Source organism: Allobosea lupini (assembly GCF_900109525.1).
In the GTDB taxonomy this organism is placed as follows: Bacteria; Pseudomonadota; Alphaproteobacteria; order Rhizobiales; family Beijerinckiaceae; genus Allobosea; species Allobosea lupini.
In genome coordinates, this window is record NZ_FOAN01000005.1 from 449,466 (window position 1) to 505,880 (window position 56,415).

Genomic DNA, 56,415 nt, shown 5'->3' on the forward strand with positions numbered 1-56,415 from the left:
TGAACGCCTGCGTTGAGCATGGCGGCGATAGCCTCGGCCAAATCGGGCGAAATCCCTGAGGTGCCATGGCAGATCGCGGCGAGTCTCGCCGCCAGCATTGCCCGAACCTCCTCCGTCGTCATGATATCGCCGACGCCGACCGCCCGCGCCTGAATCGCGCGCGCCTGGAAGGCCAGGATCGCCTCGTCGGCAAGTCGGGTGTCGACGGCCGCGCCGAGCCCGGTGGTCAGGCCATAGACGGTGTCGCCGCGTGCGAGAGCGCGCATGACCACCGCCCGCGCCGCTTCCAGTCGCGGGCGGACCGACCCGTGCAGCCGAGCCGGCGTCATGTCCCGTGCAATGGCGACAATCGCCTCGATCCCGACTGCGCCTTGGCCCAGGACGACGTTTCCGTCGGGTATCTTCGCTGCCCGCACCGGCGCGGTCGCGACGTTCAGCTCAGAGACCCTTCGCCTTAAGGAAGTTCACCGCGACGGTACGCGGCTCCTTCTTGTCGACCTCGACCTGACGGTTGAGCTCCTGCATGGTCGGATTGTCGAGCGCAGCGCCAACCTTCTCCAGGATCGCGACGATCTTGGCGTCGTTGGCTATTTCGGGACGCACGACCGGGCACAGGTAATAGGGCGGGAACAACGATTTATCGTCGTCGAGCGCGACGAACTTCTCGGCCGCGATCTGCCAGTCGGTCGAGAAGCCGTTGGCGACCTCGATCTGCTTCTGGTTCAGGGCTTCGTAACGCAGTCTCAAGGCTGCAAACTGCTTGAACTCGGCGAATTGCGCGCCGTAGACCTCTTTCAAGCCGGCGATGCCGTCGCGGCGATCGACGAACTCGGTGCCGGCGCCGAGCCGGAGCTTGGACGAGGCCTTGCCGAGATCGCTCAGGGTCTTGAGGTTGAATTCTTTGGCGGTCTCCGGCCTGACCACGATCGCATAGCCGTTATTGATGTTGGATGCCTTCAGCCAAGTCAGGTTGAACTCCTTCTCATAGAAGGCCTTGACCATGCCGCGGACCTTTTCGGGATCGGTCTCGGTGACACCTTGCGCCTTCATGACTGCGTTGAGGCCGGTGCCGGTGTATTCCGGATAGAGATCGATCGCGCCGCTCTTCAGCGCCTCATGCGCAACGAGGGTACCGCCGAGATTGATTTTGCGCTCAACCTTGAAGCCGGCCTGTTCCAGCGCGGCGGCATAGAGTTCCGCCACCACGAACTGCTCGGTGAAGTTCTTGGAGCCGATCTTGATGGTCTGGGCCGAGGCGGAGGAAAGACTGACCGCCAACATCGCGGCAGCTGCGAAGACCGTTCTGATAAGGTGCATGGATGGGGCTCCTCGAGGTCCGATGAGAAAGGCTAGCAAGTAGGGGCGCCGATGCAAGGAGCCGACCACACAAAGATCAGTGAAGCGCCATAGCCCGCGCGTTCTGCTGAGATGGAATGCAGTGCTTTTAGGGTATGGCGTTGCGCTCACCGCCCCGGATCGGCACCGGCAGCCTGTTTTCCGTCGGTGCAAGCGGACAGACCCATGCTTCTGAGTAGGCGCAGGAGGGATAATAGGCGAAGTTGAAATCGAGGATCAGCTCGCCGTCGTCACTGCTGCCGAGATCCGCGCTCTTGATCGTGTCGAGCAGATAGCGCCCGCCAGCAAAACTCTCCTGACCATTCGTCAGGTCGCCAAAGGGCAGGAAGACGCCGCCGCCATAGCCTTCGATCCAGTAGAGCGTCAGTTCCTTGCCCAGCGGGGAATCGAGCCCCTGGGTGATCGCAAAGGGGACAAGTGTCATCAGACCATCTTTACCCGCTTCGAGCCTGATGATCTCCCGATCGATGGCGGCGCCCAAGCCAACCTTGAATCGCATGGCTGGATCGTAGGGAAAATAATCAATCCCGCGAAATTGCGCGCGGCGCGCGGAGGCAAGCGGAGATTGCAGATGTTCCCGGAAGAGCCTGTCGCGAGCGCTTCGCCAGTACATCCAGCCGTCGCGACCGGGCATGGCCCGCACAGCGGCATAGAGATCGGCGACCTGGCAGCGCCAATTATGCAAGCTCGAATATTTCTCTAACGCCGTGCTCTGGGCGAGCGTCGCCTCGTCACGCTTCAAGATCTGATCAGCCATGGTATTTCGCCCGAGCGATCTCGTGAGGAGGGACATGGTCGAGTGCGTCAACGCACCAACCCTCTCCGGGTTGCAACGGTGAGTGATCGTCACCTTTCGGGCAGTCAGTCGATGTCAGCAGCGACCGAGCTCCCAGCAACCACCGACCAGTTCGGCTTCAGATCGGGCGTTGCTCGATCGCATCGACACGATCCGGATAGAAGGCGACGTAGGCTTTTATCGCGTCCACGGCATCGTAAGGCGTCTCGTACGTCCAAACCGCGTCAACCGCGCGTCCTCCCCCATTCGGGATGCTGAAATACGACGCCTCACCCTTATAGGGGCAGTACGAATGGGTTTCCGATCGGGTGAGCGCTGTCATGTCGACATCGGCGCGTGGAATATAGTGGACTGCCGGATATGCAGCCTCTTGAAGTATCAGGGCGTTGACGCTGTCGGCGACAACCCGTCCGCCAACGCTCACGACGATGCGGCTGTGGCTGGGCGAGATCGTGATCGGATGGTGGGGGCCGGGAATTTTTACGATCCTCGGATCCATTTCCGTTTCCTTCATCCCAGTCTTGGGGGGGCAGCGATTGTCGAACACGGGCACTCCGCTGACCGAATTGGCTATGGCCGCCTAGTCCTGCAAGACGTGCCAATGCTCAGCCAATCGGGCGGCCCCATTTCGCAGGATATCGACGGCGATCGATCGAGACGGCCGGGCTTGGATCGAACAAGCCGTCTTGACCCAGCGGATTTGAGCGCTGTTCTGGATGTCCTCATCGGCCGGAGAGCCGACGGCGGGCAAGCGCCTGCATGTGAGCCTTGAAACGTTCGCGATAGCTCAGGGCGGCTTGCAGCGCCATCGCTGTTCCCCGCGCGCGGGCCTCGCACACGGCACGCCCGAAATGCGACCCGTCAGCCGACTAAGGGACAGGCTTCAAGTCTCCTGGAACGGTCGGGATCAGTTCCGAGACGGTCGGGTGGATCGGAACCGCCCCTTGCAGCATGGGATAGGATGCTCCGGCATGCATCATGTCCAGGATGATCACGATGTTGTCGAAGAACTGTGTCATGGCAAAGGGCTCCGCGATGAGCGCAACACCGGGCAACTGCATCGACCGCCAGACTGGATTTCGTCATGCTTCCGAGCGACCGCGGAGCGCCGCCAGCGGGCTGGCGAAATGCTCGGCTGGCTGCTGCTTTCGGGCTTCGCAGCGCCGCCGGCCGCGTTCGCGACTTCTGGCTCCGGCCACGTCTGTCCAGTCGGTATGGGCTTCGCTCATGCGGGAACCTAAGGAGGCCGCCGCCGTTTGAGGCCGAGTGAACCAGAGAGGCGACGACATGATCAGGCTTATTCTTGCGGGTGCAGCAGGCTACATGTTGTGGCGCAGGCCGGAGTTGCGAGAACGCGTTTTCGGATTGACGCGAGATGTTCTCGACCGTCTTACGGCGTCACCCCCGCGCAGGTGACACAGGGAAGATGCGCTCACGGCGCGCGCTGAGAACCTGATTTCGTCCGTGCGCGACGATGGAAGCGAAATTGCGAATGCCGAAGATGCGACGGAAGGCCGATCTGCCGACGAAGATCTGCGTGTCCTGTGGCCGGCCGTTCGCATGGCGCAAGAAATGGGAGCGTGTTTGGGAGACGATCGCGACATGCTCGGACCGCTGCCGCGAAGCGGCACGGCGGGACCGTCGACGCGCGGATTGACCCTCGTTTTCGTCCTGGGCGATCAGCTCACCCGCGATTTGTCCGCGCTGGATGGCCTGGCGCCTGGCGACATCGTTCTGATAGTCGAGGTCGCCGACGAAACGACCTATGTCCGTCACCAAAAGCAGAAGATCGCGCTCGTCCTGTCAGCCATGCGGCATTTCGCGGCGGAACTGCGAGCCGAGGGGATCACCGTCGACTATGTCGAGCTCGACGCGACAGGGAATACGGGTGCGTTTGGCACCGAACTCGTCCGAGCCGTAGCGAGGCATCGGCCCGACAGGATCGTCGTCACCGAGCCGGGCGAATGGCGCGTGCGCCGCATGATGGACGATTGGCCGGCGCTGACCGGTGTCCCCGTCGAGATCCGCGACGATGACCGCTTCCTCTGTTCTCGCGCCGAATTTCGGCACTGGGCTGGCGATCGGCGCAGCTATCGGATGGAGTTCTTCTATCGCGAGATGCGCCGCCGGACCGGCATTCTGATGGATGGAGAAGAGCCCGCTGGAGGACGCTGGAATTTTGATGCCGAGAACCGGAAGCGGTTGCCGAAGGGGATGCGCTCGCCGCCACGGCCGGTGTTCGAGCGTGACGCGATCACGAGCCGCGTGCTTGACCTGGTAGCGTCGCGTTTCGCGGATCATTTCGGCGATCTGGACGCATTCGACTGGCCTGTCACGCGCAGGGAAGCTCTGAGCGCGCTCGACTGGTTCATTGCGCAGGCGCTGCCGCGCTTCGGCGACTATCAGGACGCCATGGCAGAAGACGATCCACGTCTTTTCCACGCGCTTCTCTCGCCTTCTCTCAATCTCGGCCTGCTGACGGCGCGAGAGGTCTGCGTCGCGGCCGAGCAGGCCTATCGGAGAGGCGATGCTCCACTGAATGCTGCTGAGGGCTTCATCCGGCAGATCCTCGGCTGGCGCGAATATGTGCGCGGCGTCTATTGGCTGGAGATGCCGGCCTATGCCCAGACCAACGCGCTTGAGGCGGAGCGGCCTTTGCCATGGTTCTACTGGTCTGGCGACACCGAGATGAACTGCCTGGCCCGCGCGATCATGGACACGCGGCGCCACGCCTATGCCCATCATATCCAGCGGCTGATGGTGACGGGCAATTTCGCGCTGCTCGCCGGCATCAGACCAGCCGAGATCGAGGAATGGTATCTGATCGTCTATGCCGATGCCTATGACTGGGTCGAGCTGCCGAACGTTCACGGCATGGTCGCCTTCGCGGATGGCGGCATGCTGGCCTCCAAGCCCTACGCCGCCTCTGGCGCCTATATCGATCGGATGTCCGATTACTGCAGCCGCTGCGTCTACAGCCCGCAGATCAAGACCGGCAAGGGCGCCTGCCCGTTCAACCTGCTGTACTGGGATTTCCTGATGAGGAACCGCCGAAAGCTGGAACAGCTGCCCAGAATGGCGATGCCCTACCGCACCCTCGATCGCATGGACTCGTCCCGCCGCGAGACGATTCGCAGCGAGGCGCGTGCTTTCCTCGAAGGCTTGGCAGAGCCTGGCACGAAGATGCATGTCGCGACACAGGGTGACCTGTTCGGCTGAAGGCTGCATCCCCGCACCCAGGCATCAATATGGAATTCGCGCGCCATCCCAGGCCAGCAATGCGCCGGATTGCTCGCTGGTCGCGTTCTCCAGCACATTGAGCAGGTTCGCCGCGGCATCCTCGGGCGCGAACAACCCGGCATGGGCCTCATTGCTCCGGAAGGGCTTCGACAGGCGCGTCGTGACCGTGCCGGGGTGCAGCGACAGCGCTATGGCCTCGGGGCGCGTCCGCTTCAGCTCGATCGCGAGCGTCCGGATCACCTGATTGAGCGCTGCCTTTGAGGCGCGATAGGCGTACCAGCCGCCCAGCCGGTTGTCCTCGATCGATCCCACGCGCGCCGACAATACGGCGAAGATCGATCGGCCCTGTCGCGGCAGCAGCGGAATGAAATGCTTGGCGATGACGGCAGGTCCGATGGCGTTGACCGCAAAGAGTCGCGCCATCGCGGCCGGATCGATCATCTTCAGCGCCTTCTCGGGATGGATGTCGGTGTCGTGGAGAAGGCCGCTCGCAACGACGACCAGGCTGACCGGTCCTGCCGACCCGATCGATCCCGCGATCCGTTCGATGCTGGCCTCGTCGGTGATGTCCGCGGTGTGAAAACGGATGACCTCGTGAGGCGCGCAGGACGTCCGCGAAATCCCGTGGACCATCGAATACCGGCCCGACGCGGCGATAGCCTCGGCGAGCGCGCCGCCGATCCCGCCAGAGGCACCGATGATCACCGCTGCATCTGGCACGGGCGGATGCCTCCCACACGATCTGTCACGACGGCGTCATCCCTCGAACCCGAATTCACCGGCTGCTTCCCACGGACCTCCACGATAGCGCCAGAGTTGCAGGGCTGTCCCAGTCACGTCGAATGGTTTGAACGCCTCCGACAACCGTCGGTAAAGCGCTTTGGCGGCATCGGCGGGCACCTTGTTCTGGATCGTCACATGCGGGCGGAAGGCCTGCGCATCTTGTGGTGTCAGATGAGCAGACCAGCGTCGCGCGATCATCTCCCTAACGTCGATCAGCTCGCTGCCGCTGACATTGTAGGCCACGCCGTTGCCCAGGAACCGAAGTGAAGGAATCGATAGCTTCAGCGGGCCGGTTCGGCCTGCCACCGATGCCAATTGCCCAGCGATTTCACTGCAGTGATCGCCCGGCAGATGATGGAACATCGTCAAATGTGCCGGAACGAGATTGCGGCTCGGCGGAAAGTGACGTTCACGCTCGGAATTGAATCGCACAAAGCTCTGCTGATCCAGACGCAACGTCACGATAAGTGGCGAATCGTCCCTGACCATCCAGGTCTCCCCTACGCCAAGCGCCATCGGTTTTTTTGGAGGCTGAGGGTCCGGCAGCATCAGATGCAATGGCCTCGATTCCGAGGACAGGCAACCCTCTCCTGTTGGCGCCTTGCGGTGCTGGTCCGGCTCACCATTCGGCAAAGAGCTCCGTGAGCACTGCGAAGGCCAGCTTTCGGGTCGTCTTGTCCTCGGCGATCAGGCCTTTCCGGTTGAAGCCCTTCTGAAAGCTGGTCTGGCGGCGCTCGGTCCGGAAATCGTAGAGCAGCCAGGCGGCGATCCCGGCGACGTAAGGTGTCGCTGCCAGCCTTCTCACCTGCTGACGATAGAACTCGGCCTGCCAGTCCTCCGTGAACAGGACACGGCCAGCCCCCCGGTGGCCGGGCAACGCATCGGCGCCGGTTTCCGAGACGATCACCGGCTTGCCGGGGGCCGAATTGGCGAGCAGGCGGTCGAGCCCGGAGAAATCCGGTTCGTACCACCCGAAATACTCGTTGAGGCCGATGACATCGAGATGCTCGGCAAGCCGATCCTCGATGGCGAAAGTCTCGCGGTTGATCAGGCAGGCGGCGCCGATCAGCCGGGTCGGGTCCGCCTTCCTGGCAACCTGCGCGAGCCGCGCCATGAAGGACAGGCGCGCATCGGTGTCGGCATTCTCGTTGCCGACCCCCCAGAGGATGACGCTGGCCCGGTTGATGTCGCGGGCGATCAGCTCGCGCAACTGGTTCTCGGCATCGGCATAGGTATCGGGGTTGTCGAAGGCGATCGCCCAGTAGACCGGGATCTCGGCCCAGAGCAGCAGGCCCATCTCGTCGGCGATCCGCGCGACGTGCGCATGGTGTGGATAGTGAGACAGGCGCAGGAAGTTGCCGCCGAGTTCCTTGACGTGGCGGAGGCGGCGGCGGACATCGTCTTCCGTCGAGACCTTGCCGAGCACCAGATCGTCCTCATGGACGCAGACGCCCTTGAGCCAGATCTTCTCGCCATTGAGCAGGATGTCGGTGCCACGGGCCTCGATCGTGCGAAAGCCGAGGCGCTCGGTGATGCGATCCTCGCCGCAGGAAAACACGGCATCGTAGAGCCGGGGCGCTTCTGGAGACCATGCTTGTCCCGTGAATGGCGTCGTCACCTCGCCTTCGCCATCCCTGACGGCAATGGAGAGCGACAGGCCGAGCTCGGGGATGTCGACCCTGGCGGTCGCGTCGACCGTCTCGGATAGTGCGATCGAGAACCGAATCTGTCGCCCACCGGGCAGCAACGCGGCGCGTGCCTCGCGGATGAACACCGCCGGCAGGCGCATCAGCGAGATCTCGCGGTAAAGCCCGCCATAGTTGAACCAGTCGATATGCTGCATCGGCACGCGGACTGGGGAGCGCCGGTTCTCGACCATGACCTGCAGGCGATTGCGGCCATTCCGCAAGGCATCGGTCACATCGAGGCTGAACGGCGTCGAGCCGCCGCGATGGCCGCCGACATGGATGCCGTTGACGAACACGAGCGCCGCATAATTCGCCGCTCCGATATTGAGGATCGCCCTTTCGCCGGCGTGGCCGCTTTGCCAGTCGAGATGGCGCGTGTACCAGGCGGCGCCCTCGAAATAGGTCCATTCCGGCTTCAGCAGGTTCCAGCACGACGGAACGGGCACAAGCTCCCCCGCCTCGATCTCGTAATCGCGCGGCTGCGACCATTGCGACGGCGGCGTCTCGTCGAGCGCAAACCATTTTTGCCGCAGGCCCTCGTCGAAGAGGTCGAGCGTCAATCGCCAGTCGCCGGCCAGCGACAGCACCGGCCGGCCGTTGACCGGCACATAGGTCGCGGCGCCGGCGAGCCCGGCAAGATAGGGCCGGGCGTAGTCCTCGTCATGGAGATGATGGAAAGGATCGTCGGCCGCCATCATCGCGCTCCGAGCCGGTAGCCGATGCCGATCGTCCGGCGGAAGCGCCAGTTCCAGCGGCCGGGGAACAGCATATCGGCGATCATCGCGATCGCGATCCAGCGGAACCAGGTCGCGAAGCCGTTGGAAATCCCTTGCGGCTCCTCATAGCCCTTGACCCAGCCATCCTGCCGGCGGACGCCGGTGCGGACATCGCAGAAGCCGCCATCGGCGTTCTGGTCGGCAAGCAGCGCGTCGAGCAGGGTGGAGAGCCATTGGCGGCTCTCGTCACGGCGATGGTCGAGCAAGGCGAGGCCGTGGACGAGGACATCGACCGCGTCCACGTCGATGCAGGCGGAATCGACGCGCGGCGGCAGCGAGAGCACGTAGTCCACCGAGCGGTCGAAGGCGGCAGGGATGCGGCCTTCGTGATACCAGATATGGAAATTGTGCATCGAGCCGGCGAAGGCGTGCAGCAGGCGCGTCGGGTCGGAGAGCTGGCCGACGCCCCAGAAGCCGGTGCTGGGCTCGCGGTTGCGGTCGTGCCAGCCATAGAGAATCTCGAGCGCGGCATCGACGCGTGCCCGCATCGCGGCATCCCCGTCCCGCCGCAGGAGCAGGAAGAAGCCCGCCAGGTTGACGATGTTGTTGCCCTCCTGCCAGGGGTCGTTGAGGTCGCGATCGGCCAGCCAGGCCTTGAGTTTCAGCGGATCGAGGAAGGGCTTGGCGAAAGCCAGGTTCGGCCGCCGGCCCGGTTTCAGGGCATCGATGGCGCCGAGCGTGTAATTGGTGACGTGGAAGTCGATATAGCGCCAGGTCTCGTCCCGATCGGGCTTCTTGAACACGGCTTCGCCGGTCATGCCGGGCACGCGGACGATGCCGTCGAGGCGGCGGTGCCCTTCAAGCCAGGTGACGAGCGCGGCCCTCTCGCCCTCGGAATAGCCGCCGAGCCCGCCGATCAGGTCGAGGCACATGATGCCGTTATAGGTGCCGTAGAGGTTGACGCCCGGCCAGTCCGCGGGATCCTGCGCGGCCGAAATGCGCATGACGCCGCGCGGCGCACCCGGCACCTGCATCGTGGCGAACCAGTCGAGCGAGCGCCGCCTCGCGGCCTCGATCGCGGCCGTGCGGCTGGTCTGCGATATCGCATCGTACATCAGGCTCATCCCTTGACTGCCCCGCTCGCCATGCCCGCCATCACCCGTTTCTGGGCGAGCAGGAACAGCCCGGCCACCGGCAGCGTGGTGATCACGGCGAGCGCCATGATTCCCTGGAAATTGGCCCCCAACTCGGTGTTCATCGACAGGAGCGCCACCGGGAGCGTGTAGGTGTCGGGCGTCTTCGAGATCACCAGCACCGGGAACCACTGGGCCCAGTTGAGCAGGAAGGTGATCAGCGCGACCGTCGCCGTGATCGAGGACGCCATCGGCAGGACGATGCGGAACAGGATCTGCGTCTCGTTGGCGCCGTCGATGATCGCGGCCTCGATGACCTCGCCCGGAATCTTCCGGAAGAACTGCTCGAACAGGAAGAACTGGATCGGGCCGAGCGCCAGGAAGAGCACGATGCCGGCATAGGAGCCGAGCAGGCCGAGCTTGAACATCACCAGATAGACCGGGATCACCAGCAGCATGTAGGGGTACATGATCGTGACGAGGAAGCCGTAGCGCAGCGCGGTGAACCCGGGCAGCTGCGGCTTGCGCGTCAGCGCATACGCGCCGAGCGCGGTGACGACGACGCTCAGCACCGTCGAGGCCGTGGTGATCGCCAGCGAATTGGCGATGTAGCGCACCAGCGAGACGCCGCCGAGGCTGGCGATCTCCGTGAAGATCGAGAAGTCCAGCGTCTCGGGCAACAGCCGCAGCGGATCGTCCATGATCGCCCGCGTCGAGCGGAAGGCGCTGACCAGCATCCACCAGTAGGGGTAGAGGAAAGCCAGGCCGACCAGTCCGGCGAAGACGTAGGCGACGATCTGGAGCGGCCGGCTGACCCGCGTCATCTGCACAGCGGCACTCATCGCGCGGCCTCCCTGTCACCCAGGCGATAGATCGTCAGCGAGATACCGATCACGATCAGGAAGAGGACGCTCGCCATCGCCGTCGCCTCGCCATAGCGGCCCTGATCGAAGAGCTGATAGGCGTAGTAGGAGACGAAGTTGGTCGCCTCGTTCGGCCCGCCCTTGGTCATCACCACGACGACGGTGAAGGTCTTCAGGAACTGGATCAGCGCATAGACGGTGTTGATGATGAAGGCGGGCTTGAGCTGCGGCAGGATCACATAGCGCCAGCGCTGCCAGGCCGTGGCGCCGTCGACATGCGCGGCCTCCTCGAGCGCCCGGTCGCGGATGGCGAGGTTGGCGTGGAAGATCAGCATGTAGAAGCCGGCATGGTGCCAGAGCTCGGCGATCAGGAGGGAGATCATCGCCGTCGGGCCGGTGGTCAGCCCGGCGAAGGCCGGCAGGCCGATGGTGTCGAGCAGCGCGTTGATCGCGCCGAACGAGCGATCGTAGAGCCAGCGCCAGACGACGTAGCCGGCGACGTCCGGCGTCACCACCGGCAGGAACAGCGCCAGGCGCAGGAGCAGGCCGCCGCGCTTCAGGAGCGGTGAATCGATCAGCACCGCCATGCCGAAGGCGAAGCCGACATTCGCGGCGACCGCCACCGCCGTATAGAGGAAGGTGCGCAGCAGCGAGGCCAAGAAGGCCGGATCGGCGAAGATCGCGGCGTAATTGGCGAAGCCGACATAGGTCGGGTTCGGCCGCAGCGCCGTCGCCGATGCGGTGAACGACACCATGATCGACAGCACGATCGGCCAGACGCCGAACAGGATCGTGAGCACCGCAAAGGGCAGGACGAAGAGATAGAAGATCCGGTTATGCCAGACCGTTTCAAGGGTCGTGGTCATGCTTGTCTGCCCTTCGGAAGGAGGTTCGGCCGCGGGCCGCGCGAAGCGGCCCGCAATCGCGAGGTCGGCTAAGGCTATTTGGCCTTCAGCTTCGCCGCGAGCTCTCGCATTTCCTTGGCCGTCTCGGCGATGAACGGCTTCCAGTCCGCCGGCGGCTTGGCGATGCCGGAAAGCAGCTTCTTGTGGAAGGCCGCCTCCAGCTCCGGATAGAAGGAATGCACCGCCTCGGGGAAATCATAGGCGATGAGCGGCGCCTCGGCCTTGGCGAAGTATTGCGAGCGAGGCGACAGTGCGGCGACGTCGAGATCGGCACGCACGGCGGCGCCGACATTGTCGAGCGAGGCCTGCTGGGCCGCCTTGGTCAGCATGAACTGCGCGAACTCCTGCGCCAGCGCCTTGTTGGGCGCGTTCTCGGGGATGGCGATGCCGCGCATGCCGCCGATGACGACGTAGTTGGTCTCGCCGGCTGCGAATTTCGGCCATTTGCCGACGATGAAGTCGCCGTTGAGGACCTTCTCCCCGTCCCATTTCTTCACATTCCAGTCGCCCACGCGGAACATGCCGCCGCGGCCGCCCTCGATCACCTGGTACATCTCGGTGAAGGAGTGGTTGATCGTGTCCGGCGCGACGAACTTGTAGCTCGTATAGGTCTTGAGGAACTCCTCGAGCACCGCCGCATGGCGCGGCTCGTCGATGGTGATGTTGCCTGCGGGGTCGATCAGCGTGTGGCGCAGGCCGGTGCCGAAGCTGAAGAGATCGAGGATGTGGATGAGGTCGCGCGGCTTGGCCGCCTCGAGCGCGAAGCCGAAGGTGTCGGCCTTGCCGTTACCGTCGGGGTCGTTGTCGCGGAACTTGGCCGCGACGCGCTTGGCATCCTCCCAGGTCTCGGGGAAGGTCTCGCCGAGCTTGTCGAGCCAGCTCTTGCGCACGCCGAAGCCCATCTGCACACGCTGGATCGGGATGATGATCTGCCGGTCCTTGTAGGTCGCGACCTTGAGATCGTCCTCGGTGAGGAAGGCCTTGTCGGTGATCTTGCCAAGCACCGGCTTGAGGTCCGAGACCTTGCCGGTCTGATCCTGGATGCGAATGACGCGCTCGTAATTGTTGTAGATCAGGTCCGGCGCCGAATCGGTGTTCAGCGCGCTGATGACGCGGCCGAACCACTGGTCGGTCGGGTAGCTGAGCGACTTCACCGTCACGCCCGGCCGCTGCTTGGCGAATTCGGCGGACATCGCCTCGAACCATTTCAGGCCGTTGTCGCCGAGATCGTGCCAGACGGTCAGCGTCTGCGCGGCCGAGGGCAGCGCACCCGCCATCACGATACCCGCGGCGGCGGCAATCCGTTTCAAGAACCTCATCGCTTCCTCCCGTGAACGCTATTTGGCTGCGCTCTTCTGCAGTGCTGTCTTGTTGAGGGTAAACGTTTACCCTTGCCGTACCCTATGACCTCTCGCTATAAAAGCGCAAGTGTTTTTGTGGCCCTGGACCGAATGACGGCGATGACGATGCGGCGCACGGCGCTCAAGCCGGCCGATGCCCAGCAGGCATCGATCGCCAATGTGGCCGAGCGGGCCGGTGTCTCGATCGCGACCGTCTCCCGGGTCCTGAACGGCATCGCGAACAAGGCCTCTGCCGAGACGGTCGCCAGGGTCAGGCAGGCGGTGGCCGAGCTCGACTATCGCCCTTCGAGTGCCGGCAAATCACTGCGGCAGAGGCAAAGCCGGCTGGTTGCCGTGCTGGCGGCCAACCTCGCCAACCCGACCATGGCGGCGATCGCCGCCTCGACCGAAGTGGCGCTGCGCGAGCAGGGGCTGGTCATGGTTCTCTGCGACACGCATGACGATCCCATGCTCCAGGACGAATACCTGCGCGAGATGCGGGCGCAGCAGGCTCGCGCCATCGTTTTCCTAGGAGCAGTTGCGAGTCCGATGCTTGACCTGGTGCGAGGTGGCCCAACGCCCCTCATCTTCGTCAATCGCCGTGACCCCGGCGAGCCAAATTGCGACTTCGTCGGCATCGACAATGCGCAGGCGGGTCGTGACGTCGCCGCGCATGCGTTGGCGCAGGGTATCAGACGACCGGCACTGATCCACGCACCGCTTGCCTCATCGGCGACGCGGGCGCGGGTGGAAGCCGTTATCGGGAGTTTCGCCGCGGCAGGCTTTCCGATTCCGCCCTCGCTGGTTCTCGGACCGGCGGAGAAGGAGCATCTGGCGCTTGGTTATGCTGCTGCCAACCTGTTGGAGCGCGGTGGCGCCGAGCACGACGCGCTGATCTGCACCGGCGACCTGATCGCCTTTGGCGCGCACCGCTTCATCGAGGAGAGCCCCCATTCGGCTTCCCTGCCCATCTACGGTTTCGACGACAATCCGCTCAACGACTGGGTCGCTCCCTGGTTGTCCTCAGTTCTCATCCCCTATGGCACCTTCGGCCGGGCGGTAGCCGAACTCATTACGGACGATCGAGAGGGGGCCGACCGCCAGCGCGTGCTGCCACACCGACTGATCGAGCGAAGGCGGTCATAGGTAACGCTTCGCCTTTGTGAATGCAGCCGCGCATTTCACGCCGACATCGCGCCTCATGAAGATGGAAGGGGATTATCGTGATTGCCGGCGGCGGATGAATTTTCCGAGCGCCTGCCGATTTGATCTTGCACGGCGGTCTCCGCGCAGCTAACTGCGTAACACTATAACGTTTCATGTAGCGGAGTTGTGCCGGTGAAGCTGGTTTCGATCGCCGTCGCGGTGCTAGCCATGACGGGCGTCGCTACGGCGAAGCCACTGAAGGTCGTGGGCCCCTGGGAGATCGCCGGCATAGACCCGGCGCAGTCCGGCTTTGTTTTCAGTCGCATGCAGGTGGCAGAAACGCTCGTCTCGGTCGATTCCGCTGGCAACCTGATCGCCGGCCTCGCGGCCTTCTGGTCAACGAGCGAGGATGGATTGACCTGGCGTTTCCGGCTGCGCGACGGCGCCCGCTTCCATGACGGAAGCGCGGTGACTGCCGCAATCGCAGCCGAGACCTTGCGCAAGGTTCATGGCGGCGCCGGCGTGTTCAGCCAGGTTCCGGTTGCAGGCGTCGAGGCCGACGGCCAGGACGTGGTCCTCCGCCTCTCGAAACCTTTCGCTGCGCTGCCGGCCTATCTCGTCAACTTCACCACCATCATCCTCGCGCCGTCCTCCGTGGGGGCGTCGGGCAAGGTCGAGCGCATCGTCGGCTCGGGTCCGTATCGCGTGAAGAGCCTGACGCCGCCGCTCAACATGCAGCTGGAAGCGGCTGCGGAATGGACTGGCATGAAGCCGGGCATCGCCGAGATCGACTATCAGGCGGTCGGCCAGGGCGAGATCCGCGCCCTGATGGCAGAAAGCGGCGAGGCCGACCTCGTCTTCTCGATGCTGCCGGTTTCGGTCGAGCGCCTCAAGCGCAACCAGAATCTTGATGTCCGCATCGCCACGATCCCGCGCACGCGCTCGCTCAAGGTCAACGCCGCCTCGCCGCTTTTCAGCGATGTCAGGGTCAGGCGTGCGATCAGCGCCGCACTCGACCGCGAGGGCACGACGCGCGTCATCCTGCGCAACGCCGATCTCGCGGCGACCCAGCTCTTCCCCAAGGCGTTGGCCGGTTGGAACGACCCGGAGCTTCCTCCGCTGAAGCGCGATCTGGCCGCCGCCAAGGCGCTCCTCGCCGAAGCCGGATGGACGCCCGGCGCCGACGGCATCCTGCAGAAGGACGGCAGGCCGTTCTCCTTCACGCTGCTGACCTATGCCAGCTGGCCCGAGCTTCCGCCCATCGCCACCGCGATCCAGGCGCAGCTCAAGCAAGTCGGCATTGACGCCAAGGTCTCGGTCGGCAACAGCTCCGAGATCCCGGCGCGCCATAAGGATGGCACGCTGGAAATGGGGCTCGTCTCGCGCCTGTATTCGATCGTTCCCGACGCCATTGGCACGCTCCGAGACGACTACAAGTCCGGGGGCAGCGACTGGGGTGCGACCGGCTGGTCCAATGACGAACTCAACGCGCTGGTCGAGACAATGGCGCAGACCAGCGACCCCGCCGCACGCGCGCCGATGCAGAAGCGGGCGATCGCGATCCTCCAGAGCGAGCTGCCGAGCATCCCGGTCACCTGGTCGGAGCTTGCCATCGCCGCCAACAAGCGCGTCACCGGCCTGCGCATCGACCCGCTCGAAGTGAACTACGGGCTCGCCTCGGTCCGCTGGGTCCAATAGGCATGAAGCGCCTCGTTCTTGCCCGGCTGCTCCAGGCCGGGCTGGTGTTGCTCGTCGTCGGCATCCTCTGCTTCGTGCTGGTGCGGGCCCTGCCGGGCGATCCTGCCATGCGCATCGCAGCCGGGCGCTATGGGCCCGACGCCAACATCACGGAAGCGGCCGAGGCGGTCCGGCGCGAACTCGGCCTCGACCGGCCGCTCCTCGTCCAGCTCGGCGCATCGCTCGGGCAGTTGGCGCGGCTCGATCTCGGCCACTCCGTCGTCACCGGCCTGCCGATCACGAAGGAGTTGCGTATCCAGCTCGGCGCCACCCTCTGGCTCTCGGGATCGGCGCTCATGCTGTCGCTGCTGCTCGGTCCGCCGATCGGGCTGCTCGCGGGGCTGAGGCGCGGCGGCTGGGTCGACAACGCTTCGCTCGGAGGCGCGATCGTCCTGCGATCGCTGCCACCCTTCGTGCTCGGCCTGGTGCTGATCCTGGTGTTCGCCATGCTGCTCGGCCTGTTCCCGCCGGCGGGCTACGGCGCCTGGCGCGATCTGGCGCTGCCGGCGTTCACGCTGGCGCTCGGCCTCGCGGCGGTCTCCAGCCGTGTCGCCCGCGACGCCGTCGCGGCGGTGGTGCGCACGCCCTATTTCGCCTTCGCGCGGCTGAAGGGACTGCCGGAGCCGGTGGTCGTGCGCCGGCATGTGCTGCGCAACGCCGCCATTCCCGTTGTCTCCTATCTCGCGTTGCAGGCGATCTACCTGATCGAAGGCGTCGTCGTCGTCGAGACGCTGTTCGGCATCCCCGGCATCGGCCACGCCCTGGTTCACGCCGTGATCGCGCGTGACATGCCGATGGTGCAGGGCACCGCGCTCGCCATGGGCCTGCTCTTCGTCGTCATCGCAATGGCAGTCGATCTCGCCTGCCACTGGCTCGATCCCAGGCCGAAACGCGCATGAGCATCGCCGACGCCACCCTCATTCCAACGACGAAGCGCGCCTGGTTGACGCCGGCCCGGACGACCGGGCTCGTTCTGCTCGGCCTGCTGGCGCTGTTCGCGCTGCTTGGGCCGCTGCTCGTCTCCGTCGATCCGACCGAACAGGATTTCGCGGCGAGTCTCGCATCGCCCGGCTCCGACTATTGGCTCGGCGCCGATCATTACGGCCGCAGCATGCTCGCGCGGCTCAGCCATGGGGCGCGCCTCTCCTTCGGCATGGCGCTGCTCACCGTCGCGACCGCGGCCGTGCCCGGCATCCTGCTCGGCCTGCTCTCCGCCTGGCGCGGCGGCTGGCTCGAACGGTTGCTCGAACTGGTCTCGACCGTGCTGCTCGCGCTGCCGGGGCTGCTCCTGGTGCTGATCCTGCTAGCCTTCGCGCCCGGCACCTTCGGGCCGCTCTATCTCGGTCTCGCGCTTACGCTCTGGATCGAGTTCTACCGCGTGACCCGGGTCACGGCTGCCGGCGTGCTGAAGCAGACGCATGTCGAAGCGGCGCGGCTGCTCGGCTTCGGCACCGGCTATATCCTGCGCAGCCTGGTCCTACCCGAGATCCGGCCGATCCTGATCACGCTCGCCGCCTTCGCCATGTCGACGGCGATCATCGCAATCTCGACGCTCAGCGCGATCAGCGTGGGCCTGCGCCCGCCGACGCCGGAGCTCGGCGCGATGATCGTGGAGTTGCTGCCCTATTATGCCGAGGCGCCGCTGCATGTGCTGATGCCCGGCATCCTCATCTTCCTGCTCGTGCTCGGGCTCCAACTCGCGACGCGGAGCGATCTGGGATGAACGCTCCGGTCCGCTTCCAGTCGCTGACGGTCTCCGGCCTCGAGATCCGCGCGGGCAACACGACCATCGTTCGCGACGTCGCCTTCACGCTCTCGCACGGCCGGCCCGTCACCTTGCTCGGCGCCAGCGGCTCCGGAAAATCGCTGGTCGCGCATGCCATCATGGGCAGTCTGCCGAGCGGTCTTTCGGCGCGAGGCATCGTCAAGCTGGACGACGACGATCTTCTCGCCGGAAGCCCGACACAAACGCGAGCGCGCTGGGGGCGGACGATCGCCATCCTGCCGCAGGAGCCCTGGCTCGCGCTTGATCCGACCATGCGGATCGAAGGTCAGGTCGGCGAGATCCATCGCTACTTGCACGGCCTCGGTCCAGCGGAAGCCGGCAAGAGCATGCGTGACGACCTGGCCGAGGTCGGGCTCGGCGACAGGACAAAGGCCTACCCCCACGAGCTCTCGGGCGGCATGTGCCAGCGCGTAGCGATCGCCGCGACGCATGCGGCCGGCGCCTCCCTCCTGATCGCCGACGAGCCGACCAAGGGCCTCGACGCCGCGCTGCGCGACGGTGTCGTCGACAGGTTGCGCGAAGAGGTGGATCAAGGCCGCCTGCTGCTGACCATCACACATGACATCGAGGTCGCGGCCGCCCTCGGCGGCATGATCGGCGTCATGCTCGACGGATCACTCGTCGAGTTCGGCCCGGCTGACGAGGTCCTGGATAACCCCCAGCATGAATACGCCCGCGCGCTAATTGCGGCGAACCCGACGCGCTGGCCAGCGCTCGCCCTGCCGACAGCCGGCGAGCCGATCGTCTCCGCGACCGGGCTGTCGAAGCGCTTCGGAGAGAGGGTGCTGTTCGACGGCTTCGACATCGCGGTCCGGCGCGGCGAGATCGTCGCGATCGTGGGGCCCAGCGGTTGCGGCAAGACGACGATCGGAAACATTCTCCTCGGCCTCGTCAGACCCGACAGCGGCGAAGTTCAGCGCTCACCTGGCATTGCGGCGACCCGCTTCCAGAAGCTTTACCAGGACCCGCCAGCAGCCTTCGCCCCGCATCAGACACTGCGGCAAAGCTTCGGCGACCTGCTGAGGCTGCACTGCCTTGCCTGGGCTCAGGCCGAGGCCAGCATGCGGCGCTTCGGCCTGGGTCAGGAGCTCCTCGATCGGCGCCCGGGCGAGGTATCCGGCGGCGAACTCCAGCGCTTCGCGATCCTGCGGGCGCTCCTGCTCGACCCGGTCTTCCTGTTCGCCGACGAAGCCACCTCGCGGCTGGATCCGGTCACCCAGAAGGAGGTGTTCGCAATCCTGATCGAAGCGGTCCGCGAGCGTGGCCTGGGCCTGCTGATGGTGACGCATGAGGCCGCACTTGCAGAGAAAATTGCATCGCGCATTCTGAAATTGCCGGCCTGATGGCTCCTGTGCGGCTCGCGACGATCTCAGTGCCGCGCGGAGGCGTCTTTGACGGCTGTGATCAGAATGGATGGCTTTGAGGCTGCTTGGCTGCGCGAATCTCGCTCGCGATCGGAAAACGGTTCACAGTGAGGGTGCTTCCCTCGCGACTGATAAAGCCGCTCTCCGCAAACGCATCCAGCCATCCGACCATTGGCCAGAAACCCCATCTCGCGTGGAAAATGCGAGCGTTGCGGACGATGTCGTCGAAATGCTGAAGCGGCGGATCGAAGACGTCATGGTGTTGATGGTAGGCGCACGTACCACCGAGAAAATATAGATCCAAGCCAACCTCGCGGGCTCGAAAGGCAAAATCGGTATCCTCGGCGCCATAGCCGGTGAAACCTTCGTCGAAGCCAGAAATTCTGTCGAAAGCCTCAGCCGATATTCCGAAAGCGAGGGACCAGAACAAGCCGCTATTGGGTTCGGCCACCAAGCCAGCAGCGGGAAACCGCCGCGCGGGATGGGGCATCCCTACCGCCCGCAGCGTGGCTTCGCACCATCGCCCGTCATTCGCGGCGCCTTCGGGAAGGTACTGGATCTCGGCGCAGATCAAGCCATCCTGAGAATTGACCGCGTCCGCCATCGCCGAGATCAGGTCGCTGCTCGGAATGCAGTCGACATCGAGGAAGAGCAGGGACGGCGAAGTAGCCCGAGCAGCGGCGAGGTTGCGGGCCTGCGCCAAAGGTAAGCCGTGGGTGGCATGTCGGATGACCCGGACAGGGAAATCCGCAACCGGACGTCCCACGGGCTCGTCGCTCATGTCCACGATGACCAGTTCGAGTGGTGGGATGGTACTGCGTCGCAGGCCCTCCACGAGGTTGCGCAGGTGCGCCACACGGTTCTTTACGATGGTGAGGACGCTGATCACGATGGCCGCCTGCGCCAAAGGTCGAGCCGGTACATCGTCCGCCGCTCGTGCAGGACCGTCTCGACCTCTGACCCCAGAGCGCCATGCAGGGACTCGACCGCGTCGTCGCCGCTCTGGGGATAGTCCGTCTCGCCGCTCCAGTGGACAAGCAGCAGATCCCCGGTCGGTGCAAGCAGATCGAGCAGTTTGCGGCCGGCGAGCGAAAGGTCGGTCTCGTCCCAATAATAGGCGACCTCTGAAAGGATGATCAGGTCGAAGGAGGTGCCAATTGGCGCTTCTCCGGGAAAGCTTAGGCGCGTGAGCTGGACGTGATTGTATCGCGCGCACCGGGCCCGCGCGGCACCGAGCGCCGTTTCGCTGACGTCTATCGCCAGCAACTCCTCGCAATGACCCGCCAGGCGCTCGGTCAGGACGCCGTTTGCGCAACCGATCTCCAGCGCTCGGCGAAACCTGCGTTCACCCAACGCATCCAAGGTGTGCTCGTACTTCGCCGTCTCGTATGGGCTCGTCTCAAAGTCCCACGGGTCGGGCGTGCCGGCGAACATCCGTTCGAAATACTCCGGCGGCAGGCTTTTAGCCGCGCGCATCGGGACCGATCCTTTCATAGAGCAGATCGGCCGCGGGCATCCGCTGCTTCGATGGCGAAAGCCGGAAACCCTCGCCGAACTGCGGCGTGATCTGACTGCGATGGGCGGCGAGCGCCGCGTTGCGCAGACCGAGCGGCATCGCTTGGGTCCGCCACGTGCGATAGCCTTGGCCTGGCGGTTTGGAGGCCCAGACCACGTATTCGAAGACCGTGATCGGGCGGATAGCGCTGACGGCGACGGAGCATGCGAGCCGAAAGGCCGCCTCGTGGTCGCAATGGGGCTCGTGCATCGCCGTCACCGCGATCGCATCCACGCGGCTTTCGCGGCACAAGGCTGCCAGCCTTCGCCTTGAACGTTCGAAGCGGGGCTCGGCGGGCGCGTACGGTTGGGCATCCGGCCATTCCAGGAACATTGGAGGCGGGTGGCCGCGGCCGGTCAGTATCCGCATAGCCCGTGCCGCCTCGTGGCGACGGGCCGCAATGAGGCGGGCACGTGACGCGGAGCCGTCATGGGGATGCGAGCCGACGCCATCCGTGAGGATGACCACATGCGCGAGCGCTCCGCGGGAGGCCGCATGCGCAATCAGTGCAGCACAGCCGAGCGTTTCGTCATCGGCATGAGGCGCAATCACGAGCCAGCGAGCCGATGCCATCTGGCTCGTCGCGAAGGCTCGCGCCGATAGGCTTCGCGTCACCACAGGCGGTCGCCCTCGCCCCAGACGTCATGGTCGAGCCAGGCGATGGCGGCCTGGTCGCGCGCGTAATCCGGGCCAGCCTGACGCAGATACAGGCTGAGGTCCCGGGTGATCTTGTCGATCCGCTGGCCATCGAAGGCGCTGCGCGTGCCGACGATCCGGGCCGAGAGCTCCATAACGTCGAGCGCCGCGCGCTCGACGACGCCGCGGGTCATGCGCACGAAGTCCGGGGCATCCGAGGCATCGTCCGCAGCACGCTGCGCTGCCTCCCGCACCCAGAGATAGGCCGTTCGGGTCGCGGCCACCGCTTCGGCGAATTTGAGCCGCTGCAGCGGATCGTTGCGCGCGGTCTGCGACATGGCGAGACGTGTTTCTGCGAGCAGGCCCTCGATGCCACCCGATTGGACCGCGAGAAAGCGCCATGCACCCGCAGTGAAGCGCGGCTCGGCCGTATAGTCTCCAGGATCGCCCAGGAACTGGTCTTCGCTCGGTTGCATGCCCGTGAGATCGTAACTTCCGCTGCCGGTCGCACGCATGCCTCGCACGCGCCATCCTGAGAGATCGGTGCGGCCCGCATCGTCCGCAGGGACCACGACGAGCTGCGTATCGCCGTCCTCCCGTCGTGCGGTGATGATGGCGAAGGCCAAGCCACCCGCCCCTGTCGCAAAGGCTTTGGATCCGGTCAGGAGCCAGTCCGTAACCTCGCGACGGACGGTAACACCCGGGGGCGGCTCGGTTGCCCAGACGCCGTAGAACGCTCCGTCGTCGAGCGCCGATGCCAGCCTCGCCCTCTGCTCATCGGAGCCAAGCCATGTGAAAAGCTTGAGCGCATTTACATGGCCCTCGAAGATCCGTCCCAAGCTCAGATCGGCGCGACCGATGATCCGGAGCACATCGAGCAACGCCGCGTTCTCGGCCCGTGAGTCCGCGAAGCTTACACCGCCGCTCGCCGGAGGGGCGAACACGCGCTGCAAACCGGAGCGGCGCAGGATCTCGACACTGTCCAGCGGAAAGAGCGGGGCGGCATCGTAACGCGCGCCACATTCGACTAGCCGCGAGAACACAGATTGGACGACCGGCCTGAAATCCGGCTGCGGACCACTGGACGCCGCGCCATCCTCTCGTCGCACTCGACTACGTTGATGCACGAGGCTTGCCCTCCCTGGCGATTGCGATGAGGAAATCGGCTGCGTGGCGCGCGCCGTCCGGGTCGTGCAGCCTTGCCGCGCCATCAGGGTCGATGTCATTTGCGGCGGCGATCAGTCCCGGCCAATCCGAGGCGTCCGGCCAGCTTTCGAGCACGATCGCGACGCCGAGCGCGGCAAGACGCCGGGCCTTGGAGATCTGCTCATCGAAAGGCCGTGGCTCGGGAAGGCAGATGAAGCGGCTGCCCGTCGCTATCACCGCGCTGACGAGACCATCCCCCGCCGCGCCGACGACGAGCCCGGCGCGCGCGATCTCGCTCCCGGCATCTTGGACCCAGCCGAGAAGCGAGAGATTGTCAGGACACGCCTTCGGCCGCGAGGCCGGTCCGATGACGCGCCATTGCTGCGAGGGCGTGGCACGGGCCGCCGCCGCGAGCGCATCGCCATCGCCGCCTGCGCCTCCGTTGCCGAAGACGGCAAGGATAGTGTCCCTTCGCCTTGGCTCGACCGATCGAGCTGAAACCGAAAGCCCGGAGCAGTAGCGGGTCTTGGATCGTACCCAGTCAGGCATGCCGGGTTCGTCAAGTTCGCGGTGAAAGGGCGCAAGGACAGCGCGGGCTCCGCGGAAGGCGTCGAGGTGGGCGGGATCGTCGCGCAAGCCGCCGAGCCTGAAGTAGATGGTGGGCGTGGCAGCCAGTCGCGCTAGCATCGCCATCTCGACCGAAACGTCCACGACGAGCAATGCAGGTCGTTCGCGCTCAATCCAATCCGTCAGCCGAGCAGCGCGTTTGCGAATGCCTTCGTGATGCACGGGCGCGTAATGCAAGGCGCGCGGCCGATCGCCCATATGATCGTGTCCGTCGAACCCCAAGCCCTCGGCAAGGCGGTCATCGGGCAGGTCGAGGCAAGGGAGACCCTCGGTGCGACCTGCGAGCCCGGTGCCGATCAAGGTAATCTGTGCCAGCGGAGCCGAACGGGCTATCGCCAGGGCCCGTTGTCGATGCCCATCTCCGTGATGATGGACGTAGTAGCCGATGCCACCACTCACCGTATGGTGCCCGCGTCGGAGCCGCTCGCCCCGACCCAATCGATCTCGGCGAGCACCGCGTCATGGGGCATCGGAGGAAGCGCGTGCTCAGCCGCAATCAAGCGGCTAGCCGAGCAAATTGCCCGCCGCGTCTCGCGACGCCACTTCGCACGCTCGCGCCAGTGGCGGAGCGCCGGCACCATCTCGGCAGCGCCGCCGGAGGCTGCATCAATCATGCGCCTCATCGTCTCGGCCATGCCATGAGTCGCACGGCCATCCAAACGCGCCGAGACCCGCGTCCAGACGTCAAGGGGGTGAACGAGGCGACCACCGCCGACAATGGCGGCCTCGACGAGAGCCCGATCCTCGCCCGATGCCATAAGGGGAACGCCGCCTGAGCGGCGGTACATCTCGCACGTGATCGCGAGACTGCCGCCGGTGTGGTCGCCATGCCGAGGAGGAGGATCCCAGGGACACGGGTCGATCTCATCCTCGATCGCCCTCACGGCAATCCAGTAACGATCCCATAGCTCCCGACTTGCCGCGATGCCGGGGGGTATCCGCTCGTCCTCGTCGAGAACCAGCCGCCCACCGACGATGTCAGCCCCGGCCGCGATGGCGGCCAGATTGGCCGATACCCAGTTCGCCGGCGGTCGAGCGTCGGCATCGGTCGTGATCAGTACGCCGTCAGCTGGCACGACGCGCTTCCCGCCGGCCGCCAAGGCGGACGCGCGCGCCGACCCAGCATGCGCCAGGTCAGGCGGAAACTCCACCACATCGACGCTGAGACGGAGTCGGCCGCGATAGCGTTCCCCGACGGCCGCAACGACTTCGTTCGAGGCGTCCGTGGTGTTGTTGATGCAGATCGCGACGGGGACCGACCCTTCGACATCCTGTTCGGCCAGCGCCCGGAGCAGGCGAGGCAATCGCTCTTCCTCGTTGCGAGCCGGAACGCAGATGCAGAACGGAGCGCCGGCCGTTGGGTCCGCGGCCGCCGGCGCTCGCTCCTTGGCGCGCGACCTCATCGTCAGGCCAGGATGCGAACACTGGGCTCCCGGGCCCACTGTCGCGTTCGGGCCGGAGCGAGGAAGGCGTCCTTCGCCTTGCCGAGTGCGACGATGCCGTCGTCGGGCTCGACGCCAGCCTTGTCGAGCAGCGGCTTGGCTTCCGGGCTGTAACCGATCGCCTTCAGGTGAGCGAAGGCGTCCTTCGTGAAGTCGATCGCGGCGCCTTCCTTCATCAGCATTGCGCAACCTTCCTCGGAAAGGATGATGGCGACCGCGTCGAAGATCACGGACGGCGTACCGGCGAGCTGCCCGTCGGCCTTAAGCAGCTTTCCGTCCTTGAGTTTCACGCCGCCGATCTTGGGCGCGACGATCTTCACGGTGCCGCCTTCGCCTTCGACCGACGACTTGACCGCCGTGACCAAAGCTCCGTCGGCGCCGTCCGAAACCAGGATCCCGACCGAGCGCCCCTTCAGGGTCTCTGGATACTTGCCGACGATCCGGAGGGCCGGGGACGGCTCCATGTCGATGGCTTCCACTGCGGCATCCGCCGCCTTCGGGAGCTTCATGGCCAGACCTTCGGCCACGCGCTGAGCCAACGTCTCGTCAACGTTGAGGAGATTGGCCATCACCCGGTTGCGGACATGTTCGAGCGAAACCTTGGAGAGCTCGAACACGAGCGCGCTGGCCAGATGGGCCTGCTCGATCTCGCTTTGGGAGCGGAAGAACAGTCGCGCATGGCTATAGTGGTCGGCGAAGCTTTCCGATCGCAGCCGGACCTTTTGCGCCTCGACGGGGACAGCTGTCGTCCGGAATCCCCCGGTGGGATCCTCGCGAGGGCCCCCGTCTTCGCCCGCTTGTGCAAGGCTATTGGGCTCGTAATTCGCGCGGCCCTTGAACACCTGAGTTTGCATCTGTCCGTCGCGCTGGAAGTTCTGGAACGGGCAACCTTTCGCCCTGTTGATCGGCAATTGGTGGAAATTCACGGTGCCGAGCCGCGAGAGCTGGGTGTCCTGATAGGAAAACAGGCGACCTTGCAGCAACGGATCCTCCGAGACGTCGATGCCCGGCGGCATGTTGGTTGGCAAAAACGCCGATTGCTCGGTCTCGGCGAAGAAGTTGTCGGGATTTCGGTTCAGCACCATCCGGCCGATTACGCGGATCGGCACGAGCTCTTCCGGGATCACCTTCGTCGCGTCGAGGATGTCAAAGGGGAGTGCGTCGGCCTCTTTCTGGCTAAGCAACTGCACGCCGAACTCCCATTCCGGGAAGTCGCCTTTTTCGATCGCCTCGAACAGATCGCGGCGGTGATAGTCCGGGTCGGCGCCGGCGATCTTCACGGCCTCGTCCCAGCACGTCGACTGGGTCCCGAGCTTCGGGCGCCAATGGAATTTGACGAAGGTCGGCTCGTCGTCGTCGTTGAGCAGGCGGAACGTATTGACGCCGAAGCCCTCGATCATCCGCAGCGAGCGCGGGATCGTCCGGTCCGACATCGCCCACATGATCATGTGGGTCGATTCCGGCATCAGGCCGACGAAATCCCAGAAAGTGTCGTGGGCGCTGGCGGCCTGGGGGTAGCCGCGGTCCGCCTCCATCTTCACCGCATGGATCAGGTCGGGAAACTTGATTGCGTCCTGGATGAAAAACACCGGGATATTGTTGCCGACGAGATCCCAGTTGCCCTCCTTCGTATAAAACTTGACCGCGAATCCGCGCACGTCACGCGGGGTGTCGACCGAACCGGCGCCACCGGCAACCGTCGAGAAGCGGGTGAACACCTCGGTCTTGACGCCGACCTCGGTGAGGATCTTGGCTCGCGAGAACTCTGCCAGGGACTCGGTGAGCTCGAAGAAGCCGTGAGCCGCCGAACCGCGGGCGTGGACGATCCGCTCGGGGATCCGTTCGTGGTCGAAGTGCTGGATCTTTTCCCGCAGCACGAAGTCTTCAAGCAGCGTCGGCCCGCGAGTGCCCGCCTTGAGCGAATTCTGATTGTCGCTCACCGGGGTGCCGTGATTGGTCGTGATCCGCGTGTCCGGCGTCGAGGCCGTTTGGTGCAACTCGCCGCCATTGCCGGGTTTGGCGTCGATCTTCTTGGTGTCGCTTTTTGGAGAAGAGGCCATGAGAGGGCTCCTTGCGTGAGCTGGGAATGGTTCAGGCGGCGAACTTCGTTCGCGGTGCGGCTGCGATGCGATCGGCGTAGAGCGCCTCGTACTCATCGATCATCCGCGCGGCGTCGCATCGCTTCACCGCGTGTTCGCGGCAGGCGTGTCGGTCGAGCCGCTCGGCAGCCAGCGCCGCCCGAGACAAGGAATCCGGATCGTCGGGAGTGGCCAGCACGCCGGTCGCGGCATTCAGCAATTCCGGGATTGCTCCCCGGCCGAAGGCTGCTACGGGAACACCGCAAGCCAGCGCTTCGGCGACGACGAGGCCGTAAGGCTCTTCCCAGCAGGGCGTACACAGGAAGGCCCGAGCGCCGCCGATGATGCCGGCGAGTTCGGAATGGGCAAGATGGCCCAGATATCTGACGCGCTCGTCGAGGCGTGGTGCGACCTCGCGATCGAAATAGTCCTGATCGGAGATCGGGCCGGCGATCAGCAACGTCGCTCCACTCAGCGCGGCGGCCGCGATGGCATGATGGAGCCCTTTTTCGGGAACGATCCGACCGTACCAGATCCAATAGGGCTGCACCGCCGGGTCGGAGCGGAAGGCGAAGCGCTCGAGATCAATACCGTTCAAGACGACACGCTCGATCGGCGCGACCTTGTTCCATTTGCGGCGGATCGACTCGGAGACGGCGACGAACGTCGCGTTCGGGGCATTGCACAACCGAACGCCACTTTCGAGCCACGCGAATGGTGGCGTGTGAAGCGTCGTGACGACCGGCATGGGGAGCGCATCGGCCATGGCGACGGGGAGGTAGTGCAACGAGTTGTTATGGATCAGATCGAAGTTCCGGTGCCTCAATGCATTCATCAGGGACAGGTAGGCGTGGTGCTCCTGGAAAAAGACCTTGTCGGGGGCCTCGTCGCATCCGACCTGCGTGAGCGATGTTTCGTCACAGATGGCTTCAACACAGGCGTCCGGCTCTGATCCCGACGATGCGAAGACTGTCACGTCATGACCGCGGCGGCGGAGCGCTCCTTGCAGCATGGAGGTGTGCATTTCCAACCCGCCGGCGAATGGCTCGCGGATGGCGTGCTTGAGGTGAGCGATGATCCCGATACGCAACGTCCACTCCGGTCCCTTCGGTCGAGCGCCAACGCTCCGCCGAAGACCTCCGGCGTCGGTTCGAGCCAGTCCAGTTTCTGATGATCCTCCGCCGGAGCGGAACGTTGCGAGAACTAGTTTCGAGCGTCTTTAGTTCCGGCCAGAACTTCGCCACCGCGCATAAATCTACCAAATCGCGCAGTTTTATTTTTCGGCAAGATTGTCTTTTATTATTGCCGAAGCTCGCGGCCTCAGTGCGCGCCCGAATTCTATCACGGGAACGATCGCGTCCCTCTCTTGATCGGACGGGCTACCCGCCTCGCTTGACAGGTCGCTGGATACGATGACCGCGCCTTTGGCGGACGTGCTCATCGCACGCCGACGGCCGTGGAACGCATCGAGGCTCGGGCGGCGGCCGACGCTGATGAGCGTGGTTGAGCCAAGCTCGTCTTCGAAAAGGGCTAGCAGGGATGCCTGGCTGTCCTCATCCAGGGCCGAGATCGCTTCGTCCATAACGACGATGTCCGGGCGCTGGACGAGCAGATGGCAAGGCCGAGCGCTGACGCTCGCGTCCGGACCCGAGGCGGTCCCACGGTGCGGTCTCGTCGAGACGAGAAGCGATGTTTCCGTCGGTCAGTGACCATTCCTGGCGTTGGGCAGCCCACCGCACTGGCCTTCACGGCTGCCGTCGATGATCCTGCACGCTTTCGGCGCTCCTCGGCCGCGTCGCTATCAGTCCGGCGAGATGGACTATGCCAAGGTGGGTGCCCAGCGCATGCGGACGCTGCTCTATGAAGCAGTCAATGTCATGCTCCCCGGGAGATTACAGTTGCCTCTGCGGTCAGGCACGTCTCAACTGGGTGAGGCGCGCCGAATCCGGACACTAAAGGATCGCCTGAAAGCCGACATCGAGGCCCGATCACGTTTGTGGTCCGATACCAACAGGCAAGCGAAGCAGCGGATAGCTATGAATGAAGCGGTGTTGGTTGGATTCGTGATCGCCGCTATAGGGACAAATGCGCCTTAGTGATTGGGATGCTCTTGGTCACGACATAGGTGTAGTATCGCTCGATCCCGATCGCAGGGTCGAGCAGCCGGTCGATCAGGCGCTGATAGCTGTCGATGTCCGGCACGACCACCCGCATGATGTAGTCGATACCACCGCCGGTGGCATCGCAGGCGACGATGGCAGGCTCCCTGGCCACCGCCTCTTCGAAGCGCCGGAAATCCGCTTGCTGGTGGCTCTTCAGGCTGATCTCGACGATCACCGTAGTCCGCGGCGCGTCGGGCGCCAGATCGACGATGGCGGTGTAACCCCTAATCACACCGGCTTCTTCCATCCGGCGCAGCCGCTCCCAGCAGGCAGCCGGCGACAGCGCCACCGTTTCGGCCAGCTTGAGCTTGGTCATGCGGCCATCGCGTTGCAGGGCCGCGACGATCTTCAGATCGATGGGATCGAGCTTCATCTTCGGCGACCACGCGTGCATAATGTCATGAATTCTGCTTCCTAAGAACGAGACAATCCCATGTTCCGTCAAGCCGAGAAGCCTTCGGGCGCCAGGCTTTCTCCCATTGTAGAGAAAGCCGTCGAATGGCATCCGGCCCTGACGAAGCAGAAGGGCGCGACCAAGCACGCCGCGCTGACCGAGCGCATTATCGCCGACATCGACGCCGGCGTCCTGAAGCCGATGGACCGGATGCCGACTCATCGCGACCTCGCCCGCGATCTCGGCATCTCCGTCCAGACCGTCAGCCTCAGCTACAAGGAGGCCGAGCGCCTCGGCTATCTCAGCGGCGAGGTCGGGCGCGGAACCTTCGTGAAAAGCCGCGTGACCGAGCAGGCCGGCCGGCTGATGCTCGACCGCAGCCCGACCGAGGTCGTCGACCTCTCGATCGTGCGCGGGGTCTATCTCGATGCGCATGAGGCGGCTTCGCGCCAGGCGCTGGCGGCATTGGCCGAGGGCGACACCAGTCCCTTCATGCGCCCGTGCCGGCCGATCGCCGGCCTTGATCGCCATCGTGAAGCGGCGCGCCTCTGGCTTGGGCCGCTCGGCGTCGAGACCTCCGTCGAGCGCGTGCTAATCACCAACGGCGCTGCGCATGCGCTCTTCCTTGCTCTCGCCTGCGTGGTTCGCGCCGGCGATATCGTGCTGACCGAGAACCTGACCGATCACGGCGTCATCGGCCTCGCCAACGTCCTCGGCTTCAGCCTCAAGGGGCTGCCGACCGACGAGGAAGGTATCCGCGCCGAGGCTTTCGAGGCCGCCTGCCGCGCTGGAGGCGTCCGGGCGCTCGTCCTCATTCCGACGCTCAACAATCCGACGAGCCATGTCGCCGGCCCAGAGCGCCGCCGTGCCATTGCCGAGATCGCGCAGAGCCATGGCGTCTTCGTGGTCGAGGACGAGGTCTACAAGCCGCTGATCCCCGAGCCGCTGCCGTCGATCACGGCGATGCTGCCCGAGCTCGGCTTCTTCCTCACCAGCTTCACCAAGACGGTGCTGACCGGCCTGCGCGTCGGTTATCTGGTGGTGCCGCCGCAATATTCGATCCGTGCCGCCTCGATCCTGCGCGTGACGAGCTGGAGCGGCACCTATCTGCCCGCCGAGATCGCGACACGCTGGGTCGAGGACGGCACGGCGCAAAGGCTTCTTGCTGTTCAGCGCGCGGAGGCGACGGCGCGCCAGCGCATCGTCGCGGAGACGCTTGGGGGCCATGTCGCCTCGAGCCATCCGCTCTCGCTTTGCGCCTGGCTCAAGGTGCCCGCGTACTGGAGCGAAGACGGCCTGGTGCGCTCGCTCGCCGACCGGCGCGTGGCTGTGACACCGTCCGACCCCTTCGTCGCCGGCCCCAATCATGGCGGCGGCATCCGCATCTGCCTGGGCGGGCGGATGAGCCATGAACTGCTGGCCCGGACACTGACGACGATAGGCCAGACCTTCGAGCAGCTTCCGCCGGTTTTCGACATCGGCGCGATCGGCTGAGGGCGGCGGCGAAAGAGCCCACTTTGCCGTGTCGTTGCCGCCTTTGGCCCATGTCCGGCATAATTGAATCATGACAATATAATAATTGACATGAAATTTTACCCCTCGCAGCATGACAAGCGAGAGGGGAATGCCGGTGACCAAACCGCATCTTGCCACCGCGGAAGCAGAACGAGCGGCCGCGCCGCTGGCCGTCGTCGCACTGCCTGAGATCGAAGCCGCCGCGGCGCATATAGCCGGCCGGGTGGTGCGTACGCCGCTCGTAACCTCCCCTGCCCTGAGCCGCCTCTGCGGCCAACCTGTCCATCTCAAGCTCGAAACCCGCCAGCCGATCGGCGCCTTCAAGCTGCGCGGCGCGATGAATGCGGTGCTGGCATTGAGCGACGAGCAGCACCGGCGCGGACTCGTGACCGCGTCGACCGGCAATCATGGCCGTGCCGTCGCCTACACCGCTCGCGAGCTCGGCCTAGCCGCCACCATCTGCATGTCGGCGCTGGTGCCTTCAAACAAGGTCGAGGCGATCCGCGCGCTCGGCGCGCAGGTCCGCATCGTCGGCCGCTCCCAGGATGATGCGCAGGCCGAGGTCGAGTGGCTGGTCGCCGAGCACGGGCTCATTCAGATTCCCCCCTTCGATCAGCCTGACGTCGTCGCCGGCCAGGGCACGATCGGCCTCGAACTGGTTGAGGACCTGCCCGATCTCTCCTGCGTGCTGATCCCGCTCTCGGGCGGCGGCTTGGCCGCCGGCATTGCCGTCGCGGTCAAGGCGCTGCGGCCGTCCGCGAGGATCGTCGGCATCTCGATGGAGCGCGGCGCCGCGATGGCCGCCGCGATCGCCGCCGGCCGGCCCGTCGACGTGGTCGAAGAGGAAACGCTGGCGGATTCGCTCGGCGGCGGCATCGGCCTTGCCAACCAAGTCACCTTCGCGCTGTGCCGCGATCTGATCGACGAGGTCGTGCTGCTCAGCGAAGCCGAGATCGCGGCTGGCATCCGCCATGCCGCTCTTGTCGAGAATGAAGTCGTCGAGGGCGCCGGCGCGGTCGGCATCGCCGCCTTGCTCGCCGGCAAGGTCAGTCTGCATGGCCCGGCGGCGCTGATCGTCTCCGGCCGCAATATCGACGAGGCCATGCACCGGCGCATTGTCTCCGGAGCCGCCGCATGAGCCGCATGCTCGTCCTCACCGAAGCGGAATTGCGCCGCATCGTCAGGCTCGACCTGAGCGCGATCGATTGTATCGAACAAGCCTTCGCCGCGCTCGCCACCAGGCCGGTCGCGATGCCGCCGATCCTGCGGCTCGACATTCCCGAGCACCGCGGCGAGGTCGATGTGAAGACCGCCTATGTGCCCGGCTTCGGCGGTTTCGCGATCAAGGTCAGCCCCGGCTTCTTCGACAATCCCAGGCTTGGTCTGCCCAGCCTCAACGGGCTGATGATCCTGTTCAGCGCCAGGACCGGCCTCGTCGAGGCGCTGCTTCTCGACAACGGCTATCTCACCGATGTCAGGACGGCCGCCGCCGGAGCCGTCGCAGCGCGGCATCTCGCCCGGCCGGATGCTGCGGTCGCTGCGATCTTCGGCGCCGGCATGCAGGCGAGGCTCCAGCTCGAAGCGCTGGCGCTGGTGCGGCCGCTCCGCGAGGCCCGGATCTGGGCGCGTGATCCGCGCAAGGCCAATGAGGCCGCACGCGAGCTCTCCCGCAAGCTCGGCTTTGCCGTCGCCGCCGTCGCCGATCCGCAAGCTGCCATGCGAGGGGCCGATGTCATCGTCACCACCACGCCGGCAGAGCGGCCGATCCTGATGGCGGACTGGCTCGAACCCGGCCAGCACGTCACGGCCATGGGTTCCGACAGCGAGCACAAGAACGAGGTCGATCCGGCTGCCTTCGCCCGCGTGACCTATGTCACCGATCGCCTCAGCCAGACAAGGCGCCTCGGCGAGCTCGCCTCGGCGATCCGCGCCGGCCTCGCCGCGGCAGACCAGGTTTTCGCCGAGCTCGGCGAGGTCATAGCCGGCAAGCGTCCGGGCCGCAGGAGCTCCGACGAGATCACCCTCGCCGACCTGACCGGCACCGGCGTGCAGGACACCGCGATCGCCAATCTTGCCGCCGCCCGCGCCCGCACTGCCGGCGCCGGGCAGACCATCGACACCAAAGCCGAAGCGGGAGACGCCGCGTGACCGTGACCCTGAACTTCACCCGCGAGGAATATGCCGAGCGCCTCGCCAAGACCCGCGTTGCCATGGAGCGTGCCGGGATCGAGCTGATGATCGTCACCGATCCCTCGAACATGCATTGGCTCACCGGCTATGACGGCTGGTCGTTCTACGTCCACCAATGCGTGCTGGTGCCGCCGACCGGCGAGCCGATCTGGTATGGCCGCAAGCAGGATGCGAACGGCGCAAAGCGCACCGCTTACATCGGCCACGACAATATCGTCGGCTATCCCGACCACTATGTGCAGTCGACCGAGCGCCATCCGATGGACCTCCTCGCGCAGATCATCGGGGAGCGCGGCTGGGACAGGCTCTCGATCGCGGTCGAGATGGACAATTACTACTTCTCGGCGGCCGCCTTCGCCTCGCTGCAAAAGCATCTGCCGAACGCCCGCTTCAAGGATGCCGGCGGGCTGGTGAACTGGCAGCGCGCGGTCAAGAGCGCCACCGAGCTCGACTACATGCGCAAGGCCGGCCGCATCGTCGAATTGATGCACCAGCGCATCGTCGATGTCGTCGAGCCCGGCATGCGCAAATGCGATCTCGTCGCCGAGATCTACGACGCCGGCATCCGCGGCACGGCCGAGTTCGGCGGCGACTATCCGGCGATCGTGCCGCTGCTGCCTTCGGGCGCCGATGCTTCCGCCCCGCATCTGACTTGGGACGACAAGCCGATGCGTATCGGTGAAGGCACCTTCTTCGAGATCGCCGGTGCCTACAGGCGCTATCATTGCCCGCTTTCGCGCACCGTCTTCCTCGGCAAGCCGACGCAGGCCTTCCTCGATGCCGAGAAGGCGACGCTCGAAGGCATGGAGGCCGGGCTCACCGCGGCCAAACCGGGCAACACCTGCGAGGATATCGCCAACGCCTTCTTCGGCGTGCTGAAAAAGTACGGGATCATCAAGGACAACCGCACCGGCTACCCGATCGGCCTGTCCTATCCGCCCGATTGGGGCGAGCGTACGATGAGCCTGCGCCCCGGCGACCGGACCGAGCTCAAGCCCGGCATGACCTTCCACTTCATGACCGGCCTCTGGCTCGAGGATATGGGCCTCGAGATCACCGAGAGCATCGCGATCACCGACACCGGCGTCGAATGCCTGTCGAACGTGCCGCGCCGGCTCTTCGTCAAGGGTTGAGCCGATGCTGACCGCTTCGCCCCGTCCGTCGCCAGTGACGCCGACAATCGACCTCTCGGCGCAGGGTGTCCAGCATGGGCACCTGCGCCTGCCCTACAGCCGCGACGACAGCGCCTGGGGCTCGGTCATGATCCCGGTCTGCATGATCGCCAATGGCGACGGGCCGACCGCGCTACTGATCGGCGCGAACCATGGCGATGAATATGAAGGGCCGGCGGCGCTGTTCGAGCTGGCCCGGACCCTCGACCCGGCCCACGTCACCGGCCGGGTGATCATCCTGCCGGCGCTGAACTATCCGGCCTTCCGGGCGGGGACGCGCACCTCCCCGATCGACAAGGGCAACATGAACCGCAGCTTTCCGGGCCGCCCGGATGGCAGCGTCACCGAAAAGATCGCCGACTACGTCACGCGCCATCTCGTCCCGCTGGCCGACATCGTCCTCGACTTCCATTCCGGTGGGAAGACGCTCGACTTCCTGCCCTACGCCGCGGCGCACGAACTGCCGGACAAGGCGCAGGAGGCGCGCTGCTTTGCGGCGGTCGCCGCCTTCTCCGCGCCCTACTCGATGAAGATGCTGGAGATCGACGCCGTCGGCATGCTCGACACCACCGTCGAGGCGATGGGCAAGGTCTTCGTCACGACCGAGCTTGGCGGCGCGGGAACGGCGAGCGCGCGCAGTATCGGTATCGCCCGGCGCGGCGCCAGCAACCTGCTCAGGCATGCCGGCATCCTTGCCGGAACGCCCGAGACGACGCCGACAAGCTGGCTCGACATGCCCTCGGCCGATTGCTTCAGCTTCGCGCAGGACGACGGACTGATCGTCTTCGAGCACGACCTCGGCGAGCCCGTGCGCGCCGGCGAGGTCATCGCCCGGGTCTATCCCGTCGGAAAGACCGGGCTCGCCCCGGCCGAATACCAGGCCGCGATGGATGGCGTGCTCGCCGCCCGCCACGTCCCCGGGCTGATCAAGGCCGGCGACTGCCTCTCGGTGCTTGCCGTGCTGACGGAGGCGCCCTGAACCCGTTCGGCCGGGGGACCGGTCCAAGCCAACCGCCGGCGCGAAGACGCCAGAGAAGCCGAAGCAATCGGCAAGCGGAGAAACATCAACCAGAGGAGAATTGTAGATGCTGTTCCTGAAGATCGCGGGTTTCTCCGCCATTGCTCTCGCCGCCGGCCTCGCCGCTGCCGGCGCCACCAGCCTCAAGGACGTCAAGGACCAGGGCTATATCCGCATCGCCACCGCCAATGAGGTGCCCTATTCCTATATGAAGGATGATGGGACTTCCGCCGGCATCGGCCCCGACGTCGCCAACGCCGTGCTGAAGAAGCTCGGCATCGCCGAGGCCAACTGGTCGGTGACGCCCTTCGGCACGCTGATCCCCGGCCTCAAGGCCAAGCGCTTCGACTTCGTCGCCGCCGAGCAGAACATCTCGCCCGAGCGCTGCAAGCAGGTCTCCTTCACCGAACCGAACTCCTCCTATGGCGAGGGGCTGCTGGTGAAGAAGGGCAATCCGAAGAAGCTGACGACCTATGCCGATATCGCCAAGGACCCGTCGCTCAAGGTCGCGGTCGTCTCCGGCGCCAACAATATCGACTTCCTGCGCGCCGTCGGCGTGAAGGACAGCCAAGTGATCTTCATCACGGCCAATGCCGACGCGCTCGCCACCGTGCAGAGCCGCGCCGACGCCTATGCCGCGACCGAGCTCACCGTCGCCTCGCTGGCCAAGGGCCAGGCCAATGTCGAGCAGGTCGCGCCGTTCACCGACCCGGTGGTCAACGGCAAGCCGGTCCGCAATTTCGGCGGCTTCGCCTTTCGGCCGGAGGACAAGGAGCTGCGCGACGCCTTCAATGCCGCGCTCGTCGAGTTCCGCAAGACCGACGACTACAAGAAGATCCTTGGCACCTATGGCCTCTCGGACGCCAGCATCAAGGCGGCGGCCGAGCGCAAGGTCGAGGATCTCTGCGCCGGCAAATAGTCTCTGACCGACACCGCTCTGCCCGCTTTGGTGGCGGGCGGAGCTCCACGCCTGTTCAACCTCGTCGCGGAGCCTGCCGGATGGAGTGGCTGTCCTATCTGCCCGCCTTGTCGCGCGGCGCCCTGATCACCGCCGGGATCACCTTGTCGGCGATCGCGATCGGCGCCGTCGCGGCCTTCGCGGCCGGTATTGCCCGCGTCGAGGGCGGGCGCGTGCTGTCGCTGGTCGCGCTCTGCTACACCGAGCTCTTCCGCGGGACGTCGCTTCTCGTCCAGCTGTTCTGGTTCTACTACGCGCTGCCGCTCGTCGGGATCAGCTTCGAGCCGGTCGCCACCGGCATTCTCGTGCTCTCGCTGCATGTCGGCGCCTATGGCTCCGAGATCGTCCGCGGCGCCCTGCAATCGGTCTCCGTCCAGCAGCACGAGGCGGCGCGGGCGCTGAATTTCGGCCGCACCCAGACGCTGATCCACATCTCCCTGCCGCAGGCGCTGGTCGAGATGATGCCGGCCTTCGGCAATCTCGCCATCGAGACCCTGAAACTGTCCTCGCTGGTCTCGCTGATTTCCATCGCCGACCTGACCTTCCGGGCCCAGTCGATCCGAAACCTCACCCTCGACAGCGCCGGCGTCTACAGCCTGACGCTGGTCGGCTATTTCGCGATGTCGCTGGTGCTGATGCTGGTCATGCGACTGATCGAGCGGCTGGTCCGGCGCGGCGCGGCCTTCCCGCGCGCGGCACATTCGTGAGGAGCCGCGCATGATGTACGGCTTCGAATGGGATACGACGACGCCGCTGACCTACGCGTCCTCGATCCTGCCGATCATTCTGATCGGCCTCTCCGTGACCTTGCAGGCGGCTGCGGCCGGGTTTGCGATCGCGCTCGTGCTCGGCCTGGTCTTCGCGCTGCTGCGGCGCAGCCGCATCACGGCCGTTTCCTGGACGACGGCCATCGTCGTCGAGTTCCTGCGCGACACGCCGCTGCTGGTGCAGCTCTTCTTCCTCTATTACGTGCTGCCCGACTACGGCATCACGCTGCCGGCCTTCCTCACCGGGGCGCTTGCGCTCGGGCTACAATATTCGGCCTACACCTCCGAAGTCTATCGCGGCGGCATCGAGGCCGTGCCGCGCGGGCAATGGGAGGCGGCGACCGCACTGAACCTCTCCCGCCTGCAGACCTATCGCGACATCGTCGTGCCGCAGATCGTGCCGCGCATCCTGCCGGCGATGGGCAATTATCTCGTCGCCATGATCAAGGAGACCCCGGTGCTCTCCGTCGTCACCGTCCTCGAGATGATGGGCCTCGCCAACATGATCGGCGAGCGTACCTTCGAATATCTCGTGCCGCTGACGCTGGTCGGCCTGATCTTCCTTCTCCTCACGCTGATCTGCTCGGCCGGCCTGCACCGGCTGCAGAAGGCGCTGCCGAAAGCAGGGATCCCGCTGCGATGACCGAGACCACTCAGGCCCCCATCATCGAGTTCGCCGGCGTGACCAAGCGCTTCGGCGCGCTGACCGTGCTCGACGATTTCAACTTCAGCGTCGCGCGCGGCGAGAAGGTCACGCTGATCGGCCCGTCTGGCTCGGGCAAGTCGACGGTGCTGCGCATCCTGATGACGCTGGAGCCCTTCCAGGAAGGCCGCCTGACTCTCGCCGGCATTCCCTATCACGAGCCGAATGCCGGCGGCCCGTTCAAGGCCTCGGACGGGCATCTGCGCCAGATCCGTAGCCATGTCGGCATGGTCTTCCAGAGCTTCAACCTGTTCCCGCACATGACCGTTCTGCGCAATGTCGTCGAGGCGCCGGTACGGGTGCTCGGCCTGCCCCGCGGCGAGGCCGAATGCCGGGCCGTCGACCTGCTCGCCATGGTCGGGCTCGCCGACAAGAAGGACCATTTTCCCGCCCAGCTCTCCGGCGGCCAGCAGCAGCGCGTCGCCATCGCCCGCGCGCTTGCCATGCGTCCCCGCGTGCTGCTCTTCGACGAGCCGACCTCGGCGCTCGATCCGCAGCTCGTCGGCGAAGTGCTCTCCGTCATCCGCGGCCTCGCCAGCGAGCATGATCTCACCATGCTGCTCGTCACCCACGAGATGCGTTTCGCCCGCGAGGTCTCCGACCGGGTCTGCTTCTTCGACAAGGGCCGCATCTGCGAACAGGGCGAGCCGGAGCGCATATTCAGCGCACCGGAGCAGCCGCGCACCCGCGAATTCCTGGCCTCCGTGCTGGGCTGAGTGCGCACCGAAATTCTATCGGCGCCACCCCGAATTTCCGAGACTGCCTCGGCACAGAGCCGGCACTTCGAAGACAGTCTCGCCAGCCTTCCGCCTAGCCTCGTTCAACCGAGGGAGGATGGTCATGAGCACGATGACGAGCGCGGCAAGACGGGAAGCGACGATCGCCAAGCCGGCAGAGCATCCTGGCTTGGCGCGCCTGACCGATCGCCGCTTGCTGCGGCAGCTGTCCTATATCGGTGGGCGCTGGACCGCCGCACCCGACGGCGAGACCTTCCGGGTGACCGATCCTGCGACCGGCGCCCTCGTCGCGCAGGTCGCAGCGCTGGGTGCCAGCGAAGCGACGCAGGCGATCGACGCGGCTCATGCCGCCTTCCCGGCCTGGAAAGGGCTGCTGCCGCAGGAGCGCGCCGTGCTGCTGCGACGCTGGCATGCGGCGATGCTGGCGGCAGCCGAGGACCTCGCTTTGCTGATGACGCTCGAACAGGGCAAGCCGCTGGCGGAATCGCGCGGCGAGATCGCCTATGCCGCCGACTTCATCGCCTACTACGCCGAAGAGGCGATGCGGGTGAACGCCGAAGGCGTTACCAGCCACCTCCCGGGTGCGCAGATGTCGCTGTCGCGCGAGCCGGTCGGCGTCGCCGCCCTGCTGACACCCTGGAACTTCCCCTCCGCCATGCTGACGCGCAAGGCTGCCGCCGCGCTCGCCGCCGGCTGCACCGTCGTCGCCCACCCGTCCTCGCATACGCCGCTCTCGGCTCTGGCGCTGGCCGAGCTCGCCGACCGCGCCGGCCTGCCGGCTGGCGTCTTCAACGTGGTCACCGGCGACGCCGCGCCGATCGCCGAGACCTATTGCGCCGATACGAGGGTGCGCGCCGTCAGCTTCACCGGCTCGACCGAGATCGGCCGCATCGTCGCCCGTAATGCGGCCGCGACCGTCAAGCGCACGGTGATGGAACTCGGCGGCCATGCCCCGCTGATCCTCTTCGACGATGCCGATCTCGACCGCGCCGTGGCGATTGCGATCGACGCCAAATTCGCGACCTCCGGCCAGGACTGCCTCGCCGCCAACCGCATCTATGTCCAGCGCGGCCTCTATGAGCGCTTCTGCACCGCCTTCGCCGAGAAGACAGCGGCGCTGCGCGTCGGCGCCGGGCTTGAGGACGGCGTCGAGATCGGCCCGCTGATGCATGCCGCCGCCAAACGCAAGGCCGAGGCCCAGATCGCCGATGCGCTGGCGCACGGCGCAAGACGGCTGACGCCGGAGCGCGCCATGCCCGGGCCGCTTTTCCTGGCGCCGACCGTGCTCGCCGACGTGCCGGACCAGGCGCTGATCATGCGCGAGGAAACCTTCGCGCCGGTTGCCGCCATCGCCCCGTTCGACAGCGAGAACGAGGTCATCGCCCGCGCCAACAACACCGAATATGGCCTCGTCGCCTATGTCGTAACCCGTGACGGCGCCCGCGGAGCCCGCCTTGCCAAGGCGCTCGACTACGGCATGGTCGCGGTCAACCGCGTCAAGATCACCGGCGCGCCGATCCCCTTCGGCGGCATGAAGCAATCCGGCGTCGGCCGCGAGGGCTCGCGCCACGGCCTCGAGGCCTTCACCGACCTCAAATATGTCTGCCTCGACCTGAACTGAGGCTCCCTCCCCCTTCATCAGGATGATTGCGATGCTCGACCACCCCGCCCGCACCGACAACGAACTGGACGCCTGGGACCGCGACCACTTCTTCCACCCTTCGACGCATATGGGCCAGCATGCCCGCGGCGAGACGTCCAATCGCATCATCGCCGGTGGCGAGGGTGTCTACATCGTCGATCGCGACGGCAAGCGCAGCCTCGACGCCTTCGCCGGGCTCTATTGCGTCAATGTCGGCTATGGCCGCAAAGCGATCACCGACGCGATCGCCGAGCAGGCGGCCAGGCTGCCCTATTACCACGCCTATGTCGGCCATGGCTCGGAGCCGTCGATCAGGCTCGCCAAGATGGTGGTGGAGCGGGCGCCGAAGGGCATGAGCCGGGTCTTCTTCGGGCTCTCCGGCTCCGACGCCAACGAGACCAATCTCAAGCTGGTCTGGTACTACAACAACGTCCTGAAGCGGCCGGAGAAGAAGAAGATCATCTCGCGCTGGCGCGGCTATCACGGCTCGGGCGTGATGACCGGTAGCCTCACAGGCCTCGCCGCCTTCCACAATCTGTTCGACCTGCCCAAGGCGCCGGTCCTGCATACCGAGGCGCCCTATTACTACCGCCGCGAGGATCGCAGCCTCAGCGAGGAGCAGTTCTCGCAGCACTGCGCCGACAAGCTCGAGGAGCTGATCCAGGCCGAGGGCCCGGATACCATCGCCGCCTTCATCGGCGAGCCGGTGCTCGGCACCGGCGGCATCGTGCCGCCGCCGGCCGGCTACTGGGCGAAGATCCAGGCAGTGCTCAGGAAGCACGACATCCTGCTGATTGCCGACGAGGTGGTTACCGGTTTCGGCCGCCTCGGCAGCATGTTCGGCTCTGACCATTACGGCATCGAGCCAGACCTCATCACCATCGCCAAGGGGCTGACCTCGGCCTATGCGCCGCTCTCCGGCGTTATCGTCTCGGAAAAGCTCTGGCGCGTGCTGGAGCAGGGCTCGGACGAATACGGCCCGATCGGCCATGGCTGGACCTATTCCTCGCATCCGCTCTGCGCGGCCGCCGGCGTCGCCAATCTCGAACTCGTCGACGAGCTCGATCTCGTGCGCAATGCTGGCGAGGTCGGCGCCTATTTCAATGCGGCGCTGAGGGAGGCCGTCGGCAGCCATCGCCATGTCGGCGAGGTCCGCGGCAAGGGCCTGCTGGCAGCGGTCGAATTCGTCCGCGACAGGGATGACCGCGTGTTCTTCGACGCCTCGCAGAAGGTCGGCCCACGCATCGCCGCGGCATTGCTCGAACAGGGCGTCATCGCTCGCGCCATGCCGCAGGGCGACATCCTCGGCTTCGCACCGCCGCTGTGCCTGACGAAACAGGAAGCCGATCTGGTGGTCGACGCGACGCGGCGCGCCGTGGAGGCAGCGCTTTGACGAAAAGAGCCGGCCAAGCGGCCGGCTCTCGCTCATGCTCTAGGGAAAGCCGGCCTGCCACGGGCCGGCTTTCTTTCACGAATGGACTCAGACAGCGTCCCGGCCGCTCTTCACCCAGCTGTCGAAGGTCGCCTTGTTCTGGCTGATCCACTCATCGGCCATGCGGTTGACGTTGGCGCTGCTCGCGCCGTTCTTGTTGATGCTGAACTCCCAGCCCGACCAGGTCGGCAGCGGGAATTTCATTTGCTCGATCAGCACCTTGACGGCGGGGTTGGCGGCGATGAACTGCTTGTTGGCGACAGACGCCCAGTTCCACGACGCCATCGCCATGCGGCAGGGGTCGGCGCCGCCGGCGCAGCCCTTGACGCCGGGGACGAGGGCCGAGCCGCGATTGGGCACGTTCGGCGGCAGCGCATCCTCGGGCGTCGGCAGCCAGACGACCTCCTCGCCCGGGATCAGCGCATTGTTCACCCAGGACGGGCTCCAGGCGTAGAAGAAGGCCGGCTCGCCGCGCTTCACCCGCGCCACCGCCTCGACCATCAGCGTCTCGTACTTGCCGCGCACCGAGCGCACCGTGTCCTTCAGGCCGAACTTGTCGAGCTGGAAATCGACGACGTCGCCGCAGCTCCAGCCGGGATCGCAATTGATCAGATCGGCGCGCCCGTCCTTGCCGAACAGCGCGGCGAGCTTGGGGTCCTTCATCTGGGCGAGGCTGGTGATGTTATGTGCCGTCGCCGTCTTCTTGTCGATCAGGTAGCCGTTGACGCCGCCGCCGACGATCATGCCGCCGCCGATCAGCTCGGCCTGCTTCTCGACGGCGCGGAAGGCCGGCTCGCGTTGGGGCATGTTGACGTCGGTCGCAAGATCGAGATCGCCCTGCGCCGCGGCCTGGAAGAACAGGGTGGTGTTCAGCGTCGAGATCTTCACGTCGTAGCCGAGTTCCTTCAGCGCCCGGCTGACGATCTGAGCAGTGACGTAGTTGGCACCGAGGCTGTCGCTCTGGGCGTAGCGCACGGTCTTGCCCTTGCCCGGCAGGGCCTGGGCCAAGGCCGCGCCTTGCAGGGTGGCGGCGGCGAGCGCGGCCGCGGCAAATGTCTTGACGAGGGTCTTGGCTGACAGGCTGATCATCGCTTTCTCCTCTTTGATTATCGCTTTTTGTCGTCCCCACCCGCTTTGTCCGGCGGGATGTCTTGCGCCGCTGGCTGCGGCGTCTATGCGCCTTGCCGGGTGGCCTCGCCCGGCGGCAGGGCGGCGATCTCCTCGCGCCGCCCGCCGCGCAGGAAGCGCATGGCGAGCTGGAACAGCGACGGGCGCTGGCCACTCTTGGCCTCGGCGAGCTTCTGGGTGATCCGGTCCAGCATCATCGCAAGCAGGACGATGGCGATGCCGCCGACTGCGGCGCGCCCGACATCGAGCCTCCCCAGCCCCTGAAGAACGACGAGGCCGAGCCCCTCGGCGCCGATCATCGCGACCACGACCGACATCACCATCGCGGTCAGCACCGTCTGGTTGAGGCCACCGAGGATGGTCGGGATCGCGAGCGGCAGCTGGATTTCCCAGAGCAGCTGGCGCCGGTCGGCACCGAAGGCGAGGCCGGCCTCGACGATCTCGTGCTCGACCATGCGGATGCCGAGATTGGTGAAGCGGATCAGGGGCGGCGCGGCCGCCGTGACGACCGCGACCTCGCCCGGCACCGTGCCGACGCCGAACAGCATCACCACCGGCACGAGATAAACGAAGGTTGGCGTCGTCTGCATGATGTCGAGGATCGGGCGGACGACGTTCCAGACCCGGTCGCTGCGCGCGCAGAGAATGCCGATCGGAATCCCGATCACGGCGCAGAAGACGATCGCCGTCGCGATCAGCGACAGCGTCGTCATCGCCTCGGCCCAGACGCCGAGCATGGCGATCACGACCAGTGACACGACGCTGAAGATCGCGACGCCCACGCCGGCGCTACGCCAGGCGATGAGGCCGATCAGCAGCAGCATCGCCGGGAACGGGATGGCGTGCAGCACCCAGTCGTTGAAGCCGAGCAGGCTCTCGACCGGCCATTTGATCGCCTGGAAGAGCGGACGCAGGTTGAGCGCGAGCCAGCGCACCCCGTCCTGGATCCACTGGTCGACCGGAAAGATCGCGAGATCGTCGGCCTTGATCATGGTTCGCGCTCCTGAACCGGCAGGTTGGCGATACGGGCGAGAATCTGCTCGGCGCCCAGCAGGCCGACGAGGCGGCCGGCCTCGTCGATCACGCCGACACTCCGGTCGGCGCGGTAGCAGCGCGCGACATCGATGAGCTTGGTTGCCTCCGGGACACAGATCGGAGCGGCCTGTTCGGCTGGCAGCGTCCCGGTTTCCTGCAGGCGGGCGATCTCGGCGCCGTCAAGCCCGGCGACGACCTGCTCCTCTTGGTCGAGCAGGAAGCCGCCTTCCGGTCCGCCGACGACGATGCCGGCCGACCCGCGCCAGAGCACCGCCGGCGCCTTCATCACCGAACGCGCATCGAACAGGCGCGCGCGGTCGACCTCGCGGGTGAAGGCCGCGACATAGTCGCTGCCCGGCTCGAGCACGATCGATTGCGGCGTGCCCTCGCGTACCAGCCGCCCCTCCGACATGATCGCGATGCGGGTGCCGAGCTTGAGCGCCTCCTGGAAATCATGGGTGATGAACAGGATGGTCTTGTTGAGCGTGCGCTGCAGGCGCAACAGCTCGTCCTGCATCTCGGTGCGGATCAAGGGGTCGAGCGCGCTGAAGGCTTCGTCCATGATCAGGATGTCGGCATCGGTCGCGAGCGCCCGCGCCAGGCCGACGCGCTGGCGCATGCCGCCCGACAGCTCATGCGGCAGATGGTAGCCCCAGCGCCCGAGCCCGACGACCGACAGCACCTCCTCGGCGCGGCGGCGGCGCTCGGCCGGTGCGACGCCGCGCAGCTTCAGCCCGAACTCGACATTATCGATCACGCGCTTGTTCGGCAGCAGTGCGAAATGCTGGAACACCATCGAGATGCGCGTGCGCCTGACCTCGCGCAGCGCCTTCTCGTCGAGCGGCACGAGATCCTGCCCATCGAGCAGGATGCGGCCGGCGCTGGGCTCGTTCAGGCGGTTGATGCAGCGCGCGAGCGTGGATTTGCCGGAGCCCGACAGCCCCATCACCATATACATCGCGCCGGATGGCACCGCGAGCGAGACGTCATCCAGGCCGACGACATGGCCGAGCGTCTCGAAGACGCTGTCCTTCGTGCCGCCCTTGCGCAGGACCTGCAGGGCAGGTCCGGGATCTTTGGCGAAAACCTTGTAGAGGTTCTCGATACGCAGCCTCTCGCTCACTGCACTCCCCTCCTGTGATCGTGCGGGGCGGCGATTGCGCCTGTCACCCGCGCATGCTGCGCTCAGCGCAGCGGCGAAAAATCCGTCGGCAGCAGAATGCGGTTCTCGGCCTGCTCGATGTTCTCGACCAGCTTGGGCAGGAAGGCCTGCCAGCGCGGATCGTCGGCGAGCTGCTGGCGCCGCACGCGACGGTCTTCGAGATCGGCATAGGCCCACATGTGAGTGACCTGGCTCAGCGCCCCGATCTCGGTGGTGAAGTAGCCGACGAGCTGCCCGAGAATGGGCTGCTGGATGGCAAGGCCCTCCTCGCGCACGAGTTGGAGGTAGCGGTTCATCCGTCCGTTGCGGATGCGGTAAATGCGCTCCTCGACGATCACGCCATATCCTCCGTGAGAAACTCGTCCATCAGCGCCGCGACGCGGTCGGGCGCCTCGTTGAGTAGGGAATGGCGCAGCCCCGGCAGGATATGCAGGCGCGAGCCGGCGATGCGCTCATGCATGAAGCGTGACATGCGCGGGTTCGAGCCCTGGTCGTGCTCGCCGGTGGCGATCAGCGTCGGCAGGCGGATCTGGTCGATCAGCCCGCCGAAATCGGTTTCCGCCAGGACGCGATAGGCGGCGGCATAGCAATCCGGATCGTTCTCGGCGTTGCGCCGCCGCAGTTCCGCGATCAGCTCGGGATTGCGTTCCTGGAATTCCTCGGTCAGCCAGCGCGACAGCGAGGCATCGTAATGCGAGCCGCGATCGCCGGCCTTGAGCGCCGCGAGCCTGGCGAGCACGCGCTCGCGCTCCTCCGGCGTCCGGCCGGATACGGTCGATAGAAGGACGAGCCGCCGCAGCCGCTCGGGATGGGTCAGGGCGAGGCGCTGTGCGATCAGCCCACCAAGCGAGAATCCAGCAAGGTCGAAGCTGGCGAAGCCGACGTGATCGGCGAGGCCGAGCACGTCCCCGGTGAAATCGTCGATCTCGTAGCGCCCCCTGACATGCTCCGAATGGCCATGGCCGCGCAGATCGAAGCTCAGCATCCGGAAGCGATCGGAGAGCCGCGCGATCACCCCGTCCCAGGCCTCCTGGTAGGAGCCGACGCCGTGGATCAGGACCAGGGGCCGCGGCCCCTGCCCGCTCAGCCGGTAGTTCAGCGCGACACCATCGCGCATGAAGGTCCCGGCGATATCCGGCTCGGTCACTGCGGCGAGACCAGCCATGCCCGTCACGCTCCAGCGGCGGCGAAGAGAGGCTTCGCCGCGTCGCGCCCGCGAGCCGCGAAATGCGGCATCACCTGGTCGATGAACAGCCTGAGCGTCTTCATCTGCAGCTCGAAGGGCAGATTATACGACAGGCCGAGGCAGAATTGGTCGACGCCGGCGGCCTCATAGACCTCGAGCTTCGGGATGACCTCGTCGGGCGTGCCGAAGACCAGGTTGTCGCGGATGGCGCGCGGGTCGTAATTGCCGCGATTGGCGACGGTCTCGAACGGCACCGCCTGCGGAAAGCCGTTGGTCACCGTGCCGATGTTCTGCATCAGGTTCTCGAAATAGCGGCCGTAATCGACGCTGTAGCGGACGATCTGCTCCCAATCCTGCGAGCGCTCGTAGACGCAGGAGCGGCGCTGCATCATGAATTTCGGCCGCGGACGCTCGGGATGGTCGGCGCAGGCCTTGCGGAATTTCTCCGCCAGCACGCCGATCTCGGCGACCGGGGCGGAGAGCGGCGTCGAGAGGATGCTGGCGCCGATGCCGACCGCCCAGTCGAAGGTGCCGGGATCGCGCGCCGCCACCCAGATGCGTGGATGGGGGTTCTGCAGCGGCTTCGGTACGGAGGTTGCGAGCGGGAACTGCCAGTACTGGCCGTCATGCGCATAGTCGCCGGCCCAGAGCTTCTGCACCGCCGGCACGAGTTCCTTCATATAGGCGACGCCTTCCTGCTGAGGCATGCCGCCGGCCATGCGGTCGAACTCGTACTGATAGGCACCGCGCGCGATGCCGAATTCGAGGCGCCCGCCGGTCAGGTGATCGCAGAGCGCCGCCTCGCCGGCCAGCCGGATCGGCGACCAGTAGGGCGCCACCAGCGTCGCCGTGCCGAGCCTGATGCGATCTGTGTGCTGGGCGAGCCAGGTCAGCGTCTGGAAGGGATTGGGCGAGATCGTGCATTCGATCGTGTGGTGCTCTGCCGTCCACAGCGTCTCGAAGCCGCCCTCATCCGCCACGCGGGCGAGCGCCAGCATCTGCGACATGGCGTCCTGCATCGACGCCTCTGGCGAAAAGCGCTCCAGATTGATCGAGAGAGCGAACTTCATGGATGCCTCCGTGGAGCGAGCGGGACAGCGCGTCAGCGCAGCCGGATGACGAACGGGTCCTGCATGGCGCCCGAGTAGTCGATGACGACGTTCTTCAGCCGCGAGAATTCGCGCATGACCTCGAAGCCGCCGCGGCGGCCGTAGCCGCTCTTCTTCGTGCCGCCATTGGCGGACATGAAGGCGGCCGAGCGGTAGGTGTTGATCCAGACCGTGCCGGCCTCGACATTGCGGGCGAAGCGCATGGCGCGGTCGATGTCGCGGGTCCAGATGCCGGAAGCGAGGCCGTATTCGGTGTCGTTGGCGAGCGCGATCATCTCGTCTTCGCTCGAGAAGGGCACGACCCCGACCACCGGCCCGAAGATCTCGTGGCGCATGAAGCTCATCTCATTGCGCGCATCGGCCAGCACCGTCGGCTCGTAGTACCAGCCGCGCGCCAGGGCCTCGTCCTGCGGCTTGCGCCCGCCGACCGCGACCTTGGCGCCCTCACGCACGCCGGAGCCGACGAAATGCTCGACCTTCTCGAGCTGTGCCGCCAGCGCCAGCGGCCCGATATCGGTGTCCTCGGCCATCGGATGACCGACCTTGACCCGCCGGGTGCGCTCGACCAGCGCCTCGACGAAGCGTTCGTAGACCGGTGCCTCGACGAAGCAGCGCGAGCCGGCGACGCAGGTCTGGCCCGCCGCGGCGAAGATGCCGGAGACGACGCCGTTGACGGCGCGCTCGATATCGACGTCGGAGAAGACGACGTGGGGCGACTTGCCGCCGAGCTCCATCTGGCAGGGCACGAGGTTGTCCGCGGCATTGCCGGCGATCTTGCGGCCGGTGTCGGTCGAGCCGGTGAAGACGTATTTGGCGATGCCGGGATGGCGCGTCAGCGCATCGCCCGTGGTCGCGCCGTCGCCGGTGACGACGTTGACGACACCGGCGGGGATGCCGGCCTCGATGACGAGTTCCGCCAATGCCAGCGCCGACGCCGTCGCATGCTCGGAGGGCTTGACCACGATCGTGTTGCCGATGGCGAGGCACGGCGCCAGCGTGCCGGTCAGCATCATCAGCGGCGAGTTCCACGGGATGATCATGCCGACCACGCCGATCGGCTCGCGCAGGTTGAAGTTGAGCGTATCGAGCTTGTTGACCGGGATCGTGTCGCCCTGGAGCTTGTCGGCCATGCCGGCGAAGTAGCCGTAGGAATCCGGGATCGCCCGCATTTGGGCGCGCATTTCCTTGATCAGCTTGCCGTTGTCGCGGCATTCGAGCTGCGCCAGCTCCTCGGCATGGGCGAGCACCAGTTCGCCGAGCCGGCGCACCAGCTTGCCGCGATCGGTCTGCGTCAGCCGGCGCCAGGCCGGGTTCAGCAATGCCGCCTTCGCCGAGCGCACCGCCGCATCGACATCCCGGGCATCACCAAGCGCGAATTCATACCAGGGCTCGGCCGTGGTCGGGTCGTAGCTCGGCGCATAGACGCCGTCTTGCGGCGCGACGAAGGCGCCGTCGATGAAATGCCCGATGCGGGAGCCCTGAAGTGTCTGGACCGTCGTCTTCATGCCGCGCCACCGCGCTCCCATTGTTGCGGGACCCCGTCCCAGGGCTGGGTGTCCTCGACCATCGCGAAGCGCCCGCCATCATGGGAATCGACGTAGATGCCGAAGCGCCGCCGGCTGCTTTCGCTGACATAGCGGCGCAGCATCGTGCGGGTTTCGCGGGTGAGGATCTGCTCGTAGGGCAGTTCGTCGAAGCCGAAGAAGCGCACCCCGTCCGGCAGCGCCAGGCCGGCGGCATCGCCCGCCAGCCGCGCCCGATAGACGAGATGACCGGGATCGCCGTCGGCGATGTCGAAGACCGAGTAGAGGAAGGTCGTCTCCGGCAGCAGCGGCAGCCCCTCGCCGCCGGGAACCGGGAGCCGGCCATCGACGATCCGACGCGCGGCATGGGGCAGCGCCCAGCCACCATCCTCGTTGCGGCAGAGCAGCAGCTTTCCGTCGCTCTCGACGAGGTAGTTGACGATCATGCTGCTGGAGGCGAGCCAGCCGGGCGGCAGCGGGTCCTTCACCGCCGCATAGCGCCCGCGGCAGAAGGCCAGCGGGGCGGATGGGCTCGTGCCGAAGGCCCTGACCCGGCCGATCAGGATGAGATGGTCGCCAGCCTCGACACGGTTGTGCACCGTGCAATCGAACCAGCTCATGCAATCGGCCAGCACAGGTGCGCCGGTATGGACGCTGTCATGCGGCGTGTCGGTGAACTTGTCCGTCGCTTTCGAGGCGAACAGAGCAGAGACAGGCTTCTGGCCTTCATGGAGCAGGTTGACGGCGAAACCCTGCCCTTCCGCGAAAGCCGGGTAGCTGGAGGCGCCCTTGCCGACGCAGACCAGCAGCAGCGGCGGGTCGAGCGAGACCGAGGTGAAGGAGTTCGCCGTCATCCCGCGCGGCCGGCCCTCGGCATCGCGGGTGGTGATCACGGTGACGCCGGTCGGGAAGGTGCCGAAGGCCCGGCGCAAGGCGACGGGATCGATCGAAACCGGCTCCTGGGGTGCTGTCGCCAGCATGGCTGGTCCTCTCCGATGGCATGCGCCACGTCGGAGTCAGGCTATGAAGGTGGCCGCCAGCGCGCTTCCTATGAAAAGATGGAAGTGACTTGGAATCTTTCCGCGCTTTCATTCGAGCGCAGGCGCGGCTCCCTCGATCAGGCCGTGCATCTTGAGCGCCAGTTCCAGAGCAAAGCGCGTATCGGGCGGCTCGGGATCGATGCCGAACAACTCCTGGATCCGCGTCAGCCGATAGCGCAATGTGGTGACGTGCAGGCCCATGGCGTCGGCGCAGGCCTGGCTGCGGCAGCCATGGCGCAGATAAGTGGCGAGCGTCTCGAGATAGGGCGTGCCATGCTCCCGGTCATGGCTCGCGACGCGCCCGATGCTGCCGTCGACGAACCGGCGCACCTCGGCCGCATCGGCCGCTCCGATCAGCATCGGCAATGGCCCGAAATCGAGCGCCGACAGCACGCCGGTCCGCTTGAAGCCGCGCGCGATCCGCACCATGCGCCAGACCCGCTCCCACTCGCCGGCATAGTCGTCGAGCTCCTGGCACAGCCCGCCGATCACCACGATCGGCTCGCCCTGCAGGTCATGGCGCAGGACGTCGGTGATGCGTTTTGCAAAACGTTCTGAGGCTTCGCGCTTCGGCCCCTCCGGCTCGGGCTCGAGGCAGACGAGCCCGGCACCGACGGCGACGATATGGCAGCCCAGGCTGAGCTGGCCGGCAAGGCGCGCGACGCTCTGATGCGCCTGCTGGGTGCGGTCGCGCTCACCATGGCCGGCGGCAGGCAGGTCCACCACCATCATCCGCAGCGGCCGCGAGAGCGAGACGCCGAGATGGCGCGCCCGGCGCAGAATGTCGTCGGGATCACGCCAGCGCCGCTCGACGATCTCGAAGAACAGCTCCGTCAGCGTCCGGGTCTCGAAGCGGAAGCGGATCACGCTGCGCATCATCTGCACGCTCAGGGCGAATTTCGCGCTGTCGATCGTCAGCCGCCTGAGATCGCCACCCTGCTCCTCGCCGAACAGCACGAGCGCGCCGACCTGCTCCGCCTCGACGGCGAGCGGTTCGACCGCCGCCTGCAGTCGCAGCACGCGCCCGTCATGCGAGACCGTCAGCTCGGCTCGGCCCGCCCGCTCGCGCGTCACGCTCTGCCTGAGCTGCGCGATCACCCGGTCGGCTTCACCTTCGGCGAGTAGCCTGCGCCAGGCGGCAGCGTCGAGCAGATCCGGCATGGGCGAGCCGTTGGCGACGAGCGTGTTGGCGGAGAAATCGATCACCAGCACGGCACATTGCAGGAATTCGCCAAGCCGTTCCGCCAAGGCCTCGATCGAGCCTCCGGCCAGCACCTCCTGCAGCAGGTCGCTTTGCGCGACCAGTGCGTGGCGCAAATCCTCGGCAACGCCCCGTGCGGCCCGCAGGCGATGCTCGCGCTCGACCGCGATGGTCCCGAGATGCGCGATCATCGCCATGAAGGCGAGATCTTCGGACGGCACTGGCTTCAAAGCCCGCGAGACCAGGCTGAGCACCATCGGGCGCCCTTCGGCATCGGCGCTGCCGAGCGGCAGGACGATCACCGAGCGGTAGTCGCGCTCGAACGCCTCACGCCGATAGCCAGGGAAGTCCTCGGAGGTGCGGGCATCCTCGATATAGACCGGCTCGCCCGTTCGCAGGGCGAGCAGTGCCGGACTCGTCGCCAGCTCCCAGCGATCCTCGAGCCGCCGGCGGAGCAAGGTGGGATCGTGCCTCGCGACCACATTGGCGTGGCCATGGGTCAGATCGACCGCCATGATCGAGCCCATGGTCCAGCCGCCATGCTCGCAGGCCACCTTGACCAGGTCGAGCAGCAGACCGTCGAGATCGGAACCGGAATTGATCCGGCTGGCGACATCGCGCAGCGAGGCGATCTGGGAAACCGGGTCGAGCATCGCGTCTGATCCTGACTGGCCATCTGCATAGGCTCGCAGCATCGTCCTGCCGGTTCTTCCTAGCAACCGGAGGAAGACAGATGCGCGCCGGCAACTAGCTTGGCCAGCGACGACATTTCAAACGCCGGAGGCGAGCATGGATATCGGGCTGCGCAAGATCGCGACCTTCACGGAAGAGACCATGCTCGAGGGCGGCAAGACCGCGTCGCGGCCGGTCACCATGGTGGTGGTCGCCGCCGTCGTGAAGAATCCCTGGGCCGGCCAGGGCTTCGTCGAGAATCTGCGGCCGGAAATCCTGCGGATCGCCCGCCCGCTCGGCCTTGAGATGACGCGTCGGCTCGTGGCCGCGATGCCGGGAGAGCGTGTCGAGGCCTATGGCAAGGCGGCGATCGTCGGGGTTAACGGCGAGATCGAGCACGCCTCTGCCCTGATTCACACGCTGCGCTTCGGCAACGTCTTCCGCGAGGCGGTCTCGGGCACGGCCTTCCTGAGCTTCACCAACACCCGCACCGCGCCGGGCGCGCTGATCTCGCTGCCGATGATCCACAAGAGCGAGACCGGCAAGCGCTCGCACTTCATCACCGCGACCTTCCAGATCGCCGACGCACCGGGGCCAGACGAGGTCCTGGTCGCGATCGGCGCGTCCGATGGCGGCCGCATCCATCCGCGCATCGCCGACCGTTTCGAGGACATGAAAGAAATGGACAGCGAGCAGGCGGCAGGCGAAGCGGTGCCCGCATAGGCCGGGCGTGCGTCCTCCACCGCGCCAGCGACACGCTGACCGGACCCCATTTGGTCGCCTTCCGTGCCCCTATCGGCCTATCGCGGAGCCCTGTCGGCTATTCAACTGCCCGAAAGCGGGCCTTCCAACAGTTGGCGATGGGCCAATAGCTGCCGTTGGCACAATGCCCGGAAGCAGACATTGGCGAGAGGCAGTGAGGAGGGCCCATCACGTGCCGCGTCAGAAATTCACGGTGGCCCTTTCGCCATGCCGACGGCCAAAGTCGATTCTCTCAAAGCCGCATTCCACCATCGACGGCGATCTCGGCGCCGTTGATATAACTGCCCTCACGTGAGCAAAGCAGCAGGGCGACACCCGCACAGTCATCGGCACGCCCGAGCCTGCCGAGCGGAATGCGTGCGAGCACCTGCTCCTCCCGTCCAGGCTGGCCAAGCACTGCGCGGTTGCGATCGGTCAGGATCGCGCCGGGCCGGATGATGTTGCAGGTGACATCTGGCGCACGCAGGGTCCGCGCCAGATCGAGGATCATGTTGCTCTGCGCCGCCTTGGTGGCCGCGTAATGGAAATGCGTCGGATTGGGGCGTGCCTCCTGCACGCTGCCGATCGCGATGATCCGGCCGAAGCCGCGCATCAGCATGCCAGGCAGGAAGGCCTGCAGCAGCCTCACTGTGGCATGAAGGTTGATCTCGGTTTGCGCAGCCATCGCGGCTTCCGAGACCGCATCCCATGTCTCTAGGGTTTCGACGGAGGCGCAGAGCACTAAGATGTCGGGTTCGTTTCCGTTCGCCTTCAGCTCTGCCGCCATGGCGGATGGGGCGGCGGCCTCCGCGAGATCGGCGATCAAGGTCGATGCCGCGAGACCTTTTGCCCGCAGATCAGTCGTTGCCGCGTCGGCTGCAACGACATCCCGGTCATGGATGATCGCATGCGCGCCCGCCTCGGCGAGCCGCGTCGCGATCGCCAGGCCGATGCCGCGCGCCGCGCCGGTGACGAGCGCGGTGTGCCCCGAAAGCGGCCCCGCCATCAGCCGAGCAGCGGCTTCACGCGGGCGACTGCATCGTCCATGGCCTGCTGCGGCGGCTTGCGGCCGAGCACGGCGGCCTGCGTCTCCTCGATGAAGATGTCGTGGGCGCGGGCCTGCTCGTCGAAGGCCGGCAGATGGATGCGCGAGGCCTTCAGCGCCGCGGCCTCGTCGGCGGCATAGGGCATCGCCGCCTTGAGCTTCTCGTCGGCATAGGTCGAGATCCGGGTCGGCCCGTTGCCGTTGAGCGCCATCGCCGTGGTGCCGGCCTTCGACGAGAGCGCGCGGATGAGTTCCCAGGCGAGCGGCTTCTGCTTGGCGTTCTTAGGGATCATCAGCGACCAGAACTCGACCGTCGGCGCGAAGGCGACCTTGCCGGCGAGGTCCGCCGCCATCGGCGGTAGCAGCGACTTGAAGCGCCCGCCATATTTGCCCTTGGCCGGGTCGTTGTAGGAGACGAGCCGCGCAAACGGGTTGATCGTCATCGCCGCCCTGCCCTGCTGCATCCAGGTGGTGATCTCCTCATTGTTCACCGTGGCGAAGTTCCGCGGCAGCACGCCAGCCTTGTAGAGATCGGCAAGGATGGTCAGCGCTTTGACCATCGGAGGCTCGTTCGCGGTCAGCTTGCCGTCGGCCGTCATGTAGTCGCCGCCGAGGCAGCGCGAGACAGTCAGGAAATTCGAGGCGAAGACGGCGGTGAAGGCGAGGCCGTGGACCTGTGTGCCGTCCTCGCGCTTGAAGGTGAGCTTGCGCGCCACCTCGACCAGTTCCTCGAAGGTCGTCGGCAGCTTGTTGATGCCGCGTTCCTCCAGCAGCGCCTCGTTGTAGATCAGCGCATTGGTGGCGTGGCGGACCGGGATGCCGTGCAGGGCGCCATCGACCTTGAGCGGGCCGATCAGGCCGGGCGCGAAATCGTCGAAGGCCTCGATCGGCGCATCCTTGAGCAGCGTATCGAGCGGCTCGAACAGCTTGAGATTGCGCGGCACGGCGCGGCCATTAACGAGATAGGCGACGTCGATCGAGGTCTCGGCCAGCGAGGCCTCGCGCAGCAGGCGCTCATGCACGGCATTGACGTCGCCGAAGGTGACCCAGTTCAGGTTCGCCCCGCTCGTCTTGCGGAAGGCCTCGGTGGCGTCGCCGCCCGGCCCGGTCGTGGCGGCGGTCTGGTGGACGCGGTGGCCGAGCACGGTGAGCGTCTTCGCCTGCGCGAGGGTGCGACTCGGCAAAGCGGCGGCAGCCACGGCCGCGCCGGCGAGAGCACCGAAGCGACGGCGCGAGATCGGAAAGGTCATGGCATCTCCTCCGGGCCTTTTCTGCCTTATGATCAAGCCGGCAACAGCGGCTGCACGCGCTTGACCAGCGAGGCCATCGCTTCCTCGGGCGTCTTCATGCCGAGCACCGCGGCCTCCGCCTCCTCCTTGAACAGGTCGCCGGCGCGAGCCGCCTCGTCGAAAGCCGGCAGCGGCACGCGCGCCACCTTCAGCACTTTCAGTTCTTCGGCCGCGTAAGGCACGGTCCCGGCGAAGCTCTGATCGGCATAGGTCGAGGCGCGGACCGGGCCGTTGCCATTGAGCGCAGCCTTCAGGGTCGCCTCCTTCGAGGCCATTGCCTTGATGAAGCTCCAGGCGAGGTCTTTGCGCTTGGCGTTCTTCGGGATGACCATGCCCCAGAACTCGACCTTGGCCGGGGCGGCATCGTATTTGCCCGCCAGCGTCTTGGAGGCTGGAACGGCGATCGTCCTGATCTTGCCAGAGAATTTCGACTTCTGCGGATCGTTGTAGATGCGGTTGCGGCCCATGCTCTGCAGGCTCATCGCCGCCCGGCCCTGCTGCATCCAGACATTGACGTCCTCAGGCGAGAGCGTCGCGAAATTGCGCGGGAAGGCGTTGGCCTGGAAGAGCTCGCGCAAGGTCCGGATCGCGTTCAGCATCGGCGGCTGGTCGGCGGCGCATTTGAAGTCGGGCGTGATGAACTCGCCATCCCAGGCGCGGGCGAGGTCGATCACGTTGGGATAGGTCACGCCCGGCATGCAAAGGCCGACGACCTGGGTGCCGTCGGAGCGGCGATAGCTGCAGGCCCTGGCGATCTCGATCATCTCCTCGATCGTCGCCGGCGGTTTGGAGAAGCCCTTCTCGGCCAGAATCTCCTCATTGTAGTGCAGGCCGGAGGAGGCATGCCGGAACGGGACGGCGAGCTGCTTCCCGCCGACAGTCATGCCCTGCATCAAGCCCGGAAAGATGTCGGCGGGGTCCGCGAGCGGATCGCGCTTGAGATAGTCGTCGAGCGCTTCGAACAGATTTGCGGCGCGCGGCACGACCTGGGTGTTGAGGACGAAGCCGACATCGACCGAAGTCTCGCCGAGGCTCGCCTCGCGGAACAGCCGCTCCTGCAACGGGCCGGTGTCGAAGGTCGTCCACTGGACGCCGACGCCGTTCTTGGCGGCCCAATCCTTGGTGATGTCGCCGCCCTGTGCGCCGGTCGAGACCGTCTGCATGACGCGATGGGCAAAGACGTTGAACGGCCCGCCTTGCTGCGCGCGTGCGCCTCCGGCGCCTAGCGCCGTGAAACTCAGCCCGAGGATGCCGGCGCCGAACTGCCTACGATTCAGCCCTGTCTCCGTCGTCATGCCTGTCCTCCCGATGGTTCGCGAGTTCCGCGATGGCGGCTTCTGCCGCTTCGAAATGTTTGTTCATGGCGGCGAAAGCCGCGGCCTGATCGCCGACGCGGATCGCCTCGACGACGCGCACATGCCGCGCGAAGGTGCGGCGCCAGTCGTCCTTGGTGCGCTTCTCGCGCGAATTGAAGATCTCCATGACCTCGCGGATCACCGGCCGAAGACCCCTGATCTGGAAATCGAGCAGACGATTGCCGGAGGAGGCGGCGATCGCCTCGTGAAAGTCGAGATCAGCCTCGATCCAGCGCGGCACATGGCCGAGTGCATCCTCCATGCGGGCGAGGATCAGATCGAGCTTCTCGACATTATCAGCCGAGCGCCGCGCGGCACTATGAGCTGCGATCGGCGGCTCGAGGATGCGGCGCAATTCCACTGCCTCGGTCAGGCCATTGGCCCGGCCGCGCACGGCGAAACGATAGAAGCGGTCGAGCGGGGCGGCATCGAGCGCCTGAATGCGGGTCGGCTTGCCCTGCTGGATGTGCACGACGCCCATCGCCGCGAGCTGGCGGATGGCCTCGCGGGCGATCGGCTTGCTGACGCCGAAGGAAGCGGCGATCCGCGCTTCCGACGGCAAAGCGTCACCGGGCTTTAGCCTGCCGTCCTGGATCGCCTGGGTGATGCGCTGGATCACGGCGTCGCCAAGCCGCATCGGGACGACGTCGCCGCCGGCAAATGGGTCGTCGCCACCCAGCAGGGATGAAGCGGCATCGCTCATCAATCACCTCCGTGCGGAGATCATTGACAGATGCCGCTCAACTTGGCAACTGTTCAACCTATCAGATAAGTTGAACACTCGGGAGGACGCCGCTTCATGCCGGCCAGCCGCATCTCGAAGGTCACCGTACATCCGCTGCGGGCGACCTTGCCCAAAGTCCAACGCACGTCGCAGGGCGACTATCCGGCGATCGAGATCG

55 protein-coding genes and 1 pseudogene (2 of these 56 running past the window's edge) are annotated in these 56,415 nt (G+C 65.9%); 21 read left to right on the top strand and 35 right to left on the bottom strand.

All coding sequences use genetic code 11. The annotated features are described in order from the left end of the window. The 5 genes from BMZ21_RS17465 to BMZ21_RS30400 form a co-directional block, all read right to left on the bottom strand. Positions 1–416, bottom strand: partial view of an HAL/PAL/TAL family ammonia-lyase gene (locus tag BMZ21_RS17465; RefSeq protein ID WP_280141485.1) — the 5' end (the start) only. The gene continues 1,132 nt to the left of window position 1, outside the view; only the first 416 of its 1,548 coding nucleotides appear in the window; the start codon lies at positions 414–416; its stop codon lies off the left edge, out of view. 22 nt (positions 417–438) lie between these two features. Then, positions 439–1,317: a glycine betaine ABC transporter substrate-binding protein gene (locus BMZ21_RS17470; protein ID WP_091836932.1), complete on the bottom strand. Its 879-nt coding sequence runs from the start codon at positions 1,315–1,317 to the stop codon at positions 439–441. A gap of 127 nt (positions 1,318–1,444) precedes the next feature. After that, positions 1,445–2,113 carry a DUF1684 domain-containing protein gene (locus BMZ21_RS17475; RefSeq protein ID WP_208862302.1) on the bottom strand — a complete coding sequence of 223 codons (669 nt, stop codon included), beginning with the start codon at positions 2,111–2,113 and terminating at the stop codon, positions 1,445–1,447. Between the two features lie 157 nt (positions 2,114–2,270). After that, complete coding sequence (locus BMZ21_RS17480) at positions 2,271–2,651, bottom strand: DUF427 domain-containing protein (RefSeq protein ID WP_091836934.1); 381 nt, start codon at positions 2,649–2,651, stop codon at positions 2,271–2,273. Positions 2,652–3,021: 370 nt separating this feature from the next. Continuing rightward, the gene (locus BMZ21_RS30400) at positions 3,022–3,171 is read right to left on the bottom strand and encodes a hypothetical protein (RefSeq protein ID WP_167561643.1); all 150 of its coding nucleotides are present in this window, start codon (positions 3,169–3,171) and stop codon (positions 3,022–3,024) included. Positions 3,172–3,644: 473 nt separating this feature from the next. Between BMZ21_RS30400 and BMZ21_RS17490 the strand changes: the two genes are divergently transcribed. Both BMZ21_RS17490 and BMZ21_RS17495 read left to right on the top strand, forming a co-directional pair. After that, a complete protein-coding gene (locus BMZ21_RS17490) occupies positions 3,645–3,809 on the top strand; it encodes a DUF2256 domain-containing protein (RefSeq protein ID WP_208862303.1) in 165 nt (54 codons plus the stop codon). Then, on the top strand, positions 3,755–5,371 hold the full coding sequence (locus BMZ21_RS17495; RefSeq protein ID WP_091836939.1) for a cryptochrome/photolyase family protein: 1,617 nt from the start codon (positions 3,755–3,757) through the stop codon (positions 5,369–5,371). The genes BMZ21_RS17490 and BMZ21_RS17495 overlap by 55 nt, the downstream gene beginning before the upstream one ends. Before the next feature lie 24 nt (positions 5,372–5,395). On the opposite strand, the gene BMZ21_RS17500 is transcribed toward BMZ21_RS17495, so the two are convergent. The 7 genes from BMZ21_RS17500 to BMZ21_RS17530 all read right to left on the bottom strand — a co-directional run bounded on the left by BMZ21_RS17500 (position 5,396) and on the right by BMZ21_RS17530 (position 12,799). Next, positions 5,396–6,112 carry an SDR family NAD(P)-dependent oxidoreductase gene (locus tag BMZ21_RS17500; protein ID WP_244543886.1) on the bottom strand — a complete coding sequence of 239 codons (717 nt, stop codon included), beginning with the start codon at positions 6,110–6,112 and terminating at the stop codon, positions 5,396–5,398. A 36-nt stretch (positions 6,113–6,148) separates the two neighbouring features. Beyond that, a complete protein-coding gene (locus tag BMZ21_RS17505; protein WP_244543895.1) occupies positions 6,149–6,724 on the bottom strand; it encodes a 2'-5' RNA ligase family protein in 576 nt (191 codons plus the stop codon). A 70-nt stretch (positions 6,725–6,794) separates the two neighbouring features. Continuing rightward, the gene (locus BMZ21_RS17510; RefSeq protein WP_208862304.1) at positions 6,795–8,558 is read right to left on the bottom strand and encodes a glycoside hydrolase family 2 protein; all 1,764 of its coding nucleotides are present in this window, start codon (positions 8,556–8,558) and stop codon (positions 6,795–6,797) included. After that, a complete protein-coding gene (locus BMZ21_RS17515) occupies positions 8,558–9,694 on the bottom strand; it encodes a hypothetical protein (protein WP_091836947.1) in 1,137 nt (378 codons plus the stop codon). Before BMZ21_RS17515 ends, BMZ21_RS17510 begins: the two co-directional genes overlap by 1 nt. Positions 9,695–9,699: 5 nt before the next feature. Further along, a complete protein-coding gene (locus BMZ21_RS17520; protein ID WP_091836950.1) occupies positions 9,700–10,554 on the bottom strand; it encodes a carbohydrate ABC transporter permease in 855 nt (284 codons plus the stop codon). Further along, entirely contained in the window at positions 10,551–11,441 is an 891-nt protein-coding gene (locus BMZ21_RS17525; RefSeq protein ID WP_091836953.1) for a carbohydrate ABC transporter permease, read from the bottom strand. Before BMZ21_RS17525 ends, BMZ21_RS17520 begins: the two co-directional genes overlap by 4 nt. A gap of 74 nt (positions 11,442–11,515) precedes the next feature. Further along, complete coding sequence (locus tag BMZ21_RS17530) at positions 11,516–12,799, bottom strand: ABC transporter substrate-binding protein (RefSeq protein ID WP_091836954.1); 1,284 nt, start codon at positions 12,797–12,799, stop codon at positions 11,516–11,518. An 84-nt stretch (positions 12,800–12,883) separates the two neighbouring features. On the opposite strand from BMZ21_RS17530, the gene BMZ21_RS17535 reads away from it, so the two are divergent. The 5 genes from BMZ21_RS17535 (at position 12,884) to BMZ21_RS17555 (ending at position 18,832) form a co-directional block, all read left to right on the top strand. Next, complete coding sequence (locus BMZ21_RS17535) at positions 12,884–13,966, top strand: LacI family DNA-binding transcriptional regulator (protein ID WP_091836956.1); 1,083 nt, start codon at positions 12,884–12,886, stop codon at positions 13,964–13,966. Between the two features lie 192 nt (positions 13,967–14,158). Continuing rightward, a complete protein-coding gene (locus BMZ21_RS17540; protein WP_244543887.1) occupies positions 14,159–15,664 on the top strand; it encodes an ABC transporter substrate-binding protein in 1,506 nt (501 codons plus the stop codon). A gap of 2 nt (positions 15,665–15,666) precedes the next feature. Further along, positions 15,667–16,602, top strand: coding sequence for an ABC transporter permease (locus BMZ21_RS17545; RefSeq protein ID WP_091836959.1), 936 nt, complete (start codon positions 15,667–15,669; stop codon positions 16,600–16,602). Next, on the top strand, positions 16,599–17,426 hold the full coding sequence (locus tag BMZ21_RS17550; RefSeq protein WP_091836962.1) for an ABC transporter permease: 828 nt from the start codon (positions 16,599–16,601) through the stop codon (positions 17,424–17,426). The genes BMZ21_RS17545 and BMZ21_RS17550 overlap by 4 nt, the downstream gene beginning before the upstream one ends. Next, positions 17,423–18,832 (top strand): ABC transporter ATP-binding protein, encoded by a 1,410-nt coding sequence (locus BMZ21_RS17555; protein WP_091836965.1) that lies wholly within the window; start codon positions 17,423–17,425, stop codon positions 18,830–18,832. The genes BMZ21_RS17550 and BMZ21_RS17555 overlap by 4 nt, the downstream gene beginning before the upstream one ends. A gap of 61 nt (positions 18,833–18,893) precedes the next feature. Here the strand turns inward: BMZ21_RS17555 and BMZ21_RS17560 are convergent, their stop codons facing one another. The 9 genes from BMZ21_RS17560 to BMZ21_RS17600 form a co-directional block, all read right to left on the bottom strand. After that, a complete protein-coding gene (locus BMZ21_RS17560) occupies positions 18,894–19,745 on the bottom strand; it encodes a glycosyltransferase family 2 protein (RefSeq protein ID WP_091837163.1) in 852 nt (283 codons plus the stop codon). Then, positions 19,739–20,329, bottom strand: a complete 591-nt coding sequence (locus tag BMZ21_RS17565) for a class I SAM-dependent DNA methyltransferase (RefSeq protein WP_091836967.1) — start codon at positions 20,327–20,329, stop codon at positions 19,739–19,741. The genes BMZ21_RS17560 and BMZ21_RS17565 overlap by 7 nt, the downstream gene beginning before the upstream one ends. Beyond that, positions 20,316–20,981, bottom strand: coding sequence for a PIG-L deacetylase family protein (locus tag BMZ21_RS17570; protein ID WP_091836970.1), 666 nt, complete (start codon positions 20,979–20,981; stop codon positions 20,316–20,318). Before BMZ21_RS17570 ends, BMZ21_RS17565 begins: the two co-directional genes overlap by 14 nt. Positions 20,982–21,019: 38 nt before the next feature. Then, positions 21,020–22,171 carry an acyl-CoA dehydrogenase family protein gene (locus BMZ21_RS17575; protein ID WP_244543888.1) on the bottom strand — a complete coding sequence of 384 codons (1,152 nt, stop codon included), beginning with the start codon at positions 22,169–22,171 and terminating at the stop codon, positions 21,020–21,022. Next, positions 22,158–23,216: a glycosyltransferase gene (locus tag BMZ21_RS17580; RefSeq protein ID WP_091836975.1), complete on the bottom strand. Its 1,059-nt coding sequence runs from the start codon at positions 23,214–23,216 to the stop codon at positions 22,158–22,160. Before BMZ21_RS17580 ends, BMZ21_RS17575 begins: the two co-directional genes overlap by 14 nt. Then, entirely contained in the window at positions 23,213–24,154 is a 942-nt protein-coding gene (locus tag BMZ21_RS17585) for a glycosyltransferase (RefSeq protein WP_425285449.1), read from the bottom strand. The genes BMZ21_RS17580 and BMZ21_RS17585 overlap by 4 nt, the downstream gene beginning before the upstream one ends. Positions 24,155–24,222: 68 nt before the next feature. After that, positions 24,223–26,319, bottom strand: a complete 2,097-nt coding sequence (locus BMZ21_RS17590; RefSeq protein WP_091836979.1) for a catalase — start codon at positions 26,317–26,319, stop codon at positions 24,223–24,225. Between the two features lie 31 nt (positions 26,320–26,350). After that, positions 26,351–27,427 (bottom strand): glycosyltransferase family 4 protein, encoded by a 1,077-nt coding sequence (locus BMZ21_RS17595; RefSeq protein WP_091836981.1) that lies wholly within the window; start codon positions 27,425–27,427, stop codon positions 26,351–26,353. A 183-nt stretch (positions 27,428–27,610) separates the two neighbouring features. Then, a complete protein-coding gene (locus BMZ21_RS17600; protein ID WP_091836984.1) occupies positions 27,611–27,919 on the bottom strand; it encodes a hypothetical protein in 309 nt (102 codons plus the stop codon). Between the two features lie 114 nt (positions 27,920–28,033). Here BMZ21_RS17600 and BMZ21_RS17605 point away from each other — a divergent pair. Beyond that, positions 28,034–28,304, top strand: a pseudogene (locus BMZ21_RS17605) (transposase); the annotation flags it as partial. A gap of 106 nt (positions 28,305–28,410) precedes the next feature. Here the strand turns inward: BMZ21_RS17605 and BMZ21_RS17610 are convergent. Beyond that, positions 28,411–28,872, bottom strand: a complete 462-nt coding sequence (locus BMZ21_RS17610) for an Lrp/AsnC family transcriptional regulator (RefSeq protein WP_091837165.1) — start codon at positions 28,870–28,872, stop codon at positions 28,411–28,413. 60 nt (positions 28,873–28,932) lie between these two features. Here BMZ21_RS17610 and ehuR point away from each other — a divergent pair, with 60 nt between their 5' ends. The 11 genes from ehuR (at position 28,933) to BMZ21_RS17665 (ending at position 40,988) form a co-directional block, all read left to right on the top strand. Continuing rightward, positions 28,933–30,387, top strand: coding sequence for a MocR-like ectoine utilization transcription factor EhuR (gene ehuR / locus BMZ21_RS17615; protein WP_091836986.1), 1,455 nt, complete (start codon positions 28,933–28,935; stop codon positions 30,385–30,387). A gap of 130 nt (positions 30,388–30,517) precedes the next feature. After that, positions 30,518–31,546 carry a hydroxyectoine utilization dehydratase EutB gene (gene eutB / locus BMZ21_RS17620; RefSeq protein ID WP_091836988.1) on the top strand — a complete coding sequence of 343 codons (1,029 nt, stop codon included), beginning with the start codon at positions 30,518–30,520 and terminating at the stop codon, positions 31,544–31,546. After that, a complete protein-coding gene (gene eutC / locus BMZ21_RS17625) occupies positions 31,543–32,556 on the top strand; it encodes an ectoine utilization protein EutC (RefSeq protein WP_091836990.1) in 1,014 nt (337 codons plus the stop codon). The genes eutB and eutC overlap by 4 nt, the downstream gene beginning before the upstream one ends. Continuing rightward, entirely contained in the window at positions 32,553–33,731 is a 1,179-nt protein-coding gene (gene doeA / locus BMZ21_RS17630; protein ID WP_091836992.1) for an ectoine hydrolase DoeA, read from the top strand. The genes eutC and doeA overlap by 4 nt, the downstream gene beginning before the upstream one ends. 4 nt (positions 33,732–33,735) lie before the next feature. Beyond that, entirely contained in the window at positions 33,736–34,749 is a 1,014-nt protein-coding gene (gene doeB / locus BMZ21_RS17635) for a N(2)-acetyl-L-2,4-diaminobutanoate deacetylase DoeB (protein WP_091836994.1), read from the top strand. Positions 34,750–34,855: 106 nt separating this feature from the next. Beyond that, positions 34,856–35,707, top strand: coding sequence for an ectoine/hydroxyectoine ABC transporter substrate-binding protein EhuB (ehuB, locus tag BMZ21_RS17640; protein ID WP_091836997.1), 852 nt, complete (start codon positions 34,856–34,858; stop codon positions 35,705–35,707). A gap of 80 nt (positions 35,708–35,787) precedes the next feature. Beyond that, positions 35,788–36,453 carry an ectoine/hydroxyectoine ABC transporter permease subunit EhuC gene (gene ehuC, locus BMZ21_RS17645; protein WP_091836999.1) on the top strand — a complete coding sequence of 222 codons (666 nt, stop codon included), beginning with the start codon at positions 35,788–35,790 and terminating at the stop codon, positions 36,451–36,453. A 10-nt stretch (positions 36,454–36,463) separates the two neighbouring features. Further along, entirely contained in the window at positions 36,464–37,156 is a 693-nt protein-coding gene (gene ehuD, locus BMZ21_RS17650) for an ectoine/hydroxyectoine ABC transporter permease subunit EhuD (protein ID WP_091837002.1), read from the top strand. Further along, on the top strand, positions 37,153–37,932 hold the full coding sequence (gene ehuA, locus BMZ21_RS17655) for an ectoine/hydroxyectoine ABC transporter ATP-binding protein EhuA (protein ID WP_091837004.1): 780 nt from the start codon (positions 37,153–37,155) through the stop codon (positions 37,930–37,932). The genes ehuD and ehuA overlap by 4 nt, the downstream gene beginning before the upstream one ends. Before the next feature lie 133 nt (positions 37,933–38,065). After that, positions 38,066–39,574, top strand: a complete 1,509-nt coding sequence (locus tag BMZ21_RS17660; RefSeq protein ID WP_167561672.1) for an NAD-dependent succinate-semialdehyde dehydrogenase — start codon at positions 38,066–38,068, stop codon at positions 39,572–39,574. A 31-nt stretch (positions 39,575–39,605) separates the two neighbouring features. Further along, positions 39,606–40,988, top strand: a complete 1,383-nt coding sequence (locus tag BMZ21_RS17665) for an aspartate aminotransferase family protein (RefSeq protein ID WP_091837008.1) — start codon at positions 39,606–39,608, stop codon at positions 40,986–40,988. Positions 40,989–41,075: 87 nt separating this feature from the next. On the opposite strand, the gene proX is transcribed toward BMZ21_RS17665, so the two are convergent. From proX to BMZ21_RS17710, 9 genes are all read right to left on the bottom strand, one after another. After that, positions 41,076–42,116, bottom strand: coding sequence for a glycine betaine/L-proline ABC transporter substrate-binding protein ProX (gene proX / locus BMZ21_RS17670; protein WP_091837010.1), 1,041 nt, complete (start codon positions 42,114–42,116; stop codon positions 41,076–41,078). Between the two features lie 83 nt (positions 42,117–42,199). Next, a complete protein-coding gene (locus BMZ21_RS17675) occupies positions 42,200–43,147 on the bottom strand; it encodes an ABC transporter permease (protein WP_091837012.1) in 948 nt (315 codons plus the stop codon). Beyond that, complete coding sequence (locus tag BMZ21_RS17680) at positions 43,144–44,313, bottom strand: quaternary amine ABC transporter ATP-binding protein (RefSeq protein ID WP_091837014.1); 1,170 nt, start codon at positions 44,311–44,313, stop codon at positions 43,144–43,146. Before BMZ21_RS17680 ends, BMZ21_RS17675 begins: the two co-directional genes overlap by 4 nt. Before the next feature lie 62 nt (positions 44,314–44,375). Then, positions 44,376–44,690, bottom strand: coding sequence for an NIPSNAP family protein (locus BMZ21_RS17685; protein WP_091837016.1), 315 nt, complete (start codon positions 44,688–44,690; stop codon positions 44,376–44,378). Further along, the gene (locus BMZ21_RS17690; protein ID WP_091837018.1) at positions 44,687–45,517 is read right to left on the bottom strand and encodes an alpha/beta fold hydrolase; all 831 of its coding nucleotides are present in this window, start codon (positions 45,515–45,517) and stop codon (positions 44,687–44,689) included. Before BMZ21_RS17690 ends, BMZ21_RS17685 begins: the two co-directional genes overlap by 4 nt. A 5-nt stretch (positions 45,518–45,522) precedes the next feature. Beyond that, complete coding sequence (locus BMZ21_RS17695) at positions 45,523–46,608, bottom strand: LLM class flavin-dependent oxidoreductase (RefSeq protein ID WP_091837020.1); 1,086 nt, start codon at positions 46,606–46,608, stop codon at positions 45,523–45,525. A 32-nt stretch (positions 46,609–46,640) separates the two neighbouring features. After that, positions 46,641–48,152, bottom strand: coding sequence for an aldehyde dehydrogenase (locus BMZ21_RS17700; RefSeq protein WP_091837168.1), 1,512 nt, complete (start codon positions 48,150–48,152; stop codon positions 46,641–46,643). Further along, complete coding sequence (locus tag BMZ21_RS17705) at positions 48,149–49,150, bottom strand: flavin reductase (protein WP_091837022.1); 1,002 nt, start codon at positions 49,148–49,150, stop codon at positions 48,149–48,151. Before BMZ21_RS17705 ends, BMZ21_RS17700 begins: the two co-directional genes overlap by 4 nt. A gap of 108 nt (positions 49,151–49,258) precedes the next feature. Further along, positions 49,259–51,064: a helix-turn-helix domain-containing protein gene (locus tag BMZ21_RS17710; RefSeq protein WP_091837025.1), complete on the bottom strand. Its 1,806-nt coding sequence runs from the start codon at positions 51,062–51,064 to the stop codon at positions 49,259–49,261. 136 nt (positions 51,065–51,200) lie between these two features. On the opposite strand from BMZ21_RS17710, the gene BMZ21_RS17715 reads away from it, so the two are divergent. Continuing rightward, complete coding sequence (locus tag BMZ21_RS17715) at positions 51,201–51,806, top strand: amino acid synthesis family protein (protein WP_091837027.1); 606 nt, start codon at positions 51,201–51,203, stop codon at positions 51,804–51,806. Between the two features lie 271 nt (positions 51,807–52,077). Here the strand turns inward: BMZ21_RS17715 and BMZ21_RS17720 are convergent, their stop codons facing one another. The 4 genes from BMZ21_RS17720 to BMZ21_RS17735 are packed head-to-tail and all read right to left on the bottom strand — an operon-like array spanning position 52,078 to position 56,216. Then, positions 52,078–52,830 carry an SDR family NAD(P)-dependent oxidoreductase gene (locus BMZ21_RS17720; protein ID WP_091837029.1) on the bottom strand — a complete coding sequence of 251 codons (753 nt, stop codon included), beginning with the start codon at positions 52,828–52,830 and terminating at the stop codon, positions 52,078–52,080. Further along, positions 52,830–54,119 (bottom strand): ABC transporter substrate-binding protein, encoded by a 1,290-nt coding sequence (locus BMZ21_RS17725; protein ID WP_091837031.1) that lies wholly within the window; start codon positions 54,117–54,119, stop codon positions 52,830–52,832. Before BMZ21_RS17725 ends, BMZ21_RS17720 begins: the two co-directional genes overlap by 1 nt. Before the next feature lie 32 nt (positions 54,120–54,151). Continuing rightward, positions 54,152–55,453, bottom strand: coding sequence for an ABC transporter substrate-binding protein (locus BMZ21_RS17730; RefSeq protein ID WP_091837033.1), 1,302 nt, complete (start codon positions 55,451–55,453; stop codon positions 54,152–54,154). Next, a complete protein-coding gene (locus tag BMZ21_RS17735; protein ID WP_091837036.1) occupies positions 55,425–56,216 on the bottom strand; it encodes a FadR/GntR family transcriptional regulator in 792 nt (263 codons plus the stop codon). The genes BMZ21_RS17730 and BMZ21_RS17735 overlap by 29 nt, the downstream gene beginning before the upstream one ends. 96 nt (positions 56,217–56,312) lie before the next feature. On the opposite strand from BMZ21_RS17735, the gene BMZ21_RS17740 reads away from it, so the two are divergent. Continuing rightward, positions 56,313–56,415, top strand: the 5' end (the start) of a protein-coding gene (locus BMZ21_RS17740; protein ID WP_091837038.1) for a mandelate racemase/muconate lactonizing enzyme family protein. Its footprint extends 1,022 nt past the window's final position; only the first 103 of its 1,125 coding nucleotides appear in the window; the start codon lies at positions 56,313–56,315; its stop codon lies off the right edge, out of view.

Coding starts and splice junctions, on each gene's coding strand:
- BMZ21_RS17470 (WP_091836932.1), bottom strand. CDS start 1,317: ATGCACCTTATCAGAACGGTCTTCGCAGCTGCCGCGATGTTGGCGGTC.
- BMZ21_RS17475 (WP_208862302.1), bottom strand. CDS start 2,113: ATGGCTGATCAGATCTTGAAGCGTGACGAGGCGACGCTCGCCCAGAGC.
- BMZ21_RS17480 (WP_091836934.1), bottom strand. CDS start 2,651: ATGGATCCGAGGATCGTAAAAATTCCCGGCCCCCACCATCCGATCACG.
- BMZ21_RS30400 (WP_167561643.1), bottom strand. CDS start 3,171: ATGACACAGTTCTTCGACAACATCGTGATCATCCTGGACATGATGCAT.
- BMZ21_RS17490 (WP_208862303.1), top strand. CDS start 3,645: ATGCCGAAGATGCGACGGAAGGCCGATCTGCCGACGAAGATCTGCGTG.
- BMZ21_RS17495 (WP_091836939.1), top strand. CDS start 3,755: ATGCTCGGACCGCTGCCGCGAAGCGGCACGGCGGGACCGTCGACGCGC.
- BMZ21_RS17505 (WP_244543895.1), bottom strand. CDS start 6,724: ATGCTGCCGGACCCTCAGCCTCCAAAAAAACCGATGGCGCTTGGCGTA.
- BMZ21_RS17510 (WP_208862304.1), bottom strand. CDS start 8,558: ATGGCGGCCGACGATCCTTTCCATCATCTCCATGACGAGGACTACGCC.
- BMZ21_RS17515 (WP_091836947.1), bottom strand. CDS start 9,694: ATGTACGATGCGATATCGCAGACCAGCCGCACGGCCGCGATCGAGGCC.
- BMZ21_RS17520 (WP_091836950.1), bottom strand. CDS start 10,554: ATGAGTGCCGCTGTGCAGATGACGCGGGTCAGCCGGCCGCTCCAGATC.
- BMZ21_RS17525 (WP_091836953.1), bottom strand. CDS start 11,441: ATGACCACGACCCTTGAAACGGTCTGGCATAACCGGATCTTCTATCTC.
- BMZ21_RS17530 (WP_091836954.1), bottom strand. CDS start 12,799: ATGAGGTTCTTGAAACGGATTGCCGCCGCCGCGGGTATCGTGATGGCG.
- BMZ21_RS17535 (WP_091836956.1), top strand. CDS start 12,884: ATGACCTCTCGCTATAAAAGCGCAAGTGTTTTTGTGGCCCTGGACCGA.
- BMZ21_RS17545 (WP_091836959.1), top strand. CDS start 15,667: ATGAAGCGCCTCGTTCTTGCCCGGCTGCTCCAGGCCGGGCTGGTGTTG.
- BMZ21_RS17550 (WP_091836962.1), top strand. CDS start 16,599: ATGAGCATCGCCGACGCCACCCTCATTCCAACGACGAAGCGCGCCTGG.
- BMZ21_RS17555 (WP_091836965.1), top strand. CDS start 17,423: ATGAACGCTCCGGTCCGCTTCCAGTCGCTGACGGTCTCCGGCCTCGAG.
- BMZ21_RS17565 (WP_091836967.1), bottom strand. CDS start 20,329: ATGCGCGCGGCTAAAAGCCTGCCGCCGGAGTATTTCGAACGGATGTTC.
- BMZ21_RS17570 (WP_091836970.1), bottom strand. CDS start 20,981: ATGGCATCGGCTCGCTGGCTCGTGATTGCGCCTCATGCCGATGACGAA.
- BMZ21_RS17590 (WP_091836979.1), bottom strand. CDS start 26,319: ATGGCCTCTTCTCCAAAAAGCGACACCAAGAAGATCGACGCCAAACCC.
- BMZ21_RS17600 (WP_091836984.1), bottom strand. CDS start 27,919: ATGGACGAAGCGATCTCGGCCCTGGATGAGGACAGCCAGGCATCCCTG.
- BMZ21_RS17610 (WP_091837165.1), bottom strand. CDS start 28,872: ATGAAGCTCGATCCCATCGATCTGAAGATCGTCGCGGCCCTGCAACGC.
- ehuR (WP_091836986.1), top strand. CDS start 28,933: ATGTTCCGTCAAGCCGAGAAGCCTTCGGGCGCCAGGCTTTCTCCCATT.
- eutB (WP_091836988.1), top strand. CDS start 30,518: ATGCCGGTGACCAAACCGCATCTTGCCACCGCGGAAGCAGAACGAGCG.
- eutC (WP_091836990.1), top strand. CDS start 31,543: ATGAGCCGCATGCTCGTCCTCACCGAAGCGGAATTGCGCCGCATCGTC.
- doeB (WP_091836994.1), top strand. CDS start 33,736: ATGCTGACCGCTTCGCCCCGTCCGTCGCCAGTGACGCCGACAATCGAC.
- ehuB (WP_091836997.1), top strand. CDS start 34,856: ATGCTGTTCCTGAAGATCGCGGGTTTCTCCGCCATTGCTCTCGCCGCC.
- ehuC (WP_091836999.1), top strand. CDS start 35,788: ATGGAGTGGCTGTCCTATCTGCCCGCCTTGTCGCGCGGCGCCCTGATC.
- ehuD (WP_091837002.1), top strand. CDS start 36,464: ATGATGTACGGCTTCGAATGGGATACGACGACGCCGCTGACCTACGCG.
- ehuA (WP_091837004.1), top strand. CDS start 37,153: ATGACCGAGACCACTCAGGCCCCCATCATCGAGTTCGCCGGCGTGACC.
- BMZ21_RS17660 (WP_167561672.1), top strand. CDS start 38,066: ATGACGAGCGCGGCAAGACGGGAAGCGACGATCGCCAAGCCGGCAGAG.
- BMZ21_RS17665 (WP_091837008.1), top strand. CDS start 39,606: ATGCTCGACCACCCCGCCCGCACCGACAACGAACTGGACGCCTGGGAC.
- proX (WP_091837010.1), bottom strand. CDS start 42,116: ATGATCAGCCTGTCAGCCAAGACCCTCGTCAAGACATTTGCCGCGGCC.
- BMZ21_RS17675 (WP_091837012.1), bottom strand. CDS start 43,147: ATGATCAAGGCCGACGATCTCGCGATCTTTCCGGTCGACCAGTGGATC.
- BMZ21_RS17690 (WP_091837018.1), bottom strand. CDS start 45,517: ATGGCTGGTCTCGCCGCAGTGACCGAGCCGGATATCGCCGGGACCTTC.
- BMZ21_RS17695 (WP_091837020.1), bottom strand. CDS start 46,608: ATGAAGTTCGCTCTCTCGATCAATCTGGAGCGCTTTTCGCCAGAGGCG.
- BMZ21_RS17700 (WP_091837168.1), bottom strand. CDS start 48,152: ATGAAGACGACGGTCCAGACACTTCAGGGCTCCCGCATCGGGCATTTC.
- BMZ21_RS17705 (WP_091837022.1), bottom strand. CDS start 49,150: ATGCTGGCGACAGCACCCCAGGAGCCGGTTTCGATCGATCCCGTCGCC.
- BMZ21_RS17710 (WP_091837025.1), bottom strand. CDS start 51,064: ATGCTCGACCCGGTTTCCCAGATCGCCTCGCTGCGCGATGTCGCCAGC.
- BMZ21_RS17715 (WP_091837027.1), top strand. CDS start 51,201: ATGGATATCGGGCTGCGCAAGATCGCGACCTTCACGGAAGAGACCATG.
- BMZ21_RS17720 (WP_091837029.1), bottom strand. CDS start 52,830: ATGGCGGGGCCGCTTTCGGGGCACACCGCGCTCGTCACCGGCGCGGCG.
- BMZ21_RS17725 (WP_091837031.1), bottom strand. CDS start 54,119: ATGACCTTTCCGATCTCGCGCCGTCGCTTCGGTGCTCTCGCCGGCGCG.
- BMZ21_RS17730 (WP_091837033.1), bottom strand. CDS start 55,453: ATGACGACGGAGACAGGGCTGAATCGTAGGCAGTTCGGCGCCGGCATC.
- BMZ21_RS17735 (WP_091837036.1), bottom strand. CDS start 56,216: ATGAGCGATGCCGCTTCATCCCTGCTGGGTGGCGACGACCCATTTGCC.